A 56,031-nucleotide genomic window follows, 5' to 3' on the forward strand; every position below is an offset into this window, starting at 1 on the left:
ACACCTATTGTCGAAAAAGTGGTAAAATTAGAACGGAAGCAAATATCGATTGAAGAACATGAACCGAAAAGAGAATATGAACCGCTTCAGGAAATTGTCAAAAAGCGCTCGTCTGTTATTGTAGAATTAGATCCGCCCAGGAAGCTGAATACGGATAAATTTTTCGAAGGGGCAAGGGCGTTTAAAGAAGCCGGGATTGATGCGTTAACACTTGCAGATAATTCTCTTGCAACCGTGAGAATTTCTAATGAATCATTAGGATATTTAGTAAAACAAGAGTTGGGAATGCGCCCGCTTATTCATATCGCTTGCCGTGACCGTAACATCATCGGGCTTCAATCCCATTTAATGGGACTTCACACCCTCGGCATGAATGATGTTTTGGCGATCACTGGCGACCCTGCACGAGTAGGAGATTTCCCAGGTGCCTCTTCTGTTTATGATGTCTCATCATTTGAACTGATTCAAATGATTAAACAGCTGAATGAGGGCTTATCTTTTTCCGGAAAAGACCTTGGGGCGAAAACAGCGTTCAGCGTTGCAGCGGCCTTTAACCCTAATGTCCGCTCGGTTGAAAAAGCGGTGAAACGCCTCGAGAAAAAAATCAGCTTTGGTGCTGACTACTTTATTTCTCAGCCCGTCTTCTCAGAAGAAAAGCTGTTGGAAGTCTATGAACATACAAAACATTTAGAAGCCCCTATCTATATTGGGCTAATGCCATTAACAAGCAGCAAGAACGCTGAATTTCTTCATAATGAGGTACCGGGGATTAAAATTGCTGATTCCATTCGTGAGCGAATGTTTGCCTTGAACGATAACCCGCTTCAAGCTGCCCGTGAAGGAGTAGAAATTACGAAGCAATTAATTGATGCTGCGTTGGACTTATTCAATGGCATCTATTTGATTACACCATTTTTACGATATGAACTAACACTTGAACTGGCCCTTTACACTAAAGAGCGAGCACGTAAATTGAGGGGGAACAGCTATGTCGAAACGACCATTTACTGACCAATTAAAAAAACGGATCCTCATTATGGACGGAGCAATGGGAACAATGCTCCAGCAAGCAGGGCTTACTGCAGAAGACTTTGGCGGAGAGCAATATGACGGCTGTAATGAAAACTTAAACCTAACCACTCCAGAGGTGATTGCGAGGATTCACCGCGAGTATTTAGAGGCTGGGGCTGATATTATCGAAACCAATACTTTTGGGGCCACCAGTATCGTCCTTGATGAATATGATCTCGGTTTTAAAGCATATGAAATAAACAAAAAAGCGGCGCAAATCGCTGTGGCGGAAGCTGAAAAAGCATCTACAGCCAATTGGCCACGTTATGTTGCCGGTTCGATGGGTCCCACGACAAAAACGCTGAGCGTTACTGGCGGAACGACTTTTGATGCCCTATCAGCCTCTTACGAAGAGCAGGCGATCGGTTTAATTGATGGCGGCGTTGACCTTTTGCTCCTTGAAACAAGCCAAGATATGCTGAATGTTAAAGCTGGTTATGTCGGAATTCAAAACGCTTTTACTAAAACAGGAAAAACACTGCCATTATTTATTTCCGGAACAATTGAACCGATGGGAACAACGCTTGCAGGACAATCGATTGAATCGTTCTATATTTCTGTTGAGCATATGAACCCTGTTGCTGTCGGCCTTAACTGTGCCACCGGTCCGGAATTCATGCAGGACCATATCCGTTCGTTGGCTGGATTAGCGGGTACAGCAGTCAGCTGTTATCCAAATGCCGGTCTGCCGGATGAAGAAGGACATTACCATGAAACACCGGAAACGTTAGCAAAAAAATTATCGGATTTTGCCGCTCATGGCTGGCTGAATATTGTCGGCGGCTGCTGTGGTACAACACCGGACCATATCCGTGCAATGGCGGATGCAGTGAAAGATTTTGCACCACGGGAATTTGGCGACACGAATACTCACATGGTTTCTGGGATTGAACCATTCATTTATGACGATCCAACTTTAAGACCAATTTTTGTCGGCGAGAGAACAAATGTCATCGGCTCACGCAAGTTCAAACGACTTATTGTGGAAGAGAAATATGAAGAGGCAGCTGAGATTGCCCGCGCCCAGGTAAAAGGCGGTGCCCATGTTATTGACCTTTGCCTAGCCAACCCTGACCGCGATGAACTTGAGGATATGGAAAACTTTATTAAAGAAGTCGTTAAAAAAGTGAAAGTACCGCTTGTCATTGACTCCACTGATGAGAAAGTCATTGAAAAAGCACTCAAATATTCACAAGGGAAAGCCATTATTAATTCCATCAACCTTGAAGATGGCGAGGAACGTTTCGAAGCAGTCATTCCATTGATTCACCGCTACGGTGCAGCAGTCGTAGTTGGAACGATTGACGAAAAAGGCATGGGGGTAACTGCTGACAAGAAGCTTGAAATTGCTAAGCGCTCTTATGACATATTGGTCAATAAATATAAGCTAAAACCGCAGGATTTAATTTTTGACCCATTGGTTTTCCCTGTAGGCACGGGTGACGAGCAATACATCGGCTCTGCGAAAGCAACGGTTGATGGAATCAGGCTTATCAAGGAACAGCTGCCAGGCGTGCAAACTATCCTTGGTGTAAGTAATGTTTCCTTCGGGCTGCCACCGGTTGGCAGGGAGATTTTGAATTCCGTATACTTGTACCACTGTACCCAGGCCGGGCTTGATTACGCCATCGTTAATACAGAGAAGCTAGAAAGATTCGCTTCCATCGCACCAGAGGAAGTTAAATTAGCGGAAGATCTGTTATTCAAAACCAATGATGAAACACTAGCGTTATTTACTGACTTTTATCGTGGTAAAAAGAAGGAAGCAAAGACGACTGTTCTCAATCTAAGCCTTGAAGAGCGTCTTGCGTATTATGTTGTCGAAGGAACAAAAGAAGGTCTGTTACCAGATTTGGAATTGGCCCTTGCCGAATATCCGGCTCCACTTGACATTATCAACGGTCCATTAATGAACGGGATGAAAGAAGTTGGCCGTTTGTTTAATGACAACCAGCTCATTGTTGCCGAAGTTTTACAAAGTGCCGAGGTCATGAAGGCATCCGTTTCATATTTAGAGCCATATATGGAAAAGGGCGATGTTTCAGCATCTAAAGGTAAGGTTTTATTAGCAACCGTCAAAGGCGATGTCCATGATATCGGTAAAAATCTTGTAGACATTATTTTGAGTAATAATGGATACGATGTCCATGACTTAGGTATAAAAGTTTCACCAGCCGATTTAATAAAAGCGATTCGCGAGGAAAAGCCGGATATGATCGGGCTTTCTGGACTTTTGGTAAAATCAGCACAGCAAATGGTGCTAACCGCACAAGATATGAAGGAAGCGGGAATTTCACTGCCAATTCTTGTCGGCGGTGCGGCCCTGTCAAGGAAGTTTACTGATACAAAAATTGCGAAAGAGTATGACGGGCTCGTTCTTTATGCAAAGGATGCGATGACGGGCTTATCCCTTGCCAACCAACTGCAAACGCCTGGTGAACAAGAAAAGCTGTTCGCCGAGAAGCAAGAAAAATTGGCTAAGGCAAGTGTACCAGTTGATTTGCCAGTCCGCCCTTCAGCATCAGTAGCTGTAAAAGTTCGGCCAGCGGTATCAACAGAGGTTCCAGTATTTGTTCCAAAAGATACAATTAGGCATGTGATCAAATCATATTCCTTATCCCATATTGAACCATATATTAATATGCAAATGCTGCTTGGTCATCATCTAGGCGTAAAAGGGAAAATCTCTAGATTACTTGCCGAGAAGGATGAAAAGGCATGGAAGGTAAAGAATATGGTGGACCAGCTAATCGCCGATGCCATTGCGAACAATTGGATTACACCGCGTGCCTTGTATCAATTTTTCCCGGCACAGTCTGATGGGAATAAAATTTATATCTATGACCCTCAAAACCATAGTAAAGTAATTGAAACCTTTGATTTCCCTCGTCAGGATTCAGCACCGCATCTTTGCTTAGCTGATTTCTTAAAATCGGTTGACAGCGGTGTAATGGATTATGTTGGATTCTTTAACGTTACTTGCGGAAGAGGCATTCGTGAAGTGGCTGAACAATTGAAAGCGGAAGGCCGCTTCCTTGAATCCCATGCCCTTATGTCATTGGCGCTTGAGAGTGCGGAAGGTCTTGCTGAGTTTATTCACCGGCAGATGCGCGACCGCTGGGGCTTCCCGGATCCGCTTGAGTTCACGATGCAGGAGCGGTTTGCGGCGAAATACCAGGGACAGCGCTTCTCATTCGGCTATCCGGCCTGTCCAGAACTTGAGGATCAGAAGAAGCTATTTGGCTTGATTCATCCAGAGGAAATCGGCGTCCAGTTAACCGAGGGCTGCATGATGGAACCGGAAGCATCAGTATCAGCCATAGTCTTTGCTCACCCAGAAGCTAGGTATTTTAATGTATTGAGATAGAGTTAGGTGCGTCCCGCGGAGTTCAATTTGATTCCGCGGGATTTTTGTTTGGATTCCGCCGATTCTGGGATTTATTCCGCGGATATTTTAAATTATTCCGCGGGTTTTCTATTTTATTCCGCCGTTTAGGGACAGATCCCGTCGATTATTAAAAAGTTTCTGCCAACCCCATTTCAACGAAGCAATTTATGTACATCTCTTGACATTTAATCCTCCCACTACTATACTTACCTAGGTAATTAATTTTAAATTTGGAGCGTATCCATGATCAATCAACAACTATTCCATACACTTCATCAGCTTTCACGACACCTAACCAACAAACTCAATGAAACATTAAAACCTTTGGGGTTATACGGTTCACAATGGGCCGTTATTTTTGTTTTAAATAAGAAAGGTTCTTTAACACAAAAGGAACTCTGCGATTATCTGTTTGTGGAAGCACCGCCAATGACTAGGACGATTCAGCGGCTTGTCAAGCAAGGTTATGTTAAGCAGGTGCCGGGTCAGGACAAACGGGAAAAACATATACAACTGACTGATGAAGCATTACGGGAATACCCAAAATGGGAACAGGCCGTAAATAAAATGAACCATGATTTGCTTAAATATCTTTCCGAAACCTCCCAAGAAGAGCTTTTCACGTTACAAAACAACTGGTTACAACAACTATTAAAAGGAGCGGATTGAATGAGCCAAAGTAAACCAAAACTATGGACGAAAAATTTTATCAGTATTTCTTTAAGTAACTTTTTTGTTTTCTTTTCTTTTTATATTCTGTTGGTTACACTGCCAACTTTTGCGTTAGATGAGTTACATACGAGTGCATCTAAAGCTGGATTAATGACGACAATATTTTTGCTTTCAGCTATCATAACACGCCCTATCGCCGGACAATGGCTTGAGCGGGCCGGGAATAAAAAGGTGCTGCTCACCGCAGTTATTCTATTTACGGGAGCGGCAGTTTTTTATTTTATCCCGTCAACCATTACCGGTTTCTTAATTATTCGCCTTTTACATGGGATTGGCTTTGGGATGGCAACAACGGCTATGGGAGGAATTGTTGCTGAAATCATACCAGGATCACGCCGCGGTGAAGGAATGGGATACTTTGTTTTATCAACTAATATGGCTATGGTATTGGGACCCTTTGTGGGATTAATGACCATTCAGCTATGGGGATCGCAAATTTTATTCATTCTTGCAGGTGTAGTTGCTTTAGGTTCACTGCTGGCTGCTCTTAGTGTCAAACACAGCAAACCAGAAGAAAATAACGAAATCGAGGTGCTTTCTTCCTTTTCAATCAAAGGCTTATTTGAAGCTTCAGCCGTTCCAATTTCGATTGTTGGAAGCTTTATGGCCATTGTCTACTCCGCGCTGCTTTCATTTATTTCGATTTATGCGAGTGAAATTCATGTAGAGAGTGTATCAAGCCTCTTCTTTGTGGTTTATGCGATTGTCCTTTTGATATCAAGACCTTTTACTGGAAAATGGCTTGATGCATACGGTCCAAATGTTATCACCTATCCATGTATTGTTCTATTTGGTATTGGATTGTTTATTTTAAGTCAGAGCAGCGAAGCTTTCACATTCCTCCTTTCCGCTGGGATCATTGGTCTTGGCTGGGGAACACTTTTCCCAACATTTCAAACAATTGCGATTCAAGATGCCGAACCGAGAAAAAGAGGATTGGCCACCGCAACCTTCTTATCCATTTATGATACTGGGATGGCGCTTGGATCATTTGTGGTCGGTATAATCGCCGCAAAGATGGATTACAGTTCATTGTACTTTCTATTTTCCTTCTATGTGTTAATTGGGGCTGTCTTATATTATTTCCTTCATACTAAGAAAAAGCGGGCTTCTGTTAAAGTAGAGGCTGAATTCCAGCAATCAAAAGCACAGGAATTGTAAATTTATTTTTACTCATTCCTTCAAATGATATATAATGAGGAAAATCCATTTGAAGGAGTGTTTCCAATGGCTAAATCCAAAGCCAAAAAATTACGTAGCAAACTTATACGTGAAGGCAACATGAATCCGGAAATAAAACGGTGCCCATTTGTTTTTTCCGATATGCGTACAAGATTAAGCAAAACGAAAAAAGATCATATATACAAGCAAAAACACAAGAACCACCAATTCCACGACGGAAATGATGGTTCTTTTTATTTTGCAGCCAGCGACAAATGCTTCAGCAGTCTGCGCTGCTCCAAATATAATCGCTGAGCTTTCTCTATTTTCACCGTGGTGAAGGTAATATTGGTGTCAGGCACCGCTTGGGCAATCAGCGGCAGATCAACGGAAATGACGGTGCCGATTCTTGTGTAGCCGCCCGTTGTTTGCCTGTCTGCCATAAGGATAATCGGCTGTCCGCTTGCGGGGACCTGGATGCCTCCAAACGGAATCGGATCTGAGATAATGTCTGAGCCTTCAATATGCTCTAATTTCGGTCCCTTTAATTGATACCCCATTCGATTGGATTGCGCGGTAATCACATATTTTTCCGAGAAAAACTTTCTAATGCTCTCTTCTCGAAACATCGCCTCGTGCGGTCCAAGGATAACTCTGACATTTATATCCTCTGAATATTGCGGAATCAGCTTAGGATGCAGCGCTTTAAACGGCGTCCGAATCATTGAGCTGCCAAATAGCACATCCCCCTTTTTCAACGCCCGGCCTTCAAATCCGCCAAACCCGCTGCTCAAAAAAGTGGATTTACTACCTAACACCTTCGGAACTTCAAATCCCCCCGCAACCGCTACATAGGTTCTCGCTCCTCTACGGCATGGACCAATGGACAAAAGCTGACCTTTTCGCAAAAGAAAACTCTTCCATAGTGGGACATCCCGTCCGTCCACCTTTGGCGAAAAATCCCCGCCGCAAATGGCCACCGTGATATCGTTTAAGGCCTCTAATTCCGGTCCAGCAAACGCAGTCTCAAGGACTGCCTCCCCAGCCGTATTCCCTGCTAAAATATTGGCGATTTGCATTGAAAAACGATCCATTGCTCCAGAAGGACTGACTCCATATACTTGATAACCATCTCTGCCTAAATCTTGGAGCGTCGTCTGGAGCCCCGGTTTCACCACTTGAAAAATAGCCGTTTTCATCTCTTTTTACCCCAGCTTTTTCTAATCGGGATATTTTCATTTATAAGGGCTTCCCTTAAGGAGGCGACAAATTCCAGCGCTTGCGGCTCATCACCGTGAACACAGATCGTATCAGCATTAATGTTAATATCCGTACCATCCACGGCGTGGACTATTCCTTCCTTCACCATTCGAATCACTCTTTCAATCGCCTCTGAAGGTTGATGAATCATCGCATTTTTTTCCTGCCTTGATGTCAATGTTCCATCGGGCTGATAGGTCCGGTCTGCAAAAACTTCTTCAGCCACTCTAAGCCCTTTTTCCCTTCCGGCAATCACTAACTCACTTCCAGCCAGACCGTATAAGACGATAGAAGAATCAAAGTCAGCCACCGCTTGAGCAATGGCCCCCGCAATGTCTCGATTCTTCGCAGCCATATTATACAAAGCTCCATGCGGCTTTACATGGGAAAGAGAAACATTGTAAGCCTTACATACTGCGGCTAATGCCCCGACCTGATAAACGGTTAAATGGTAAATCTCGCGCGAAGTTAAATTCATTTTTCTTCTGCCAAATCCGGCCAAGTCCGGTAACCCAGGATGAGCACCGATTCTCACTCCATGCTTTTTCGCTAATCTTACGGTTTCAAACATCACATTATGGTCACCCGCATGATAACCGCAGGCCACATTAGCGGACGAAATATATTTTAATACCTCATGGTCATTGCCCACTTTAAAGGCACCGTAACTCTCACCAAGGTCGCTGTTTAAATCAATCATTCTCCCAACTCCTTATCATAAGATGTAACCGTAAACTTGTCCTCCGCTGCAAGCTTTTTGATGCTGACAAACTCCAGTCTATCGATTGGGAAAAATTTAATATAGTGGCCCGGTGAAAATAGACTCGGCTGCTTTTTTTCAATGTCAAACAGCTTGATGGGTGTAATACCTATTATTCTCCACCCAGATGGAACCGCTGTTGGATAAATCCCTGTTTGGTTCCCTCCGATTCCTACAGACCCGGCTGCTACACTTGGTCTCGGATGTTCAAGACGGGGCACCGCCAGCTGCTCCGGAAGACCGCCAAGATACGGAAATCCAGGAACAAACCCCACCATATAGATGAGATATTCATAGCTGGTATGAAGTTTAATAACCTCGTCTTCCCTCAATTTGTGGTACTCCGCTATGTACGAAAGATCAGGTCCAGTTTCACCGCCGTAATAGACTGGAATCTCATAAACTATCGGTTGAACAGCAGCCGCATTGTACAAATTATTATTTATTTTTTTTACTTGATTCATTAACACATGATAAGAGATGACCTCCGGCCGATAATAGATCGCAACTGTGTTATATGCCGGTGCACATTCAACAATCCCTCTGATGTTAGCGGCTTGCAGCTTTGTATTAAACTGTTGAATCTTTTGATGAATTGCTTCACATATTTCGCTGCCAAAAGAAATCCTGATAGCCGTATCTCCAAGTGGTTTAATTTCAATCATGACATCACCTAAATTCCCTTTAATTTTACGGTATATGGAAGCCGGGAAAATTTCAAGCATAACTTTTCTTCGCTTTTCGAAAGTTACAAAATAAGCAGTTTATTTTACTTTTTACATTCTTTAGTTGATAATATGGATGTTAAAAAATTCTAATTAGGAGGTTTTTAATATGTTTGATGTTGTAATTATTGGTGCAGGCCCTGCTGGTGCAAGCGCTGCCCTGTTCACAGCAAAAGCCGGCAAAAAAACACTTGTTGTTGATAACGATAAAAGCATAACGAAAAGAGCTTGGATTGAAAACCATTATGGTGTGAAAGAAGTTACCGGCCCGGCTCTTGTTGAAACCGGCAAAGAACAAGCCAAAAAATTTGGCGCAGAAATTGTCCAAGGTACCGTTACAAATATCAGCAAAACTGAGAACGGTTTTAGAGTAGAAAGCGATCAAAACCAATATGAAGCAAAACACGTCATTGTTGCAACAGGCATGATGGCAGATTTAGCGGAAACAGTGGGTTTAAAAACCAAACCGGGTACAGAACCAAGAATTAAAACAATCCTTGATGTAGATGCTGCCGGAAAAACCAATATCCAAGGCATCTGGGCAGCAGGTACAATCGCCGGCGTAAGCATGCATACCATTATTACCGCCGGAGACGGAGCAAAAGTAGCCATCAACGTCATCAGCGAAATCAACGGCGAACGCTACGTCGACCATGATATTTTAAAATCATAGAAACGAAACGTACTGGTGTCAGGCACCATGTGAAAATTTCACATGGTGCCTGACACCTTTTCCCACAAAAATCCCATTGACAGTTCCTCCCTTTCTCATTAAAATTTCTATAGCATTTCAAAAAAATTCCTATTACAAGGAGATATTGTATGATTAATAAAGATTCGAATATCAAGCCCGTGGTTGCCGGTCTCCTGCTTGCGATTCTCATGTCGGCCATGGATAACACGATTGTGGCTACGGCGATGGGGACCATCGTTTCAGACCTTGGCGGGCTTGATAAGTTTGTCTGGGTCACTTCCGCTTATATGGTAGCCGTTATGGCGGGAATGCCGATTTTCGGTAAACTATCAGATATGTACGGCCGAAAACGCTTTTTTATTTTTGGTCTGATTGTTTTCTTAATCGGCTCCGCCTTATGCGGTATTGCTCAAACCATCGTGCAGCTAAGTATTTTTCGGGCGATTCAAGGGATTGGCGGCGGTGCGCTGATGCCGATTGCTTTTACGATTGTGTTTGATATTTTCCCGCCTGAAAAACGCGGCAAAATGACAGGCCTTCTCGGTGCTGTTTTTGGAACATCGAGCGTGTTAGGTCCGCTCTTAGGTGCCTATATTACTGATACCATTAGCTGGCACTGGATTTTCTATGTCAACATCCCGCTCGGCTTAGTTTCAATTATCTTAATTTCCCGCTATTATCATGAATCATTACAGCATGTGAAGCAAAAAATTGATTGGCTTGGCGCCATTACATTGGTCATTTCTGTTGTCAGTCTCATGTTTGCGTTAGAATTAGGCGGAAAAGAATATGCTTGGGACTCAACGCCAATTATCAGCTTGTTCGCAAGCTTTTTAATCCTATTTATTGTGTTCTTCATTGCCGAAGTAAAGGCGGAGGAACCTATTTTGCCGTTGTGGCTGTTTAAACGGAGGCTGTTTGCTACCTCGCAAATCCTGGCATTTTTATATGGGGGAACGTTTATAATTTTAACTGTATTTATTCCGATTTACGTGCAAGCTGTTTATGGTGGTACGGCAAAAAATGCCGGTTTGATTTTAACACCGATGATGCTTGGGTCGGTTGCCGGAAGTGCAATTGGAGGGATCTTTTCAACGAAAACCTCCTATCGAAATTTGATGGTTATTTCTATCATTTCCTATGTAATTGGTATGTATTTACTTGGAACAATGACCGTTGATACTTCTAGATTGTTACTTACCATTTTTATGATTTTAGTGGGCTTCGGTGTCGGTTTTTCCTTCTCCTTGCTTCCAACGGCTTCGATTCATAACCTTGAGCCGCAATTCAGGGGTACAGCCAATTCGACGAACTCCTTCCTGCGCTCATTTGGGATGACGCTTGGAGTCACAATCTTTGGCACAATACAAAATAATGTTTTTACAGACCAGTTAAAAGAAGCTTTTAAAGGCATGGGCGGGGCTGGCGGTCAAACCTTTAAAATGGGCGATCCACGGGAAATTTTCCAAGCTAGTGAAAGGGCGAAAATCCCTCCAGTTATCTTAGATAAAATTATTCATGCAATGTCAGCTTCGATTACGCATACTTTCTTGCTCGCTTTGATTCCGATTGCGCTCGCTGCCATCACCATCTTTTTCATGGGAAAAGCCCGTATTGAAATAAAAAAAGAATCTGCAAGAAGCTAATAAAAAGCACTGGAACCTTAATAGTAGGTCCAGTGCTTTTTTTATACTTCAAGATCTCTGCCCTCTTCAATGATATGAAATAATAGGTGGGCAAGATGATGAATCGGGCCGTATTCCTCATCTTCCTCCTCTTCTACTTCCTCGTTAAATTCCAAATCATTTAGATACAATGCCATAAATTCGTAAAAATCGCTTAATTGGAACGCATAGCAGGCTGAAGGCTCTTCATTGTCCTCTTCATACTGCAGCATCATGTAGGAAATGTCACCATCCTTATCGGCGCCATCGAAAAAGACGAAAAAGCCGATATTCGTATCAAGCTCAAATAAATGCCTTGTCCCGCCCTCAGTAGCCTTGTCAAAATCCTCTTGACTTAATTTCTGAATCTGCATTGTATCAACATTATCCTCTTGATGAAAACTTACTACAAATGATTGCACTCATAAACCCTCCTGACTCACAGCCATATTAAAAAACACATATACAGTATACCCTAATATACAATGAATCATTGCTAATTAGGCACAAAAAAATCCCTGAAGATTCAGGGATTTAATCATCAACCGATTGGCGGGTGGATTGGATATGATTGCGTGCTGCTATCAGCTGCAACATTAAAAGACTTTTGTACCTCTACACCCTTATTTGTAGAAAAAAGAAATACCAATGATAATGAAAATAATAATACTGCAATTTTCTTCATAAATTTTTTCCTCCTAATTACTCTGTTATTTTATTTAAATATTTTACTGCCTCTACTATCATGCCTTTTTGATTGTAATAATCGGCAAGCATTTTATAAAAAAGAATTAGATCGTCAGCGTACTCATTTGCCCCTTCCAAAAAAGGAATTACCTTTGTTTCCAAGTATTTAAATCCTTTATCTGATGAGACTAATTTGAGTAAGTAAAACTCAGCTAAAAGCGAGAACTTTTTATTGCCCAAATCTTTTGCCAAAGAACTTACTTCCTCGAAGCACGCCTTAGCTTTTTCAATCGACTTTAAAGAGTATTGGAGTTCTCCAACAACATATAAAGTAACTAGATAGTCGTGATTATGATCTGGTTGTAACATTAAGCTTTTTTGATAATAATAAAGTGCCTGCTTAAAATTCTTCATCTTTTGCTGCAGATACCCCATATTATGAAAAACCTGAGGGAGTAATTGTTCTTCCTTAACTATTTCTGCATTCCTAATTAAATGCTGAAAACAAGCCTGTGCTTCTTCATATATATTGGAATGGGTATAATTAATCCCTAGCAGCATGAGTGTGTGGAGAATTCTAATAAAATTAAACTCATTCATAAAAATTTGTAAGGCCAGCTTGCCAAAATGGATTGCATGACCGGACTGCTCCAATGAACTCTTAATAAATGCCCGATGATAGAGCAATTCCCCATTAAAAGACTCATTATTATTTTCATTAAACAAATCATCAAGGATCTCATCGGCATTCTTATATTGGCCCTTCCACATTAAAAATACCGCATTATAGTAACGAAATAAATAGTCTTCATGTTGGGAAAAATTTTTCTTTTGCTTATGTAAAAGTTCTCGCTGCAACTCCGCTTTATCTAGTAAACCTTTAAATAATAAATATCTGTATTTATAAAGTTCCCAAATATAGATATACTTAGAAAAGGGTATAAAGTGTTCTATGTCTTTCAATTTTTGATAGGTATCTTCAATTTGATCTTTTAAATAAAAATTAATATGGCTGCTGAATTCTCTTAACAGGAATTTAATTTGCTCTTCGTTTTCTTCCATTTCCTTCATGCTGATATTTAATCGTTCTAGCAGAAGAGCAACCGTTTCTTCATTTGCTTCTTTTGAATTGTTTTCTATCTTACTTAAATGGGGAACTGAGCAAATTCCCTTCGCAAGTTCTCCCTGGGTCATTCCTCTTTGAGTTCGATAGAATTTAATGAGGGCTCCAAATTCCATAATTTTATCACCCGGCTTGTCTGTCATTTCTTTCTATTTTACACTAAAGGACCCACTCCTGTCAGACTTTTTAGACTCTTTTTCAAATATATGGGCCATCCAGGTATTTACGTCTATAATAGCGGTTTTTTCTGACAACATTCTACACTATCCGACAGATATACCGCCCTACACACACAATAAACTATTCCCCGAATGGCCTCTAATATTTGTTTATTTTACTCGTGGGAAGCCAAAGCCTGAGGCAATGTCATCACCTGTGGCAGCGCTAAGACCGCCTTTGATATCATTGGCCTTTGCCCGGTTTTGCAGCTCATTACGAAGCTGGAGATTGGACCATAATGGATTTGCCGCCCAAAGCTTTGCTGCCAGCCCGGAAACATGTGGCGTCGCCATGGATGTTCCGCTGATTGTATTATACGCGCCGTTATTCCATGTGGATTCTACTGCCCGGCCCGGTGCAGACAGTTCAACATCCCGTTCCTGAATTAAATAATCGCCAGCTGTTGACGCATTTCCCCTTGATGAGAAATCAGCTACCCGATAAGTGCCATTTTCCTGAACATTTTCTAAAGCCGCTACTGCGACCGCATTAACTAGGGCGCCTGGATAGTCGATTGTACCAGCATTTGGGCCGTCATTTCCGGCAGCTGCAACTACCAGTACACCTTTACTATAGGCATAATCAACCGCGCTGGATATTAGTGAATCCTTTGAATTTGAGCCAAGTGACATTGAAATGATGACATGCGCCCCAGTACGAGTACCTTCATCAGCCGCTTTGCGAATTGCAGCGGCAATATCATCCGAATACCCGCTGCCACGGTTATTCAACACCTTATAAGCCCAAAGCTTTGCTTCTGGAGCTACACCGTAAATTCCAGTACCATTGCTGCCGCCATTCGCCAGCACCGTTCCTGAAACATGCGTGCCATGCCCGTTGCCATCGGAACAGCTTCCCTCAATTAAAGGGGATTTATTTTGTGAAAAGTCCTTACATTGCTCAATATTGCCAGCTAAATCCACGTGATTGAAGACTCCCGTATCAAGAACTGCAACCTTTATACCACTGCCGCCGGAGGTTTTGGCGATAGCGGCATCATTATAAATGGCCTCAATCCCCCATGGTGTTTGGTCACTAGGAACCGCTTTAGCATCTGCGCCCGGTTTCCCTTTTTGATCCGGGTTTGCGTTGAGCTGCAGTTCTGGCAGCTTTTCAATCTTTAAATTTTTATTTTTTGATAGGGCCTGATATTGCTTGGCATTAACCGTAGTAGTAAAGCCTTTGTCCGAAAAATCCCAGCGGACACCGTAATTTGCTTTTGCTTTTGCCTTTTCAGCGGTTGGCCCTTGAATTAATACCCGGTAAGATTCCTGTTCACTTGTTTGTCCAAATGCCGCCGTAGCAAACATTGAGACCCCCATCACCACACTCAGTACCGCAGATCCAAAAATTTTCCTCTTTTTCATTTCAAATCTCCCTCCACCTAAAATTCACAATCGTACACTGCTGTACTAGTCTTATTCAAATTTCAATGGTGAAAGTACATAATTATCATTCTAAAAAGTTGGGAAAATTTTATTTTTTTGTGCAAAACTAATCGTTTTTTTTAATAAAAAAAATAAAAAAACCAGCCCTTTGGGACTGGCATTCTAAAAATATTTCTTTTTCCAAAAAATAAAGGCTGTTAAAAAAGCAAAAAAACCAGCAATGACAAGCGGGATTACATATGAATAAGCAACATGCTGAAATGGAATATCCACGTTCATCCCATAGAAACTTGCGACCATAGTCGGTAATGCAAGAATAATAGTTATTGAGGTTAAAAACTTCATCACAATGTTTAAGTTATTGGAGATGATTGAAGCGAAAGCATTCATCATTCCCGTTAAAATGGTATGATATGTTTCAGCCATTTCAATCGCCTGTGTTTTTTCAATAATAACGTCTTCTAATAAGTCCTTATCCTCTTCATACATTTTTAAATAATTGAAGCGTAAAATTTTATCCAAAACGACTTTATTTGATTTGAGTGAGGTCGTAAAATAAACCAAACTTTTTTCTAATGCTAAAAAAGCATACAATTCTTTATTTTTTAATGATTGGTGAACGACCTTTTCAATTTCATTTGTTTTCTTATTAATTTGCTTTAAATAGCGAAGGTAATAGGATGAAATGACAAACAAAAGCTGTAAAGCAAAACGTGTCTTTTTAAAGGTAAAGAATTCCTTTACACGGTTTTTGCGAAATTCATCAATAATTGGAGAATCCTTTAAGGAAACAGTAATAATATTATCATTGGTCAGGATAATGCCAATTGGAATGGTTTCATACGCGGCCATACCGGATTCATCGTGGACAATATAAGGGAAGTCGACAATGATATAGACCCTGCCATCATCCCGTTCAATTCTTGGACGTTCTTCATCGTCCAGTGCGTCTTTAATAATATCGACGTCAACCTGGGCCGCATTTGATACTTTGTAAATCTCATCGGCCGTTGGAGCAAACATATTGACCCAGCAGCCTTTTGATATGACATCAACCTTTTCTAACACTCTAGTTTCGGTGCTTTTAAAAATTTCCAACATGTTAAAACCTCCCCGCTTACATTAATCGAGGAAGCCAACAACCCTTCGAGAGCTGATATTCTTGATTATCAATTCAAAGAAAACATTGACTTCCCCGTACCTACTGCTAGGATCCGGATCTATGGGATAACTCAAAAATATCAACTCCTTTACACGTTTAAATTTTATCAGCAGCCGACTCTGACCGCTGAATTGGATTTATATTATTCTTTCTTATCATAAACCCAAAATCTTGAAAGCACAAATACCTTTTTTAAATGTTCATGATTTTCCCTCGGGAAAATAGGGGTTTAAATGAATCAGCACTTCATGGATATTATCATTCTGATCCATTAATTTTCCTTTGATTGTTTTAGCAAGATCGTGGCCTTCTTTTATCGTTTTATAATGGTCAATTGAGATTCTTAAATCAACCAAAACATAATGACCAAGCTCTCTCGCCCTAATACGGTCAATGCGCTTTACTTCTGGAAATCCTTTGATGATAGTAATATATTCCTGAATCGTTTCGGTGTTAATATTCCGCTCAAGTAAAATATCAAATGCCTCGGTTAACATCTCTTTGGCGATTCTAAAAATTAAATAGGCGACAAAAATACTTGCAACCTTGTCTCCGTATAGTAATAAATGAATATCATGCCGCTGGCCGATAATAGAACACAGTACCCCGATCGCTGCAGCAATTGATGCCACAATATCAGCTTTGTGATCGTAGGCAATGGCTTCAATTGCTTTACTGCTATGCTGCTCGGCTACCCGTAAAGAACTACGATATAAAATCACTTTTGCGACAAATGAAAAAACAGCTACCCACATTGCGAGAATACTTGGTGATTCGACTTCTTGGAAGAAACCCGAAATACCTTCATACACAACATAGATGGATACAAGCAACAGCAGAATCCCAACAATTTCTGAAACAATGACTTCTGCCTTTCCGTGGCCATAAGGATGCTCCTTGTCGGCAGGCTTATTGGAGATTTTAATGACCAACAGCACAATGACAGAGGCAAACACATCTGCGGCGGAATGGATCCCGTCTGCAAAAACAGCATCAGATTTTCCATACCAGCCAATAAGGATTTTTCCTAACGTAAGGATCACATTACTTATCACACTAATCCAGGCTATTTTCTTAGCCAGGGCTTCTCTCATGACCATAGTAAACCACCTTTGTTATCCTTTCGAACAATAGCTACTATATCGCAAATAATTCCTTAAAACAATTCTCATTGGAAAATTAACTCTTTATTTTTCCGGAACACCTTTTGGGTCTCGATGCGGGCAAAATCAGACCCTCATTTTGACCGCGGACACCCTTTGACACCTCGGTCCGGGCAAAATCAAACAAGATCCCCTTCTTCTCCATCCTTTTCCTTTTTCATCATCTCGATGTCCTCGATAATGGTGATTTTGTTTATTTGGTCATGAAGGAAATGGAAGGCTTCATCCAGCTGTTCACGGGTTGGAAACTCATTTCTTTTATTCATGTTCAATAGCTCCTTTTATTTTTATGAGTAAGACTTAGCAAAAAAGAAGAAAATACCGTTGAATCCATTTTACAAAGGAGTGTTATACATTGGACAAACAAAACCAGAAAGCGAATCCTGAAAAAGAAGTGGCCGGGAGTTTCTATCATCCAAGCTATTATCAGGAAAAAGATACCCTATCTGCAGGCTTAGCAGAAACACATGAGCAGGTGAGCGACGTTTATGCTGAAGGCGAAATCGGTGCTGTCATTGAAACTGAAGATGGTCAAGATATTCCACTAAACAGCGGCGATCAAGGGTAAAACTAGAGAAAACAGCTTTTTTCATTAAAAGCTGTTTTCTTTTTACTTACTTATCATCATCCACATACGGATCATGCTCAAACGCCGGCAGATCTCCAAAACTTGTCATGATGCCTTCTTCATCTAAAGCCTCTTCATACTGCTCATGCTGCGGATTTGGGTAGACTTTTACATTTTTGCCGTACATATCATTGCCTACAAAGTTTTCATAATCCTCAACATAACCAATATTTTCATCCGCCTCTATATAGATATCCTGATAGTCATCCTGAGAAAATGCAAGGTCGGACGGTGTTTCAGATGTTCCCCATTCAGCAACAGCCTGCCAGGAGTCCTCTGCATCAAAGGCAACATCCTCGTCTTTATTATCCATATCAAATTTTCCCCACGGGGGCATTAGCACTCCCTCTTCAATTGGACGATTATGCGAAGTCACCTGGTCTGGACTATGTTCGATACAATAAGTTGTATTGGGCAATGCCTCAAGGCGTTCCAGCGGAATTTCTTTGCCGCACACCTCACACTTTCCATACGTTCCATTTTCCATTGATTCAAGTGCTTTATCGATATTGCTGAGCTGAATTTTATAATGCTCCAGCAGGGCATTGTCTTTTTCCCTTTCAAAAAGAGATGAACCTTCGTCGGCTGGGTGGTTGTCGTAGCTGGACAATTCCCCCATCGACTCATGCCAAAAGCCGCGTTCATAATCGAAATGATCATTCTGTTCAAGGTTCTCTTGTAACTCCGCCTTTTCCGCCAATAGCTGTAACCGTAAATCTGCGAGCTTTTCTGTTGATAACATGGTATATGCTCCTTTCAGAGAAAAACGCTTATTAATAAATCTATTTCCACAAGTTTATTTGCAGGTTTTAATAGCTCTTCCTTATTTTCATTTGTTTTGCGGTTGATTATGTACTAAATATTTAATTCCATCAAAAACCATGGAACTAATCGCATAAGAACGTGCCGGCAGTGTATCTTAAAAGAGAGTAAATTGCTTAGGAAATGAGGAGATTCAGTTGATTAATCCAGATTTCGACAAATTCAGAAAGGTACAGAAAAAGCATGAACCGGAATACTTAGGAAACGATAGAAACCAAAAGCCTGGGTTAAATGACCGGGACTATAATAATCAAAGTGACACTGATAAATCACCTGGGGCGGGCCGTTCATAAAGGAGTATCTTGATGAGTAAATCTAAGTCTGGGGCACAGGAAAATAATATGAAATGGTGGCAGTTATCTCTTTTTGGGATCGGTTGTACAATTGGTACAGGTTTCTTTCTTGGCTCAAGCTTGGCAATCAAAATGACGGGGCCTTCTCTGTTAATTGCCTATGTCATTGCCGCTGTTGGCACATATATGGTATTTGATGCCCTTTCAAAAATGACCGCACAAGAGCCCTTAGAAGGCGGATTTAGGTCCTACGCAAAAAAAGCATACGGCCGCTGGGCTGGCTTCAGCAGCGGATGGGTGTACTGGGTATCAGAAGTCTTGATCATGGGAAGCCAAATGACGGCCCTTTCGATTTTTTCTAGGTTTTGGTTTCCCAAAGTACCGCTTTGGCTGTTTGCGGCTGGCTACGCCATTCTTGGACTTGTCGTTATTTTAATTGGTGTAGGTTTATTAAATAAACTGGAAAACATTTTAGCAGTGATAAAAATATCGGCCATTCTCATGTTCATCATTATTGCCTTGCTTGCGATATTTGGCATAATTGACGGGGACCGACCGATCGAATATCCCAACAGCAAAAAGGAGCTTCTTCCTGGAGGAATCCTTGGATTATGGTCTGCCGTTATTTTTGCTTATTACGCCTTTGGAGGTATTGAAATATTAGGATTAATGGCAACAAAATTAAAGGACCCAAAGGATGCACCTAAAGCAGGACGGGTCATGCTGTTTTCCCTTATGATTATCTATGCTCTTTCCATCGGACTTGCCGTTATGATGGTCTCTTGGCATAAATTTAATGACAAGGAAAGCCCGTTTGTCATCGCCTTGGATGCTTACAATCTGTCATTTGTACCGCATATTTTTAACGGCGCCTTGATTATTGCCGGATTCTCAACTATGACCGCATCACTATATGGTGTGACAAGTGTTTTGGTAACCTTGGCCGAAGAAGGCGACGCACCTGTTAGTTTTTCAAAAAAGGGAAAGTTGAAGGTACCGCTGCCGACGTTAATTCTAACCATGCTTGGGATTGCCTCTTCTGTTGTTTCCGCCCTGTTAATGCCAAATAAAGTATATGAATACATTACTACTGCAGCCGGGCTGATGCTTCTTTATAACTGGATGTTTATTCTGGCTTCGCCCCGAAAACTGCTAAAGCTAAAGAAAATGGATAAAATTAAATATTTTATTGGAACCGTCTTTATTTTAATCGCTGTCAGCGGAACATTGTTTCATGATACAAGCAGACCAGGATTTTTTATCAGTTTAGCATTCATCGGAGTAATCGGCGCCATCACCTTGATTATGAATACGAAATGGAAAAAGAAACGAAAGCGGGTATTATACCCGTGGCCGACATCGTAAAAAAGCCAGCGTATTATTACACGCTGGCTTTTTTAACCAAATAAATTTTGAAATGCCTGGATGCCAAAATAAATACCGAAACCAATTAACGAAGCGCCTGACAAAAGTGAAATTGTAACCAATAACTGTGAGGTCAAATACTTTCGAGAACTGCTGGCCACACTTGCCATCGTAATATCCCACAGCAATAGCCCGATAAAAATGGCACTGCTATAAAGCACTAATTGTGCGGTTTCATAGGTAGCTGCTGTTTTGGCAAGAACCGAGCCGTAAATCCCAAGCCAAAACAATATCGTTAACGGATTGGAAATCGACATAAAAAAGCCGGTAAAGAATGATTTATATAGCGGTTCCTTTGACCTGGCATACTCTAAATGAATTTTCCCAGCATTCATCATCGTTTCAATCCCAGTATAGATAAGAACAAAAAAGCCAAACAGCCATAAAAAATTCTGCATGAATTCTGTTTCCAGAAACTTGACAACCCCTATGTAAACAATCAGCATATAAATACCGTCAGCGACAACGGCCCCCACTCCAACAAGCCACGAGTGTAAAAACCCGCTTCTAATCCCGCGGTCGATTTGGGCGGCATTAACAGGACCAATCGGCGCCGCCAGTGACAAACCTAACAAAATATAGCTCAAAAACACGTTCATCTAAGTTCTCCCCCTACTGTTAAAAAAGCCTGTCTACACATTCTTATTCAGCAATAGGAGGTTGTACCACAAAAAAACAAACGGGTTTGTGCTCATAAATCATTCCGCGAGAACAAAACCCGATTAAAATATCATTAGGCAGTTGTTATTTTCTTAAACACAATATATTTTTGACCAAAATAATTGCTAATCGTATAGAATCCGCTTCCCAACAGGACTGAGCCGTTTTGCAACATGGCCTGATCTGCAGTAAATATTTGTCCTGCTGCCTGAAGGATCTTTTCACTGCAAAAATAAGAACTAAAATAGCAAATGAAGATAATTGCACAAAAACGCGGAATCCCTTTTTGAAAGGAGATCGTGCTCCTGAATGTGAAAGTTCGATTTAATAAAAAACTGACACAAGCCCCGATCGTATTCCCTGTGAATGTTGAAATCCAGTAAGAGAGTCCCAAGGAATTTAAAAGAATTAACATAATAAGCAGACCTGTTAAGGTATTTACGACTCCAACCAGGAGAAAACGGATAAAATCACTATTTACCGGTTTCAGAAACTTTACGATAAACAAATTCTTCCTCCCTACGCTTAAGCAGCTGACGTTTTGGTACCGATAGATTAAAGGTATCAATATCAACAATGAACTTTGGACGCTGCTTTGCTTCTTTATAAATCTTTCCGACGTACTCGCCAATTAAGCCAATCGCAATAAGCTGCAGCCCGCCAATCAGCCAAATCGATGTAATCAGCGATGTCCAGCCGGTTTGGGTAGCCCCTAAAAATTTTAAAGCCAAAAAGTAGCTGCCAAATGCAAGGCTCATTAGAAAGGAAACAAAACCGATGACAAGAACAAAGCGAATCGGTGAAATCGAAAATGAGGTAATGCCGTCAAAGGCAAAGGCCAGCATTTTCTTGAACGGATATTTCGTTTCACCTGCTTTCCTTTCCAAGCGGTCGTAGTATACCACGTCTGAGCGGAAGCCAATAAGCGGAACAATCCCCCTTAAAAACAGGTTTACCTCTTTAAAACGATCCAGTTCCTTGATGGCCCGCTGGCTCATGAGCCGGAAGTCGGCATGATTATAAACAAGGTCAACCCCTAAGCCTTTCATCAGCTTATAAAAGCTCTGTGCGGTACTTCGTTTAAAAAACGTATCTGTCTCCCGGCTTTTACGCACCCCATAAACGATTTCACAGCCATCATGGAACTTGAGCATGAACTCACGGATGACACGAATATCATCCTGAAGATCCGCGTCAATCGAGACAACGCAGTCAGAAAGGTCCCGAGCCGCCTCAAGTCCGGCAAGCAGCGCATTTTGGTGACCGACATTGCGGGCTAATTTAAGACCTTTCACATATTTATTTTTCAAGCCTTCTTTATAAATAATCTCCCATGTCCGATCCTTACTTCCATCATCAACGAACAGAATTTTACTGCGGTCGGAAATAAGCGATTCAGCCGTCAGCTCATCTAATAGCTCCTGAAGGCAGGTTATCGTTTCCGGCAAAATTTCTTCCTCGTTATAGCATGGTACCACAATAGTAAGGACTGTATCCTTCATGCTGCATACCCCCGATGTCTACATTGTCTTATACAAGTAAATTTTCCATGCAGAAAGCTTTGATACGAATACTTTTTCAAGAGTTAATTGATTTTCCTCCGCATTATCTATCGGTAACGCCGAAAAGATAAAGGTACCCCCGAGTTCCTTAAACACATCGGTATTTAACTGTAAATCCCTTAAGTGCCGTTTGGAGTCTTTCTTAATCATGTACCTTTTCCCAAGCTGTGCTGTAAAAATATAGCAGCGCCCGCCCCATTTATCAAAATACTTGCGGATGGTTTTATTTTTTGCCAATTCCTGTTCGATTATTTTTCTAAACTCATGTTTATAGCTTAATGGATAAAAATTATTATAGGTATCAAGCGTATAAAAACCGTTGTACTGTGCAATCGCGGGGTGGATCCCAATACTGGCCACACGGTATTCCTCCTGTGGCAGGGCGATATGTTCTTTTATTTCCTGAAACAATTCCTCCGCGTAGAATTGCTTCACAGATGGTTTTTTCTGATAAATAATTTCGTCATTAAATAAACCAAGCAGCAATATTTGCATCACCGCGAGCCACTTTGCTGTTTTTGACCAGCTGAACCCTTGAAGGGAAATTATTTTTAATGCTAGGGCAAAGCTGGCATATATCACAAGCGGCCTTAAGAAATGATAGCGGGCAAAATTAAACGTATCCATAAAGTGAAATTTCTTTGTTATGGGGAGCCATCCTTCATAAAACCAAAACGCATACCACAGCGACAATACAAAGTTCAATGTAAATAGAAAGACAAATAACTTTTCCTGCTTCCACAGCTTCTTAGAGAAAACAAAGTAGAGCGCAATTAAAGTAGCGGGCAGGATAAATAACGTATGTACTGTCATAACATGGGTATGACCAAACACATAATTTTTCAGTGTCAGACGTGCAACACGCCAAAGAGGAAGTTCGGCATGAAAATATTCATCCCGGCTATTTGGCTCGCCTTTAAATAGAAACGAAAATAGTAAACGATACTCCACAATCATATATACAAACGACATATAAGCGATTGAAAAAAGAAAACGAAAATTCCAGCCCTTTCCCTTGAGAAGGTCAACAAGCCAAAAGACCGCCATCGCGCTTAAAAAGAAGAAAAAGCCTAAGACAATACTGGAGTAAAGCGGCAATAACGTTAGAACGAGATAGTCTTTGAGTGTCCCTTCACCATTGCGAATATTAAGGAAGGCCCATAGTGCGAGCGGCATCCCTAAAGTGCTAAGCATTCCCGAAGGCCAGAATGGCGTCAGTGCAAATGCCAGTGATGCGGCAACGTTCAGCGTCATCCATCTTTCACCGGGCAGCAAATGCTTTTTTAATAGCAAATACATCCCGAAAAAAGCAACTACTCTTGTTAATGCCTGACTGAAACCATAGGCGACCATCGTTGGAAAAATGGCATACAGCCAGACAATGACACTATATTCTGTCCCAAAAGCATTTCTGGATAAAAGACCGTTAATGATTTGAGGAATGGCCCCATTGACGCCGCCAAACAGCTCGCCGCTTCTTGCAAGGACCTTATACCAGGCAAGATTGGAATCCAAATTGTCATGAACACGGATATGAGCATTTTCCTGTAAGATAAATAACGGCGAAAGGTAGATTGCGATTACAACCAAAGCAAAGATTAGATATCTTCGCTCTTTTCTTGTTTCCATCATTACTTTTTCACACCTCTAAAATCCCTTATAAAAATCGGTCATTTTCCCTATAAACTTTGCTTATTGTTACAAAATTATTCTTGTTCAACTCCAAACTTAGCTTTTATGATAATCCTTTTTTTGGTTAACACTAGATGATAGATCAGAAAAGAGGTGGGGCAACTGACGAACAAAGTATTTATCCGTTTTTGGCGAATGCCGCTGTTACTTAGAATCCTATTAATGGCAATCTTTGTCTTTCTATCATTTGGCATTTCCATACACTTTTTAGAACCGTCTACGTTCCCTACTATTTTTGATGGCATCTGGTGGGCGATTATAACTGCCTCCACCGTTGGGTATGGGGATTATGTCCCCCATTCCCTCTGGGGCCGGCTGACGGCGCTCATTTTAATATTACTAGGCGCAGGGATTGTCTCCTCTTACTTCGGAACTTTGGCGGCAGCCGCTGTAACGAAACAAGATGCTTTTACAGAAGGAAGGCTTCCCTTTAAAGGAACAGGCCATATTGTCATTGTCGGCTGGAATGAGCGGTCACGGGAGTTGGTAACAAAGCTGACCCAGTGCAGCAAACCGCAAATGATTGTGCTAGTCGACGAAACACTGGAGACGATCCCGGTGAAATCAAAATTTGTTCATTTTATCCAGGGGAAGCCTCATGTGGATGACACCATGATGAATAGCGATATTGCAAATGCGGAGAAGGTTTTGATCACGGCGGACCGTGGAAATAATGAATTGCAGGCAGATATGAACAGCATTTTGACCCTGCTGACCATTAAGGGGCTTTGTCCGAATGTAAAATGTATTGTTGAAATATTAACCGCTGAACAAGTTATTAATGCCTATAGAGCGGGGGCCGATGAAGTAATTCAATCCAATAAATTAACAAGTGTGTTCATGATGAATAGTCTCCACTCCAACGGGGACGGGCTGTTATCCCATGTAATCGAACATTTTGAGGAATGCAGATTATCAGCCAATCCGATCAGCGAAACAGATTTAGGAAAGAACTTAGAAGAACTATATCTGGGATTTCAGCAAAAAGGCACTCTCCTCATTGGAATCAAAAGAGGGAAGGACATCATTCTGAACCCTCCCCACTCTTATAAACTAGAGAGACAGGATGAACTCATTGTAATTAACTGAAAAGGGTGTCAGGCACCATGTGAAAAATTCACATGGTGCCTGACACCCTAGTGTTCTTTATTTTGCTAAGCCTTGGTTTACAAGTGTTTCTTCTAGTGCTTTAAGGGCTTCGTCGGCGTCGCTGCCTTCAGCGCTAATTTTGATTTCTGCGCCTTTAGGGATTCCTAAGGACATAACGCCCATGATTGATTTTAAATTGACACTTTTGCCTTTGTATTCCATATTGATTTCAGAATTAAATCTGCCGGCTGCCTGTACCAATAATGTTGCCGGTCTTGCATGAATACCTGTTTCATCAATGATTGTAAATTGTTTTTCTGCCATCGTAATCAAACTCCTTTTAAAAAGTATTGTTTTTATTTTAGCCTTTTTTCAAGTTCTGCTTTCTTCTCTTCGAATCCTGGTTTGCCTAAAAGGGCGAACATATTGACTTTATAGGCTTCGACACCCGGCTGATCGAATGGGTTAACACCAAGCAAATAGCCGCTCATAGCACATGCCTTTTCGAAGAAATAAACCAGGTAGCCAAATGTGTACTCATCCATCGCAGGAATCGTGACGATTAAGTTTGGTACACCGCCATCAGTATGCGCCAGCATTGTGCCTTCAAACGCCTTATTATTGACAAAATCAACCGTTTTACCAGCTAAGTAATTTAATCCGTCCAAATCATTTTCCATTGCTTCAATGGTTAATTCATGGCGCGGCTGTTCCACCTTAACGATTGTTTCAAAAAGGTCTCTGCGTCCTTCTTGGACATATTGCCCAAGAGAATGTAAATCTGTTGAGAAGTTCGCGGAAGAAGGATAAATTCCCTTTTGGTCCTTCCCTTCACTTTCGCCGAACAACTGCTTCCACCATTCAGAGAAATACTGAAGACCTGGCTCATAATTAATCAGCATTTCAATAGTTTTGCCTTTGTTATATAAAATATTGCGGACAGCAGCGTATTGGTAAGCTAGATTTTCCTTTAGCTCGGATTTACTAAAGTCCTCTTGTGCTTTAGCAGCCCCCTCCATCATTTTTTCAATATCCGCACCGCTTGCCGCAATTGGAAGTAAGCCTACTGCTGTAAGCACCGAGTAACGGCCGCCGACATCATCCGGAATAACAAAGGTTTCATAGCCTACTTCGTCTGCTAAAGTTTTTAATGCCCCTCTTGCTTTGTCTGTTGTAGCAAAAATTCGTTTACGTGCTTCCTCTGCTCCATATTTTTCTTCTAACAGCTTACGGAAAATCCGGAAGGCAATCGCAGGTTCAGTTGTAGTACCTGATTTAGAAATCACATTAATCGAAAAGTCTTTGTTCTCAAGAAGGTCAATTACATCTTTCATATATGTAGAACTTATGCTGTTTCCAACAAAAATAATTTGCGGTGTGCCGCGTTTCTCTTTCGGCAAGGCATTGTAGAAGCTGTGGTTCAGCATTTCGATTGCAGCTCTCGCTCCAAGATAGGAACCGCCAATCCCGATGACTAAAAGGATATCTGAGTCAGTTTTAATTTTTTCCGCAGCTTTTTGAATCCGAGAGAATTCTTCTTTGTCGTAGTCTGTCGGGAGGTTAATCCAGCCTAAAAAGTCGCTCCCTGCCCCAGTTTGTTCGTGTAGTGAATGATGGGCGACTTTGACAGCGTCTTGTAAATAAGTAAGCTCATGTTCACCAAAGAATGGCAGTGCTTTTGAGTAATCAAAACGAACGTGTGTCATCTATGATCCTCCATTATTTTATTTTCAATAATCACTTTAACCTATGCCAGATAGATTAGCAAGAAACCTCCATCTTGTAAGCGCGACCAATTTTATAAGGTTTCAATCGGGTGTCAGGCACCATGTGAAAAATTCACATGGTGCCTGACACCCAGCTAATTTTTATAGTGCTGCACGATAAATTGCCAGTACATCTTGGCGGTTTAATTTGGTGAAATTGCCAAATTCTCCGTTTGCCATTGCTCGGTCTGCCATGATGTCGATTTTGCTGTCATCTATGTCGTAATCAGCCAAACGGACTGGAGCCTCGATGCTGGTCCAGAAATCCCGCAGTTTTCGAATTCCTTCTAGGCCTGTTTGTTCTGCAGTTTTCCCTTCTGGATCGACTTCAAATACTCTAACTGCCAGCTGCTTGAAGCGCTCAGGCTTTACCTTGATGTTATGCTCCAGCCAGTGCGGGAAGAGAATCGCCAGCCCGCCGCCATGTGGAATATCATAAACGGCAGACACAGCATGCTCAAGATTATGGGTAGCCCAGTCACCGCGGTAACCCATATTTAAAGTACCATTCAGAGCCATTGTCCCCGCATAAAGAATCGTTGCGCGAGCATCATAGTTTTCCAAGTCTTGAAGCAATTTAGGAGCAGTTTCCATAATCGTGATCAGCAAGGACTCACACATCCGGTCTTGATAATTGGTATTTTCGTCGAGGTGGAAATAATGTTCCAGAACATGCGACATCATATCAACAATGCCATAAATGGTCTGATTCTTTGGAACAGAAAAAGTATTCACCGGATCCAGGATGGAGAATTTCGGGAACGTTACAGGACTTCCCCAGCCATATTTTTCGTTTGTTTCCCAGTTTGTAATGACTGATCCTGAGTTCATTTCTGAACCAGTAGCCGCTATCGTTAAAACTGTGCCAAACGGCAGGGCCTCGGTCGCAAATGCTTTTTTCACAACTAAATCCCAAGGGTCGCCATCATACTTAGACCCGGCCGCAATTAGCTTAGTACAGTCAATTACACTGCCGCCGCCAACTGCAAGCAAGAAGTCAATTCCTTCCCGCTTACAAATCTCAACCCCTTTTCGTGCCGTTGATATCCTTGGATTAGGTTCGACACCGGGAAGTTCAAAAACTTCCGCTCCAATTTCCTGAAGCAGGCTGGTCACTTTTTCATAAAGTCCGGTCCGCTTAATGCTGCCACCGCCATAAACAAGGAGCACCTTTTTCCCGTATTTCGGAACCTCTGTTTTTAGCTGTTCAAGTTCCCCTTTTCCAAAAATCAATTTTGTTGGATTATAAAATGTAAAGTTTTGCAAATTGATCCCTCCAATTCATTTTTCATTATTATGTAAAATACGATATTTTGCAAAAAACTAGTTTGCCAAATTGATTTGAATAGAATATTTACCTCCGTCTAATCCTAATCATAAAAATTTAAAAAGGGGGGAAGCAGTTTGAGTCCCATTCAACGCATCGCCCTAATGCTGACCATTATCGGCGCGATTAATTGGGGGTTACTTGTTTTTTTTCAGATAGATCTAATCTCGAGTAGTTTTGGCGGCCGAAATGATGAACTGGCCAAGATCATTTATGGTTTGATCGGAGCTGCAGGGCTGGTGAACCTTGGATTATTTTTTAAACAGGAGAAAGAGTTCGTCATTGAGTCTGAAGTGAATCGAACCAGATAAAAGGAATCCGGGAGAAGACTGCTTTTCCCGGCTTTCTTTTACCATTTATTACGATCCAAGCACCTTGTGAATCCGCTCAATCGCCCAATCCAATTCTTCTTTAGTAATCACAAGCGGCGGTGCAAAGCGAATCACACTTTCATGTGTTTCCTTACATAGCAGCCCTTCTTCTTTTAATTGCTCACAATATTTGCGGGCCTCTTCGTTCAATTCAACACCAATGAACAAACCGCGGCCGCGAACTTCCTTAATCATAGGGTTGTTAATCTGCTTTAATTTCTCTATAAAATATTCCCCAAGCTCTAATGATTTTTGTGCCAATTTTTCATCAATCAAAACATCAAGGGCAGCGATGGAAACCGCACAGGCCATTGGATTCCCACCAAAGGTCGACCCGTGTGAACCGGGGTTAAATACACCTAAAATATCTTTGTTGGCCACAACACAAGAAATCGGGAATACCCCGCCGCCGAGCGCTTTTCCAAGTATATAAACATCCGGTTCAATCCCTTCCCACTCACAGGCAAACATTTTTCCGGTACGTGCTAAGCCGGCCTGGATTTCATCAGCAATAAATAATACATTATTTTCCTTGCAAAGCTCATATGCCGCCTTCATGTACCCTTCCGGAGGGATCACAATCCCTGCCTCGCCTTGAATTGGTTCTACTAAAAAGGCGGCTGTATTCGGTGTAATCGCTTGTTTCAAAGCTTCGATATCCCCGTATGGAACCAGCTTAATTCCCGGCAGCATCGGACCGAATCCGCGTTTATATTCCTCTTCCGATGACAGAGACACCGCTGTCATTGTTCTACCGTGGAAGTTACCGTTACAGCCAATAATCTCCGCTTGGTTATCTGGGATTCCTTTAACCTCATAGCCCCAGCGGCGTGCCGCCTTAAAGGCAGTTTCCACAGCTTCAGCCCCTGTATTCATAGGCAGCGCCATATCTTTGTTTGTTAGCTTACAGATTTTTTCGTACCATGGACCGAGCTGGTCATTATGAAAGGCGCGTGAAGTCAAGGTAACTTTGTCTGCCTGGTCCTTTAACGCTTGGATAATTTTTGGATGGCGATGACCCTGGTTTACAGCAGAATAGGCACTAAGCATATCCATGTATTTAGTGCCTTCCGGATCCTCCACCCAAACACCTTCTGCCCGTGATACAACAATTGGCAGCGGATGATAGTTATGGGCGCCATATTTCTCTGTTTGCTCAATGATTTTTTGTGAATTTACACTTGTATTCACTCTCATTCCTCGCCTTCTAATTGGTCATATATTTCTATTGTAGCCTAGGAGCTGATAAAGAATGTTACAAAATTTTAACAAAGACCCGTTTTCCCCGGCTAAAACTCCACACAAAAAAGCCTAAGACTCATCCTCACAGAATCTTAGGCTTCTTTCCACTCTTTATTATTTTTTAATTAAATCTTCACCCTGGGATTGGTCAATCCATTCTTGAAGTTTTTCTTTCAGCGTGTTGAAGCCCTGCTGACCTTCACCTTCAGGAATAATCGCTGCAGCCTGGCGTCTGCGCGGCTTTCTTGGACGTGCAGCTTGAACGGAGGGCTCTTCGGTCGCCTTAATGGAAAGGCCGATTTTTCCAGCTTCCTCGTCAACTGATAACACTTTCACCTTAATTTCGTCGCCCACTTTAAGGTGATCATGAATATCTTTTACATATCCATGAGTAATTTCCGAAATATGGACAAGTCCTTGTGTATTTTCGTCTAATGCTACAAATGCCCCATATGGCTGAATACCTGTTACTTTACCTGTTATAATACTTCCCGTTTCAATATTTCCACTCATGAAAACACTCCTAAATAGATAATAATTTACACCCCTATATACGCAGTATAAAATTATATCATAATAAGGGAATGGAAATCAAAAACTAACCTGGACAATCATCACTAATTTTAGCAAAAAATAGACAATGTAAGAAAATCGTAACATAATATTCAAATTAAGAATAAGAAAAAAATTTGAAATCATGATAAAATTATAATAGGAAAGTATAACTATGAGAGGTGAACAGTATGAGTACAATTGGTCAAACAATCAAAACGGCACGAGAAATGCGGAAGATGACACAAGAGGAATTAGCGCAAAAAGTTAGAGTGGGCACACAAACGATTGAGAATTATGAATCTGGAGAACAAATTCCTAGTACACAAACAATTTTAAAGTTATCTACTGTTCTTGATATTGCGGCATCCGATCTATTAGATAAGCTTAAAAACAGCGAGCCTGCCAAAGGCTAATAAAAAAGCGGGAAAAATATTTCCGCTTTTTTCGCTTTTTAAGTATAAGAAAGGGGAAACTTGGCAAATATAATGACATAAGCTTTCTAGTATTCCCCCCTTTTTTAGTGGACAACCAATCGGATTGTCCACTTTTTTTTGGGCAAAATTAAATGGAACAGGAATCCTGGTCCTCCATCACTTTTAATAATTCCACCGCTATTTCCATACAGCTTTCGAGCGGTATGATTTTTTCAAATGAAAACTCATAAATACTTTGAATCTTCTTCGCCAAGGTTAATGGATGCTCGTACATATGAACGGCTTGAATACAATCGGCTATTTCTGTTTCATAACTTTCATTATCTAATTGAAACGGGTTCCATTCCGTTAATAAATCGACTAACTTTAAGTTTGTCTGCACTTCTTTTCTCATAATCGTAACCCCTATTATTTTAACATTTGCTGAAAATATTTTATCATAAGAAGTAGGTTCGTTGAAAATATTGGAGGTGGGCCAGTTTATGACATTCTTTAATGAAAAAATTGACCGTTTGAACACAGCTTCAGTCAAGTGGGAAGCAACGAAAGAGATATTTGGCGAAACTGATTTGTGGCCAATGTGGGTTGCGGATATGGACTTTAAACCACCCCAGGCTGTTATCGAGGCAATCAAAAAACGTGCCGATCACGGGGTTTTTGGCTATACATTTATCCCGGAATCAACGAAGCAGGCAATTGCAGCATGGGTGTCAAAAAGACACAGCTGGACAATTGATGGTTCTTGGCTGTTATATTGCAGCGGTGTGGTGCAGGCCATCAGTACCGCCATTCAGGCGTTTACTGAGGAAGGCGACCGGGTGCTGCTGCAATCTCCTGTTTACACACCTTTTTTCGAAATGATTAAACAGAATAACAGAACCGTCGTCAATTCACCGTTGATCCTGGAGGGGAATCAATACAGGATTGACTTTGCCGCCTTTGAAGAAGAACTGAAGAAAGGCTGCAAGCTGTTCCTTTTATGCAGCCCTCATAACCCTGGCGGCCGTGTGTGGACGAAGGATGAACTGCTCCAAATGGGGGAATTATGCCTAAAGTATAACTGCCTCATTCTATCAGACGAAATTCACTCCGATTTGGTTTACAAAGAATATAAACATACACCAATCGCATCCATAACGGAGACATTGTCAGAGAACGTGATTACCTGCATTGCTCCAAGTAAAACCTTTAATTTAGCAGGTCTTCAGGCTTCTGTTGCGATTATTAAAAATAACACATTACGTAAACAATTTGATGATACGTTAAAACGTCAAGGCTTCTTCACCCTTAATACTTTCGGCATCATTGCCATGGAAGCGGCATACCTTGAGGGGGAAGCGTGGCTTGAAGAGTTAATGGCATACTTACAGGATAACAAACAGTATGTATTAAACTTTTTACAAGAAAATCTGCCGGAAATCACTTGTATCGATTCAGAAGGAACCTACTTGCTCTGGCTTGACTGCCGCAAGCTTGGGTTGTCAGATCAAGAACTGCGGGCCTCACTGCTTCAAAAAGGAAGGCTTGCCTTAGAGCCGGGTACAAAATACGGCCTAGGCGGCGAAGGCTTTGTCAGAATGAATATTGCTTGTCCAAAGGAACACGTAATCGAAGGACTTAATCGTTTAAAAATGGCCTTTAAATAACTAAATAAAAGGGTCTGACCCCACTATATGAATTGTGGGGTCAGACCCTTAATATTAAAAATTTTATTTCAAAACATACTCCGCCAATACACTTTGCAGCTCGTAAATGTTTAAGTTCTTATTAAATTGTTTTTGCAGCGGCAGCGCGTTGCCGGAGATCCAAATTTTCAGTTCAGCATCCAAATCAAAATTCCCTGCGGTTTCGATACTGAAATGCGTAATGCTTTTATACGGGATAGAATGGTACTCCACCTTTTTGCCGGTTACTCCTTGCTTATCCACTAATATTAAGCGCTTGTTGGTAAAGATAAACATATCCCTAATCAGTTTATAGGCCCGTTCGATTCTTTCACTCGGTGCCAAAACCTTTGCAAAATCCTTTTGAATATCAGCAACATTCACTTCCGAAGCATTTCCCATCAATCCATCCAAAAAACCCATTAACAACGCCCCCATTTCATCAATTTAGTTTAAGTATACAAAAATATCCATATATTAAAAAGCCAGACGTGAAAATCACGTCTGGGGCAATCTTATTTTTCCAGCCAATCAGTATGGAAGGTACCTTCCTTGTCGATGCGCTCATAGGTATGAGCGCCAAAATAATCCCGCTGTGCCTGAAGTAAATTAGCCGGAAGTACCTCAGTGCGGTAGCTGTCATAATACGCTAGAGCACTAGAAATCCCCGGAACAGGAATACCAGTCTTAACTGCTGTAGCGATTACTTCACGGGCAGCATCCTGATAATCAGCGGTAATCGATTGGAAATAAGAATCAAGCAGCAGATTATCTAAATTGGGATTGCGGTCATAGGCATCCGTAATATTATTCAAAAATGCTGCCCGGATAATGCAGCCGCCTCGGAAGATTTTCGCAATTCCCCCCAGCTTCAAGTCCCAGCCGTATTCGTTCGAAGCGGCCTTATATTGTGAAAAGCCTTGAGCATAGGAAATAATTTTACTAAAATATAACGTTTTACGAACTTGTTCAATAAATTCCTGTTTATTGCCGATAAATTTGTTCTGGGTCGGTCCTTTTAACACTTTGCTTGCCTTGACCCGTTCCTCTTTCATCGCTGATAGGAAACGTGAAAAAACGGATTCGGTAATCATCGATAATGGCACGCCGATATCAAGTGCATTTTGGCTTGTCCATTTGCCAGTACCCTTTTGTCCGGCCCGGTCAAGAATCACATCAACTAATGGTTTTCCGGTCTCCTGATCAACTTTTGTAAAAATATCAGCGGTAATTTCAATTAAATAGCTATTAAGTTCACCTTCGTTCCATTCCTTAAATACTTTATGGAATTCCGCAGCTGACAATCCAAGCAGCGATTTCATTAAATGATAGGCCTCGCAAATGAGCTGGATATCGCCATATTCAATGCCATTATGGACCATTTTCACATAATGCCCTGCACCATCAGGACCAATATATGTACAGCACGGCTCTCCATTAACCTTCGCTGAAATGGATGTTAATAGCGGTTCAACGGCCTCGTAGGCCTCTTTCTGGCCGCTTGGCATAATCGCAGGACCTTTAAGGGCTCCTTCTTCTCCGCCTGACACCCCTGCGCCAATAAAAAGAATCCCTTTTTCGGCCAGTTCTTTATTTCGACGGATCGTATCTTGATAGAACGTGTTGCCGCCATCAATCAGAATATCCCCTTTTTCTAAATACGGCAGCAGTGATTCAATCGCTTTATCAGTAATAACTCCGGCATTTACCATTAATAGAATTTTACGCGGGCGCTCCAGCGATTGAATGAATGCTTCAACTTTTGTGGTACCGACGATGTTTTTGCCTTTATGCTGCATTAGTATTTCATTTATTCTTTCTTCTGAAAGATCGTAAATAGAAACGGAGAAACCTTTGCTTTCAAAATTTAGGGCAAGGCTTTTCCCCATTACACCGACACCAACCACACCAATTTGTTGTTTGCTCAATCTGATCCATCCTCTCATGGTGTAAAATATTATTTTTATTATTTACTTAATAAATATGTTCATCCTTTGCCGCCAGTTTTTTAGGACTTATGCAAAGGATCCTTTTTTAAAAACTCGGCCAGCTGCCCGATAATTTGCGCTCCTGAAAAACAAAGTTCACCGCCGCCCTGGGCAAATGAAGCATTTCCTCCACCTTTACCGTTAATCGAGGATAACGCTTGGCTAATTAAGTCTTTCATATTCTCTGTCCTCCCAGCGCCTCTTGCACATACAAGCTGGAGACGGTCTTCATTTTCCGCCGCCGCTACTACTAGTGCATTAACATCCTCCGCCACAATAAACCGGGCCAGCTTTTGCAGCTCTTGAATCGAACGATTGTGAAAAACACCGCTGATCATTTGGCATGGCTCAGCGCTCTTGGCCATCATTTCCTTTGCTTCATACCGAAGAAGCTGTTCACGGGCCGTCTCCAGTGATTTCTCCAATGATTTACCGCTTTCCATCAAACGAGTAACGGCCTGCTCCATGCCAGTTTCAGGAGCATTTAGCAGCCTAGTTAAAGACAGTAATAGCTTTTGCTTTTGTCCCAATTGCTTCATTACCCGATTGCCGCAAACAAATTGAAGGCGAATATTCTTCCTTTGTTTCTCCCAATCTAATATTTTTATGGCACAAACCTCTCCAGTTGCATGCGGATGGGTTCCGCCACAGCCGTTATAATCAAAATCAGGAATGATCACAAGCCGGATATTTTCCTTTACTTTCGTCTCTTTTCGCAGAGGATATTGGGACAGCTCTTCTTCCGTTACCCATTTTACCTCAATCGGTCTGTTTTCAATAATAATTTGATTTGCCAGCTCCTCGGCTTTTGCCGCTTCCACTTCCGTTAATGTCTCTGTCGCCAAATCAATTGTGATAATATCATTTCCTAGATGAAAACCGACTGTTTGATAGGTGAATAATTGGTCAAACGCCGCTGATAAAATATGCTGGCCGGAGTGCTGCTGCATATGATCAAACCGCCTATCCCAATCAAGAGTACAATGAATTTCACCTTCCGTTTTTTCCAGCGGCGCTTTAAGATAATGGCGAACTTCTCCGTCTATTTCTTCCACATTTACAACTTCTTGACTGCCGATTGTTCCAGTATCAAAGGGCTGGCCGCCGCCGGTTGGATAAAACGCAGTTTGGTTTAAAACGACATACCAGCCGCCATCTTCATCCTGTTCCTGTTTGATCGCAGCCGCAGAAAAAGATTTTATGTATTGGTCTTTATAAAATAACTTATTGTCCATCTTTACATGTCTCCTATCACATGAAGAATCCTAAACCTATTTTTAATAAAAAAAAGAAAGAAATCAAGTTGAAAAACCTGTCCCTTAGGAACAGGCCTTTCATTAGACACTAATTCAATCGTAAATCTTATTATTTCTTATCCTTTTTATTCTTACGTTGTCCGTAAGACGGATACATTGATGATGGATAACCACCCATTTGCGGGTAACCGCCCATTTGTGGAAGTCCTGCACCTGTTTGCGGATAGCCTCCCATATGTGGATAGCCCCCCATATGTGGATAGCCTCCCATATGTGGATAGCCCCCCATATGTGGATAGCCTCCCATTTGCGGATAGCCTCCCATTTGCGGATAGCCCATTTGTGGAAGCTGTCCTAATCCCCCGCCGTATTGTCTTTTCTCCATGAAAATCCCTCCTAAATAATCTCATGGTAGTGTATGTACAATTTTTCGGATAAGCTTAGGTTTGTACCTATAAAAATAAAAAAAGGGCACTTTCCAGTGTATGGAAGAACCCTCTTTTTATTTGTTCAACTCAGGCACCTATGCTTTTCTAATCATCCTGCGCTTCCTTTTGACCTGGTTTCTTTTTATCATTAGATATTTCCCCGCAAGCGATCCGCGTACCGGAATCACCAGAAGGCTGTGTCATGCCATCATCCTTCCCCTGGTGAATAACAATAGACGTCCCTTCCTTTGTAAACACTGATTTCTTGCCATCCTTTAATGTTACATTAGGTGCCATCAATTCAGCATTGACAGACCCATCATCTTCCACAATCAAGTTTGGCAGGTCACCAGCATGCGCTCCTTTTGGATGAAGAAGACCGTGCTCCTTGTCTTCCGGATTAAAATGGTCGCCTGCCGATTTAAAATCAGGTGCCTTGCATTTTCCTGTATCATGAATATGAATCGCATGCTCACCAGGCGGCAGCCCCTTTAAATTCACGGCCATTTTAACACCGCTTGACTGCTCCTGCAATTCAATCGTACCCAGCGAATCACCGTCCGCATTATACATCTTCACATTCGCCTTCGTAATTTCCTTTTCCATACATCCAGTCAAAAGAAGAAACGGAATAATACCCCAAATTCTCTTCAAAACCACAACCCCCAAAATCGACAATTTGCCATTAGTATAGGCAAATCCCTGAAAATTTATACGATAAGGGTAAGCACAAAAAAGAACAGCCTGCTTCAGCTGTTCTTATCAGACGTTCTATTATTTAAAATTTGTTCTTCTAATTTCTTTGCTTTTGCCGCTTCTTTTTTAGAGTGTTTCACAATTAATCTCATCGTAATAAAAGCACCAATTAAAAAAATCACAAAACTAATAGCAGCCGGAATATATTCTGATTTATCTTCAGGGAAATATAAAAACAGCGACAATACTAGTGAATGAAACATCTTCTTACTTCCTTTCTTTTAAAGGACCTATCCAGAAAGTAATTATAACAGTAAAAAGTCATTCATCCAAGAAAACCGATTATTTTAATACCTTTATTTTTTGTATGACAACATCCGTTTTTGGCTTGTCCTTCTCATCAACAGGCGTATTCGCAATCTTATCGACAATATCCATTCCCTCAATCACCTGTCCAAAAACCGTATGGCGATGGTCAAGCCATGGTGTACCGCCATGTTTAGCATACGCCTCAATCATTTCCATCGGATAACCCGCTTTTTCCATCTGTTCTTTCATCGAAGGATCAAGCCTGCTGCTTTGTACAATAAAGAACTGACTGCCATTCGTGTTAGCACCGGAATTTGCCATCGAAAGAGCCCCTCTAACGTTAAACAAATTAGGCGTAAATTCATCCTCAAACGGAGTCCCCCAAATACTCGTGCCACCGGTTCCATTGCCGTTAGGATCTCCTCCTTGAATCATGAAATCTTTGATTACCCGGTGGAAAATCAAGCCATCAAAATATCCTTCTTCACTATGCTTGACAAAGTTTTCTACCGCTTTTGGAGCATAATCAGGGAATAACTTAATTTTAATACTACCCATCGATGTTTCCATTTCCACAAGTCGTTCATTTTCAGCTACATCATTTGAAAGCTGAGGATATACAGAATTGGCCACTTTTTGATCCCCTTCCTTTTGTTCTGTTTTAGGAGCAGAACTTGTTTCTTTTTCCGATTTGGTATTATTGCTTGTCCCGCATGCGGAAAGTACAAGAACAATTGCTAAAAGAGTGAATAAATTGATCAAGCTCTTTCTCATTTATCTTCCCTCCAATTTTCACTTTATTACACTATGTTTTTCATTTTATCGTTTTCATACTAAAATGGAAGTAGTAAACTACCGATTAGGAGTGTTTTTTATGGCTGAAGTACAAATTGGTTCAATTGTCACAGGAATTTATAAGACAGGAAAATATATTGGGGAAATCACCGATATTCGTCCGCAGCATTATCTGGTTAGAGTGCTTGGTGTTTTAAAGCATCCAATGCAGGGAGACTTACATAGCCCGAAAAATGCCGATGTGCTGATTTTCCACGAACGGCGTGCACTGGCATTCAGGGAACAAGCGAATATCCCAAAACAAATGGTGAAGCCATATGAAGGTGAAGTACCAAATTATTTGGATTCTTTAAAAGAAGCGGTGGATAAAGCCAAAGAGGAGCTTGTGGAAAATACATCTGAGTGGGCTGAGAAAAGTCTTCAAATGTATCAATCCTTGGAAAAGGATTATTTTAAAGGATAATAATAATGGCCAAATCGAATGAATTGATTTGGCCATTTAAGCAAATTCATTTAATAATTTTGAAAAATCCACCCTGTCCCCAATGGTTGTTGGTTTCGGTTTTTCCAAATAACGTTTATCCTTTTCAACGAGCTTGAATATATTGTAGGTAGTCAAGGCATCATCAAGTGCCCGATGGTGTCTGCCTGTCCCTTCCTTACCATATTCCTGAACCGCCTTCCAAAGGCCTGTTTGATTTTGGTCACCAAAGAACCGCTTATATTCCATGGAAAGGTCTAATTCTGCGGCTTGGAACGGAAATTTAACCCCTGCTTGTAAACAGTTATGGCGCAGCACTTTCATATCCATATTTCCCCAAGTGACAATCATGGTTTCTAGATTAATTTTATTAAATTCCTCCAGTTTCCGGATAAAATCGTAAAAAGAAAGCCCAGAATCCACTTGCTGCTGTGTAATATGTAAGAATGACTTACAACGTTCGGATAATTTCGGGAATTTAAGAGGAGTCACATAAGAAGAAAATTGCTCGATAATCTGGTCATCTACGACGGCGACAATACCCACCTCAATAATTTCCGCAAAAAAATCTTTCACGCGGACATTTCGTTCAGGCATGGAAAATTCAAAATCAATAAACAAATACTGCCGCTTCGCTCTCATCATCTTCACCCCTTTCATAATAAAAATTCTTATTACATTATATTGACAAACCTGTACAAAAAACTGTGCTTTTTTTCTATTTTTTATATCTTTCATTATAACAGATTTTCGGTGGAATTTTTTAAATTTTTCTACAATAAAAAACAAAAAACGGATGGGGAATTTCCCCACCCGAATCCTTTATTTATTCCTTTTAATAACCGCCATGGTACATCTTGATACGCAAATCAGACGGTCTTGTTCATCCGTTATTTTTATATCCCAAACCTGGGTCGTTCTGCCGCGGTGCAGCACGGTTCCTACCGCTGTGACAATCCCTTCTGCTTTTGAACGGATATGGTTTGCATTAATTTCAAGTCCGGCCACTGCCTCCGTCTCCTTATCCACCAGCTCATAAGCACCGAGGCTGGCTACTGTTTCCGCCAAGGCGACAGAGGCACCGCCATGCAGGATACCAAAGGGCTGACGAGTTCTCTCATCAACCGGCATCGTCGCGACAACCTTTCCCTCTTCCAAATACGTGATTTCCATTCCTAAAGCCGCGATTAATGTATTTTCAATCATTTTCATTCCTCCGTCTTATATAGTGTCAATAACAACTATTCTTTTTTCCAACACCATTTTCCTTTTTTAAAATAAAAAAACAGCCGCAGCTGTTTTTTCAATCGCTAATAATAACCCGGGTATCCGCCGAAGCCTGGGTATCCGCCGAAGCCTGGGTATCCTCCAAAACCTGGATAGCCGTAGGCGAATGGAGGACGAAGCGCTGTGGAAGCTCCCCAAGCGCCTCCGATACCGCCGCCAATTAATCCACCTAAAAAGCCAAGCCCGCCGACTGCCAACAACGGCCATCCCCAGGCGCCGACAAACCTTTGGTCAGCAACCGGATAGGGACTTCGATAATATGGGTACATGTAGGCCCTTACCTCCTTTATATTTGCCTATACTATTTCATATGCTGAAAGGAGGCTTTTGGAGTGGGCGGGCTATTGATTAGGGAAAAAACTCCCTCTAAATTTTTTTGAGGGAGGTTAGCAATTATTTTTCAATCGGTTCAAACCGTTCGACGAACAATGCCAGTGTGCGGACCATGGCTCCTGTTGCGCCGGCCGGTCCAAGGTCATGGGCTTTTGAAGCAGTAGCAGTCCCGGCAATATCCAAATGAACCCAAGGGGTACCTTCAGCGAATTCACCGATAAAGGCACCTGCAACAATAGCATGTCCTTCTCTGCCGGGCGAGTTATTTAAATCGGCGACCTCACTATTACGCACCCGCTCCTTCTCCGATTCAAATAATGGCAGCTGCCACATTTGCTCCCCAGCTTCCATCGAAGCCTCTAATACTTGCTCATATAACGGCTCGTAATTCGTCATCGCGCCGGTTGTATGAAGGCCAAGTGCGGTAATCACACCGCCGGTCAATGTTGCAACATCTACTAAATACCCTGCTCCGTGATGCTTTGCGTAAGTAACCGCATCAGCCAATACTAAACGCCCTTCAGCATCCGTATTTAATACCTCGATTGTTTTACCGCTCATTGATGTGATGACATCATCCGGCTTAAAGGCACCACCGCTGATCATGTTATCAGTTGAAGGAATGACGGCAACAACATTCTGCTCCGGTTTGATTTCCCCGATAATTTCCATTGCCCCAAGGACCGCAGCCGCACCGCCCATATCAGTTTTCATCCCAACAATACCGGCTTTTGTTTTAATCGAATATCCGCCCGTATCAAAGGTAATCCCTTTACCGACTAAGCCGATAACATCCTTCCATTCCTCTTTTCCTTGATATTTCAGCACAATCATTTTTGGCGGCTCAGCTGAACCTTGGTTTACAGCCAAAAAGGCCCCCATTCCAAGCTTCTCAATGTCTGCTTTATCCAAAATTTCTACTTCAAAATCGTATTTTGCTCCTAATTCAGCAGCATAGTTTGCGAGGTCGTTTGCTGTCAGCATATTCCCTGGAGTATTAACAAGCGTTCTTGCAGAGTTGGTTCCTTTCCCAAAAGCATAGCCAACCGTTAAGGAAGCTTTAACGCCCTCTTCTTCATCTGATGCACTATAAACCGTGAGACTTTCAAGTCGCTTCTCCGGTTCATTGGATTTTTGCCTGTATCCCTCAAATTGATAGGTGGCAAGCTCGCATGCTTCACTTAAAGCATGGGCCGCATCTAAGGCATCCAATTCATCCGTAACGAAGGAATCCAGATAAACAGCTGCCTGCGTTAATTTACTGCCCTTCACTTCTTTAAACAGCTTGCCAAAAGCCTCACGCAGTTTATCAAAGGATAGTTCCTTTTCCTTGCCAAGACCGACAAACCAAATTCTTTTAGCTCCAATTTTTTCTAAACTATGTACTTTACTGATACTTTTAAGCTTGGCTGAAATATCTCCTGATTTAACAAGATCAGTTAATTGACCGTTAAAGCTCTCGTCAAGGTTTGCCAAATGACCTAAAAACTTCTCTGGTTTATCAAACAGACCAATAACCAAGCCCTCATGTTCAGCCGTTAAATCTAATTCTTTTTTCACCTGAAACATCCACATTCACCTCCGCATTATTCGTATTTAATTATAGCGAAGAAACAGAATCATTTCGACTTTCTAATCATCTTCTAGATAAAGAACTAATGTCGAAAGCTTTGGCAGCTCATCAATCCGTTCGTATGGGATGCTGTCAATATCTATCGGAAATGTCATCAAGCATTCCTCGATAAACGGATACACCTTCTCTAAATCCAAACCCCAATGCTTTGGCCGGTAGTCCTGCAAATAATAATAGGCAGTGAGCATCATCATCCGAGCACCCTTAACATTCCCATATTCATAATGGTAGATGGCAACACTCATTTGTAATAACCCTTTTAAAAATAAATTCTGCTTATCCGTCATCCACATTTCTTCAAGCAAATCATGACATGTATAATAATCGCCTTCATTAAAGCTGACAAAAAACTCATAATACTCGAGTGGGTAATCTTCCATCCCAGTCTCCACCTTTCCATGCCTTTCTACTTTATTTTAAGGAATGGCGGCCGACAACGCAAAAAAACAGGCGGGCAGCCTGTCTTATCTTTTCTCAGATTTAATATAAGCTTGACGGAACACTTGCATTGTTTTATCTTCATTTAACGCCAGAAGCTGCTTTTCGGTCAATTTGCCATTACCTTTTTGGATGATATACACATCGACCTGTTTTTTCCCCCATAACCGGTAAACATCTTCAACTGTCTCATAGTAAAGGTCTAATTTATTTCCTTTGATTGCTCCTCCCTTGTCAGCTACGACACCATAGCCATAACCAGGAATAAACAGAATCGTCCCAATTGGGAAGACACTTAAATCAGCTGCAATGGTAGAAAATAGGTCACGTTTCACTTTTACTCCAGAATAGGTAATTCCATATTCCGGATGGCCTTTATTTTTTCCTGTTGATTCAAATCCTGCTGTATAGCCCGTTGCAGTAACGGTATACTTAGGATATTTGGACCAATCAAAAGCATCTTCTAATGAAGGGGTACCGGAAACATTTTCACTGGCTGCAAGTGCATCTTCTAAGCGGTCAATCAAAATTTTCGCATTTACACCGGAAAGGGATTGGAATGTTACAAATAAGGCCATCAAAAAAAGACAGATCATGACAAACCGCTTTGTCCATTTTTTCATTATATTCATCAAAATTTTTCACTCCTCCCAAAATATTCATTCCCAAGAAGGAAGGAATTATTCAGACAAGGAATGGAAAAATAAAAAAGACCTTTGGAAAAAGGTCTTTAAAACATTTGATATCCATTTTTTCGTAAAAGCTTAATCGTAATTCCAGAGGCGATTGCGCCCGCCAATCCACTTAATAATATAATTATATCAGCAGTGGCTAAGGTAGTGAACCGATGTCCTAGCTCTTTGAAGGCATATTTACTGTTCGTAAAATATTCTACAAAACGAACTTTATCGATAATTAAAATAGCAACGATTGGATAAATAACGGCCATTACCCAAGTCATGCGCAATATCATATTTAAGATAAAACCAATACCAAAAAATAAGACAAAAAATAATAAGATTGATATTAATAAAACAACAATGTTCATTGGAATCCCCCTCTACACATCAACTTTTAGTGTACTGAATGGAAGAAAGGGAGTCAATAAAATTATCACTTGAATAAGACGTGACAAAAGAAAAACTCCTTCGACAATTCGAAGAAGCTGTTCTCTTGACATTATTCTGCTTTCTTTCCAGTTCCCCCGCAGCAGGAACAAGTTTCCGATCCTCCAAGAACTAATTGGAAATAGCCGGCCCCTGAACAATAGTCACAATTTTTTGTTTCTATATTTTTCGCTGTCATCTTTTTCACTCCTTTTTATTAACTTAATTTTCAGATAATATATCAAGAAATCGTCAAAATGAAAAGGATGATATTTACGCAAAATTCCAGCCAGAAAGCGGATACATAGTAAGTTTTCTTTTATTTTTGAATCGTTACTTAAATTTTCAAAATTTTTAGAAATAATGTGAAAAGATTAACAAAAAAAGACAGGATTGAGAAATCCCTGTCTTTTTAAAAGCTCACTATTAGAACATGTTTAATTTACCTTTTTTCAATACAAGCGATGCTCCGCCAATCATGTAAAGCGCGCGGTTATCTACGACTTTTTTCATGAAGGCAGCTTTAGAACCGGTAATTTTCTTACCGAATACAACACCAATAGCATCGTCTTCACCTAATGAGCAAACTGTACCTTTGTTGTCAAATTTAAAGGTTTCAAGCTGCTGCTTGTTGCGAATTAAAGCGGCAATATTACGAGCAACAACTTCACCTTGCTGCATGGCAATCTGTGCAGTCGGCGGATATGGGCGATTAATTTCTTCATTGATGATTAATGAGCTGTCACCAATGACAAATACAGCGTCAAAACCAGGGATACGAAGATCAGGCTGAACCTTAACGCGCCCTCTCATTGCTTCAAAGCCTGATTTTTCAATAATTGCGTTACCGCGAACACCTGCTGCCCATACGACTGTCCCAGCTTTAATTTCCCACGGCTCTTGATCACCCTTGGCAACCAAAATGCCTTCTGATGTTGCTTCTTTAATGGCTGTACCAATTAAAAATTCAACACCTTTTCGTTCTAATTGAGATACAGCATAGTTGACAAGTTCCTGATCAAAGCCAGGAAGAACGGTTGGTGCTGCCTCAACACAGGTAATTTTCACTTTATTTTGATCAACATCATACTCATGGCAAAGTTCAGGGATACGGTTAGTTAATTCACCTAAGAATTCAATTCCTGTGAAACCCGCACCGCCAACAACAATTGATAAACGATTGTCGTCTTTAACTTCTTCCATGTTATATGTTGCAAATTGGTATTCAATATGCTCACGTAATTGGCGGGAAGAATTGACATTCGTAATTCCAAATGCAAACTCTTTCAAGCCTTTAATACCAAATGTTTCAGGTTCACCGCCAAGTGCAATCACAAGGTAATCGTACTCAACTTCACCTTTTTCTAACATAACTTTCTTTTCGTCTTTGTTAATCTCAACAACTGTGTCTTGAATAAAATTCACTTTACTACGGTCAATTACTGCACTAATATCGTAACGTACTTTGTCATGATGAAGTGTACCAGCTGAAGCTTCATGTAACCAGGTAGTTTCATAATGGTAATCATTTTTGTTGACTAACACAATGTCCGCTTCATTAACACCAATCAGCTTTTGCAAGCGTACAGTCGTTAACAACCCGCCGTAACCGGCACCAAGGATAACGATTTTTGGCTTTCTCAACTTTATCACTTCCACCTTTTTTTGTTTTTATTATCTTCCACTTTATTGTACATTTTTATTTTAAATAGCAAGAAAATGTATGTGATAAAATTCACGAACATCTACAAAGAAATAAACGATTTCCAGATTAAAAATCGTTATTCTATCTTTCTATTAAAAAAAGGTTGAACTTTCCTGCTTTTCCATAAAAATGTACTAAATTTGTCACAAAATCTTAACAATATTCCCTAATACATCTTATGCTACTTTCCACTTTATTTCAAGCAATTTAAGCAAATTATTTACCTAATTTATAGGAAATAATCCGTCTTTGGATAAATATCATAGATACTAAGGACTTAACCGAATATTTCCATGGGAGATGTTAGAATTTTCTTTTTATGGTATGATAGTGAAAGAAATTGTTACTAATAGTTGGGGGGATACATAATGCACGAAGACCAGAATCTTTATGATATTACCATTATTGGTGGAGGTCCCGTCGGTCTATTTACTGCCTTCTACGGGGGAATGAGGCAGGCATCAGTGAAAATTATTGAAAGCTTGCCGCAGCTCGGCGGTCAATTATCAGCCCTGTATCCGGAAAAGTATATTTATGATGTTGCGGGCTTTCCAAAGGTTCGCGCTCAAGAATTAATTGATAACCTTAAAGAACAAATGGCAAAATTCGAGCCCACAGTTGCACTGGAGCAATCCGTTGAAAAGCTTGAAAAACAAGAAAACGGCATATTTAAAATGACTACAAATAAAGAAGTACATTATTCCAAAACAGTCATTATCACTGCTGGAAATGGCGCTTTTCAGCCACGCCGCTTGGAGCTTGAAAGTGCGGCACAATATGAACGGAAAAATCTTTACTATTTTATCAATGACCTTAAATTTTTTGCCGGACAAAAAGTGGTCGTATTTGGAGGCGGAGATTCTGCAGTTGATTGGGCTTTAATGCTTGAGCCTATCGCTGAAAAAGTAACGATTGTACACCGCCGTGATAAATTCCGGGCCCACGAGCATAGCGTTGAAAACTTATTTAATTCAAAAGTAGACGTAAAAACACCATTTGTTCCCTCCGAATTAATTGGTGATAAAAATGGCATCAACCAAGTAGTGCTTGAAGGCGTTACCGACAAGAGCAAAGAAACGATTGATGTAGATGCTGTTATTTGTAACTATGGCTTTGTATCTTCCCTTGGCCCAATCAAGGAATGGGGATTGTCTATTGAAAAGAACTCCATTATCGTAAACTCCAAAATGGAGACAAACATTTCAGGCATTTATGCTGCCGGCGATATTTGTACGTATGATGGCAAAGTCAAATTAATCGCCTCCGGTTTCGGAGAAGCCCCAACAGCCGTGAATAATGCAAAAGCCTTCATCGATCCAAAAGCTAAAATCCAGCCATTACACAGTTCATCCATGTTTGATAAATAAAATAACAGAGGCGCCCATTATTTGGACGCCTTTACCTATTATTAACACTCTTCCGGTGTACCGGCAGCTGTTGCCGTACGGAATGATGACCCGCAGCCGCATGATGCGATGGCATTCGGATTTTCGATAGTAAAGCCGCCGCCCATCATGGATTGTTTATAATCAATTTTTGTTCCCTGGAGAATGGCGGCACTTTCTTTATCAACTAAAATGGTAATTCCATATTGTTCAAACTGATGGTCAGCTTCATTTGCCTCATGGTCAAAGCCCATACCATATGATAATCCGCTGCAGCCGCCGCCTTTTACATTGACACGTAAAAAAGCTCCTTCTTCTTCATTATGCTTCATCATATCTTTAATCTGCAGTGATGCAGCTTCTGTTAAAATAACAATATCCTTACTCAAGGAAACCCCTCCTTTTAAATAATAAGGCTTTTCTACAGTATAACATCGTTTGGTCAGTACTCAAATAATTTGACCTTACTTTCAGTATATGAATACAAATGAAAAATGGAGAGTTTCCACTCCCCATTTCATTAAAACATCGGATTTTCCTCTAGGTATTGATAAATATTATCAACCAATTCCTCCGGGGTCTCTCCGGTGACAACTTCTCCATTCACAAGTGCATATAAATTTCTGGCGCAAATCCCGCAATAACCGAGACAGCCATATTCAATAATATCCAAATCAGGATCCTTTTCTAATTTTTCCAGTGCTTTCTGTGAACCACTTGCAAGGTTACTAATACAGAATTCAATGATCGGTTTTATCATATGTTCACCTCTCCACAACTACTTATCCTACTATTTTTCCCTTTAACCGTCAATTACCATGCCTTTGGCATATTTGTCAAGATAAATCGGTATAAGTGTTGTTATTTTGACACACTTTCGATATACTCAATATTGTGTGTTAAAAGGGAGAGTACATATTACAATAATATCCCACGATAATTATTCAATTTAAACACTGCTATTGGAACAAAATAAATATAAAAATTTCTTATTGCTTTCACAAAGGGGAATTAAAATGAAAAATCTTGTTATTCTTGGAGGCGGTTATGGCGGCATGAAGATCCTCAGCGAACTTTTGCCAAATAACCTGCCAGAAGATGTAAAAATCACATTAGTTGACCGCGTCCCGTATCATTGTTTAAAAACAGAATACTATGCCTTAGCCGCCGGTACAATATCGGATAAAGAGGTGCGGGTTGACTTTCCAGAGCATCCTCAGCTCACTGTGAAGTATGGTGAGGTCATTAGTATTGAACCGCAGGATAAAAAAGTATTAATGAAAGATGATGAATCAATTTCCTATGATGATCTCATCATCGGATTAGGCTGTGAGGACAAATACCATAATGTTCCGGGTGCCGATCAATTCACTTATAGCATTCAAAGTATTGAAAAGTCCCGCAAGACTTATTCCGCATTAAATAATTTAGGACCTGGCTCAGTAGTTGGCATTGTCGGTGCGGGCCTTAGCGGCGTTGAACTTGCCAGCGAACTTAGTGAAAGCCGAAGCGACTTAAATATTAAATTATTCGATCGTGGAAAACATATTCTTTCCGCATTCCCAGACCGTTTAAGTAAATATGTTGAAAATTGGTTTGTGAAGCATAATGTTGAAATTATTAATAATTCCAATATCACTCGAGTGGAAGAAAATACGTTGTATAACAATGACAAACCGATAAAATGTGATGTTATTGTTTGGACAGCAGGGATTCAAGCCAATAAGGTCGTCCAAAACATGGATACGGAAAAAGACAGATCTGGCAGATTAGTGATTACTCCTCGCCATCATTTGCCAAATGATGGAAATATCTTTATTCTTGGTGATTGTGCGAGCCTGCCTCATGCTCCAAGCGCGCAGCTTGCTGAAGGACAAGCGGTACAAATTGTAGAAGTATTGCGCAAACGCTGGAACGGCGAAGAGCCGCCAGCTGAATTTCCGCCAATTAAATTAAAAGGTGTCCTCGGCTCTCTTGGAAAGAAACAAGGCTTCGGAATGATGGCCGACCGCGCCATCACAGGCCGCGTAGCCCGCCTATTAAAATCAGGCATACTTTGGTTATATAAGTTCCATAACGGTTAATAAAATAAGGTGTCAGGTACCATGTGAATTTTTTTTACATGGTGCCTGACACCTTTCATCTTTCCATCATTCAGCTTTATATCCGTATTTCTCCAGTTCTGCAAAGATGGTTTTGAGGCGGGGGTTTCCTTCACCGACCACTTTTTCTTTTATGACCACTACTGGGTAAAACATATCCTCTTCCACAACTCTTTTGGCAAATTCCCCTTTTTCACCGTCTTCTGGCGGCTGATAGATATCAACGTAACTCATTGAAAACGGCTGATTTGGAAACTTTCTTGCAATCGCCGCTCCCAGCCATTCATACGTTTCTTTAGAAGATGGCAGGTTCACACAGCTTGGACATAATTGTTCGGCACCATAAAGAACAATTTCAACCTCGGTAAATTCCATAAAATCATTCCTCTTCGTTTTCTTTTATTTTACTATATTCCTAGGTTAAACTTAAGAAAATACTTTTTAGGTATTAGTCCAATTTCTGATAATGGATTTTTACTACAGGTATCAGTATAATATAATTAGGAAAGGAGTCGAGTAAAATGTCAGAACAAGAAATGTTTGAACAGGTTTCAGAAGTATTAGATAAATTACGCCCATTTCTTCTTCGCGATGGCGGGGATTGTGAATTAGTTGATGTTGAAGATGGTATTGTGAAACTGCGCTTGTTAGGTGCATGCGGGTCCTGCCCAAGCTCAACGATCACACTTAAAGCAGGAATCGAAAGAGCGCTCTTGGAAGAAGTTCCAGGCGTTGTCGAAGTTGAGCAAGTATTTTAATGCGAATGTTAAAGCGATTGCCATTTAAGAAGCAATCGCTTTTTTTTGACCGCTTATACCCGGTCTTTTATACAGGCTGCCATTCTTTATTGACAAGTGTTTTGGGTGGTTTTCCGGTTAAGATGGATTCAATGTTTTCGACGCAGAGAGTCATCATGGCCGTTCGTGTTTCGATTGTGGAACTTCCGATATGCGGCAAGGCAATAACATTATTAAGTGTTAATAACGGATGCTCTCGGCCAATCGGTTCTTTTTCAAAGACATCCAGCCCAGCTGCGGCAATTTCTCCTGTAGTCAATGCCTCATATAAATCTTGCTCATTTACAACCGGCCCCCGGGATACGTTGATAAATACAGCCGTTTTCTTCATTTCTCTAAAAACATCAATCGTAAACATATTCTTTGTTTCCGGCGTCAATGGAGTTAAACAAACAATGAAATCAGCTTTAGACACGAGCTCATCAAAGGTTGCATAAACAGCCCCAAGCTTGTGTTCCACTTCCGGCTTTTGGGAACGATTATGATAAAGAATGTTCATATCAAAACCGCCAGCTCTTTTGGCCACTGCTTCACCGATTTTCCCCATGCCAACAATTCCAATCGTTTTATGGTGAACATCTTGGCCGGCTAAAAGAAACGGGCTCCAGCTATTCCATTTGCCTTCTTTCACAAACCGGGCGGCTTCTTCCATTCTTCGAGCTGTTGCCATCAATAAAGCAAAGGTAAGGTCTGCAGTAGAAGCCGTCAATACATCCGGCGTGTTACAAACCGCAATTCCGCGCCTTCTTGCCGCTTCAATATCAACATTATCAAAACCAACCGCCATATTTGCAATAACCTTTAGTCTTTCCCCAGCAGATAACACACTCTCATCAACAGCATCGGTCAGCATGGTTAATAATGCATCCGCCTTTTTTGCCTCGGCAAGTAAAACATCCTTCGGGACTGATATATCCTCATGATCCCACATGTTTACAGTGAATTTTTGCTTTAGCGTCTTAATGACCGCATCAGGAAGCTTTCTAGTAATATAAACGTAAGGCCTCATCCTTCATTCCCTCTCATTGTTCTTTTTGTCTATTTTACCATACGCTTCCTGTTTCTGTTAGTGATACAACCATTCCAGCTGCGGCAGGTTCATTCGATTTATTGGCGCACCGCTCATTTGATAAAATCCTGCTAAAAACCGTTCATTTTCTGCAGACTGCCGAATTATTTTACTTAAACTCTCTTCTAATACCTTCTTTTCCTGTTCGGAATGGGTTGAATAATAATCTTCCACACAATCAAAATAATGAAGCGGAAAAATAAGCCTGGCATACAGCAGGCGCCATGAGAACGAGGATAACGGAGCAATACTTTGGTACTCGGCAAAAAACTGTTTTAGTTCCACATCATATGTCTGGATATTGCGGAAATATCGTTCCCTTGACCATTCAGCCAAATCACGGCTGCGATGATCAAAAACCCATTCAAACGGATTTTTGATGAGATAAGCACCTCCCCATGACCTCCCGGAAAAGCGAGTGTGGCAAACAGTACCGCTATCAGTTTCTAATGGTTCATCGTCCAGCTCTGTATCCACTAAATATTGAATGGCATTCTCCGTCAAGCCCATATAATAAGGGAATGTTTCAATAAACATCCTTTCGAATTCATCCTCCGGTGTTTGAAACAACAAGCCGTTCCATACCCTTTCCATCTGTTCCAGGCGCTTTTCCCATAATACCTTCCACTGCCCAATCCTTGAGGACCGTTCAATTTGGAACGGCACCCTTCTACCGCGCTCGTGAAATTTCGCCAGCTTTCGCCCTAATTTGGTCTGCCGATGCTGGCGTTCCACCTCCCTGATAGCGAACACACTATAGTTTTGCCCTTCCCAAGCAGTAATAAATTTTCCGTCCTTTGACGGCAGGATCATCGGAACATTTTGATCTCCATAGCTCCTTAAATGCTGAGACAAACTGTTCAATTCCTTTAAATCCTCTTCTGAGCGCCCTCGTGAATTAGCGATTAAGTACACCCAGCCAGCTCCTTTAAAAGCATCAAATGAATTTATTTTTACTTGTTCTTTAGCGACCATCCCATAATGGGTTTCTAACATTTTCGATAACAAGCTGTTCACCTCTTTCCATCCGTGCTTCTAAATTCATATATATGTTTTTAAAAGCAAAACTTGTTGCCTTCCTGCGTTTTAAAAATTACTAAAACAGCAGGGTGTTTTGGTTGATTGTTTTTTATAAAATTGCATATTATAAACTAATAGAGTTGGATTTGCTAAAATATACAGAAAAGGTGATCTAAGGAATGGCAGATAACAAAAAAATTGACCTGACCGAAGAAACTGCACGCAGATGGCTAACGGAAAGAGGCGTCCAAATCAAGGATATTGCGGAATTAGTATTTTATTTGCAGGAGAAGTATCATGAAAACCTGCAAATTGAAGATTGTGTTGCCAACGTGGAACGGGTTCTCTCCAAGCGCGAGGTGCAAAACGCCATCATTACAGGGATTCAGCTTGATATGCTGGCGGAAAAAGGGATGCTGGAGGAGCCGCTGCAATCGATTATCGGAACAGATGAGAGCCTGTACGGGGTAGATGAAATTCTCGCCTTTTCGATTGTTAATGTGTACGGTTCAATCGGCTTTACAAATTATGGTTATATCGATAAGCAAAAGCCGGGTATTTTAGCCCGATTAAATGATAAATCGACAGGGGAATGTCATACATTCTTGGATGATATTGTTGGTGCGATTGCAGCGGCTGCTTCAAGCAGACTTGCGCACCGGGCTGCAGGTGTTGATCGTAAGGATTAAAAAACAGGATGGTGTGCTCCAAGCACAGCCATCCTGTTTTGTTTAAAACTCCCACTCATCCAATGAATCAATGGTGTATGTCGGCTTTTTGTCATACCCTGCCAACAGTTCTTTGGTTGTAACGCCTGTGTGCACGAGAAGTGTATCCATCCCGGCATTCATTCCTGCTAAAATATCGGTATCGTAATTGTCACCGACCATCAGCGTTTCTTCTTTTGGTGCTCCCAATACTTTCAATGCCTGTTCCATAATAATGGATTCGGGTTTGCCAATGAATATCGGGCTTGTTTTTGTAGAAACGGAAATAACCGAGGTTAAGGATCCGTTCCCCGGCATCAGACCTCTTTCTGTTGGAATCGCAATGTCGCCATTTGTAGAAATGAAGGTTGCACCATTCCGAACAGCTAAGCAGGCAACAGCAAGTTTTTCATAGTTGATGGAGCGGTCGATCCCCATTACGACAAAATCCGGATGTTCACTGCTTTGTTGGAACCCCTTTTCTTCAATCGCCGCTTTAATGCCCTCTTCACCGATAACATATATAGAGGCATCCTTGTTTACGTCATAGATATAATTCGCCGTTGCCTGACTAGTTGTAAAAACAAGCTTTTCTTCTGCGGGAATATCGAATTGAATCAGCTTGTCCGCAACCTGCTCCGGTGTCCGCGAAGAATTATTGGTCACAAATAAATAGGGAATTCCTTTTTCCTTTAATCGTTTTACAAAATCGGATGCCGCTTCAATCCGCTCAGAGCCGCGATACATCGTTCCATCTAAATCAATTAAGTACCCTTTATACTTTTTCATAAAATCACTCCAGTATGTAGAAAAGGACCGTAAATACGGTCCGGTTAGTTTTTAAATGCTGAAACAGGTCCTAATTCATTTTCCAGGTAGTCTCGGACATTTACTGCAAAAGTGGTCAAGGACGATAAATGTTTGGAGAATTGCTCCAGCAGCTCTTGATGATTAAGTTCAGTATAGAATTGAACAAGCGGTTTGCGAAAACTAATCAGATGCTTTAACGCTTCTCCGGTTTCCGATGAAATAACCTTTTCATCCATCAGAATATCAATAATATCATCATAGCTTCCCGGGTCTCGCATAATAAATCCGTCAATCATGCTGTTGCCCACATCCAAGACGGACTCCACACACATCTGCGTCACGCGTTCTATGGCCGCTTTTTCCAACGGAGTCTGCCACTCTTCTCTGCTCGAAAACAGCTTTATCTGTGCTTCTAAGTACTGTAATGTGGTCTCAATTTTTTCACGGTCAACAAAATACATTTTTGCTACACTTCCTTATCGGTTCTATGTTGCTATGCCTTTTATTAGTGTTGCGGGTCTGGCATAAAAATAGCCTTGAGCCAAATCTACATTATTTCTTGCCAGCACTGAAGCCTCTGCTTCATTCTCTATTCCTTCAGCGACAACCAGGGAACCAGCTTCTTTTGCGACAAGCAGCAGCCCTTTTAACATCGATTCCTTCAAGGCATTTTTATCGATATTTTTAATGACGGACTGGTCAATTTTGATAATATCCGGCATAATTTCACTGATTGTCTGCAGACTGGAATATCCCGCCCCTGTATCGTCCACGGCAATACGAAATCCCATTAGGCGCAGCCTCTTTATATTATATATAAAATACTTCAATCCTTCGATAGATTCGTTTTCAGTCACCTCGATGGTAATTTTTGACGGCGAAATCCCAATGAATTTATCCAATATTATTTTTAAATCATTTGTAAAACGAATATTACTGAGTGTCATAGGTGTACAATTAAGAAAAATGTCTTTGCGCCATTTGGACTGCTTTAATTGTTCCAATGCTTTTTCAATCACCATCATTTCTAATTCATACAGCTTTCCAGTCTGCCTTGCCACCGAGAAAAGCTGCATAGGGCTTTCTAAGGGGCTGTCCTTTGGTCCGCGTGCAAGAATTTCCAGCGCCCGCACTTCATTTGTAGCCACATCAATAATCGGCTGAGCTAATAAAATGACCTCTTTTTTTATTAAAAGACGATTCATCAATTGGACTAAATTTTGTCCATCAATTCCCAAGCTTTTTTCAGTGATGGCAATAGCCTGTCTATGGGCTTTTACGATGGAGTCATGGATCGAATAATGGTCTTTATCGACAAACATATAGCCGGTATTCAAACATAATTCGACTTTAGGATACAATTGATAAACTTTGTTCTCAACAAATTGAACGATATTTTTTGTTATGAAATTGATATCGAAAGTCCATTGCCGCTCATAATTAATTTGTATAAATAAAGTAAGTCCATCTCCGTAAAAATCGTGAAGACTAATGATGTCCCGCTGCTCAAGCTCATTAAATACAGCAAGGCGGAAGTATTTCTTTATCGTCTTCATTAATTGGGAATGCTCCCTGACACCGAGACTGATTGCTAGCTCATTAATATTTTGCAGATTAAAAATCAGCACCGCCACTTCATTTCCGGAATGAATGGCACCGGTTACTCCCTTTAATATAGGATTGCGCAAAATAAAGGGAGGCGGGTAAAAGCGCCTTGATGAAAAGGGATGGAACCCATCAAAAAGCTTTCCCAATCGACTTTTGGCATTTTTTAAAAAGCGGTGGACCATACATTCATCCCTTTCCAACCCAGAAGATTTAATTTCTAGGTATATTGTAACATATTTTGACAATATTCGTATTTTCCTTACAAATATTTTTGCCAGATTTTCTGACGGTATAAATATTCCCATTATCATGTTTTATTTGTTACTATTAAGAGGATGTGAAAAATGTGTACAAAGGAGACCGTCTCGTATGACAGAACGTTTTTTTCTATATGATGATAAAGAGGACACGAAAACAAGATTTGTAAGCTTCGTTGGTGAACACCAGCGTTTTGATTTAGCAATCATTCAAACAGGTCGTCATTACGGAAAACATCTTGTCCTCGATATGCAGGGAAACCGCTTTGCCATCATTGGACAGGATGACTTGCAGGAAGAAGGCTACTTAGAATTTGCCTTTCAATTAAATGAAGCGGACGCTGAGGAATTGCGTTCATTTTTAATGGAAATTGTCTAAGTTTTATTGGTGCACATGTTTTTCTTGTTCTTAGCAATACTAAGTTCAAAGGAGTGAGAGACATGGCCGATAAAAATGAGAGACAGTATTTCGACCTTTCCAATGTCGAAAAACAGCGAAATTATCTTACTGCTGAAGAATTTCCAGACGGTCCAGTGGGGTCGCCATTCAGGAAAGATGAGCCTGTCCAGCTCAAAAGTACACCATGGAAAGAAGGACAGCGCCGCTACAGTGCTTTCAACTATGAAAACAAATCACTGCATCAGGACCTACCGCGGCAAATGGAAGGATCCCATCCAACCCACGACGACCCGAACACAGACGAACAGCCGCCATATGATGAAATACATCAATAATACACGAGGTGTCAGGCACTATGTGAAAAATTCACATGGTGCCTGACACCTCTTTTACTTTTTCACCTTTTTTAATACAAAGTAAGCGCAGCCGAAATTGCAGTATTCGAATAGGTATTCGCTTAGTGTGCTGATTTTTGTATCAAAGGTTGCTTTTTGATTTTGGTCGTCGAAGAATCCTTTTAGGCGCAGCTGTCCATAACCCCAGTCACCCACAATATAATCATATCTGGATAAGATATCGCTGTACCTTGCCTTTAGGGCTTCTTCATTAAAGCCGTCCCGAAACTCCTGAATAAGCTCATATGTGGTGTTATTAATGATCACCATGCTTTTTCACCTCTAATTTTGCCACTTAC

General features: G+C 41.0%; 67 protein-coding genes (1 of these 67 running past the window's edge). 21 read left to right on the top strand and 46 right to left on the bottom strand.

Annotated elements, in window-relative coordinates:
- The 5 genes from A6749_RS06670 to A6749_RS28815 all read left to right on the top strand — a co-directional run.
- Window positions 1-1,011, top strand: partial view of a bifunctional homocysteine S-methyltransferase/methylenetetrahydrofolate reductase gene (locus A6749_RS06670; protein ID WP_066386576.1) — the 3' portion only. 852 nt of this gene lie to the left of the window's left edge; 1,011 of the gene's 1,863 nt are visible here — the last part of the coding sequence; its start codon lies off the left edge, out of view; it ends in the stop codon at window positions 1,009-1,011.
- Window positions 989-4,438 (top strand): methionine synthase, encoded by a 3,450-nt coding sequence (metH, locus tag A6749_RS06675; RefSeq protein WP_066386579.1) that lies wholly within the window; start codon window positions 989-991, stop codon window positions 4,436-4,438. Before A6749_RS06670 ends, metH begins: the two co-directional genes overlap by 23 nt.
- 264 nt (window positions 4,439-4,702) lie before the next feature.
- Window positions 4,703-5,128 carry a MarR family winged helix-turn-helix transcriptional regulator gene (locus A6749_RS06680; RefSeq protein ID WP_066386586.1) on the top strand — a complete coding sequence of 142 codons (426 nt, stop codon included), beginning with the start codon at window positions 4,703-4,705 and terminating at the stop codon, window positions 5,126-5,128.
- On the top strand, window positions 5,129-6,352 hold the full coding sequence (locus A6749_RS06685) for an MFS transporter (protein WP_066386592.1): 1,224 nt from the start codon (window positions 5,129-5,131) through the stop codon (window positions 6,350-6,352).
- 66 nt (window positions 6,353-6,418) lie between these two features.
- Entirely contained in the window at window positions 6,419-6,667 is a 249-nt protein-coding gene (locus A6749_RS28815; protein WP_084797662.1) for a hypothetical protein, read from the top strand.
- Here the strand turns inward: A6749_RS28815 and A6749_RS06690 are convergent.
- Genes A6749_RS06690 through pxpB form a run of 3 tightly spaced genes read right to left on the bottom strand, consistent with a single transcriptional unit; the run spans window position 6,607 to window position 9,097 of the window.
- The gene (locus A6749_RS06690) at window positions 6,607-7,551 is read right to left on the bottom strand and encodes a 5-oxoprolinase subunit C family protein (protein WP_066386595.1); all 945 of its coding nucleotides are present in this window, start codon (window positions 7,549-7,551) and stop codon (window positions 6,607-6,609) included. The genes A6749_RS28815 and A6749_RS06690 overlap by 61 nt on opposite strands.
- A complete protein-coding gene (locus A6749_RS06695) occupies window positions 7,548-8,312 on the bottom strand; it encodes a LamB/YcsF family protein (RefSeq protein WP_066386600.1) in 765 nt (254 codons plus the stop codon). Before A6749_RS06695 ends, A6749_RS06690 begins: the two co-directional genes overlap by 4 nt.
- On the bottom strand, window positions 8,309-9,097 hold the full coding sequence (gene pxpB / locus A6749_RS06700; protein WP_084797664.1) for a 5-oxoprolinase subunit PxpB: 789 nt from the start codon (window positions 9,095-9,097) through the stop codon (window positions 8,309-8,311). The genes A6749_RS06695 and pxpB overlap by 4 nt, the downstream gene beginning before the upstream one ends.
- A 109-nt stretch (window positions 9,098-9,206) precedes the next feature.
- Here pxpB and A6749_RS06705 point away from each other — a divergent pair, with 109 nt between their 5' ends.
- The gene (locus A6749_RS06705) at window positions 9,207-9,770 is read left to right on the top strand and encodes an FAD-dependent oxidoreductase (protein WP_066386601.1); all 564 of its coding nucleotides are present in this window, start codon (window positions 9,207-9,209) and stop codon (window positions 9,768-9,770) included.
- A 149-nt stretch (window positions 9,771-9,919) separates the two neighbouring features.
- The gene (locus tag A6749_RS06710; RefSeq protein ID WP_066386607.1) at window positions 9,920-11,437 is read left to right on the top strand and encodes an MDR family MFS transporter; all 1,518 of its coding nucleotides are present in this window, start codon (window positions 9,920-9,922) and stop codon (window positions 11,435-11,437) included.
- Window positions 11,438-11,478: 41 nt separating this feature from the next.
- On the opposite strand, the gene A6749_RS06715 is transcribed toward A6749_RS06710, so the two are convergent.
- The 7 genes from A6749_RS06715 to A6749_RS28315 all read right to left on the bottom strand — a co-directional run bounded on the left by A6749_RS06715 (window position 11,479) and on the right by A6749_RS28315 (window position 17,463).
- Window positions 11,479-11,877, bottom strand: a complete 399-nt coding sequence (locus A6749_RS06715) for a cytosolic protein (protein ID WP_066386618.1) — start codon at window positions 11,875-11,877, stop codon at window positions 11,479-11,481.
- A gap of 119 nt (window positions 11,878-11,996) precedes the next feature.
- Window positions 11,997-12,140, bottom strand: a complete 144-nt coding sequence (locus A6749_RS28310; protein ID WP_161487115.1) for a hypothetical protein — start codon at window positions 12,138-12,140, stop codon at window positions 11,997-11,999.
- A gap of 17 nt (window positions 12,141-12,157) precedes the next feature.
- Window positions 12,158-13,381: a tetratricopeptide repeat protein gene (locus A6749_RS06720; RefSeq protein WP_066400859.1), complete on the bottom strand. Its 1,224-nt coding sequence runs from the start codon at window positions 13,379-13,381 to the stop codon at window positions 12,158-12,160.
- Window positions 13,382-13,594: 213 nt separating this feature from the next.
- On the bottom strand, window positions 13,595-14,851 hold the full coding sequence (locus A6749_RS06725) for a S8 family serine peptidase (RefSeq protein WP_066386623.1): 1,257 nt from the start codon (window positions 14,849-14,851) through the stop codon (window positions 13,595-13,597).
- A 183-nt stretch (window positions 14,852-15,034) separates the two neighbouring features.
- Window positions 15,035-15,973 carry a magnesium transporter CorA family protein gene (locus A6749_RS06730; protein ID WP_066386633.1) on the bottom strand — a complete coding sequence of 313 codons (939 nt, stop codon included), beginning with the start codon at window positions 15,971-15,973 and terminating at the stop codon, window positions 15,035-15,037.
- Between the two features lie 261 nt (window positions 15,974-16,234).
- On the bottom strand, window positions 16,235-17,134 hold the full coding sequence (locus A6749_RS06735) for a cation diffusion facilitator family transporter (protein WP_066386636.1): 900 nt from the start codon (window positions 17,132-17,134) through the stop codon (window positions 16,235-16,237).
- Window positions 17,135-17,316: 182 nt separating this feature from the next.
- Window positions 17,317-17,463, bottom strand: a complete 147-nt coding sequence (locus tag A6749_RS28315) for a hypothetical protein (RefSeq protein ID WP_161487116.1) — start codon at window positions 17,461-17,463, stop codon at window positions 17,317-17,319.
- An 89-nt stretch (window positions 17,464-17,552) separates the two neighbouring features.
- On the opposite strand from A6749_RS28315, the gene A6749_RS06740 reads away from it, so the two are divergent.
- Window positions 17,553-17,765, top strand: a complete 213-nt coding sequence (locus A6749_RS06740; protein ID WP_066386639.1) for a YozQ family protein — start codon at window positions 17,553-17,555, stop codon at window positions 17,763-17,765.
- A 46-nt stretch (window positions 17,766-17,811) separates the two neighbouring features.
- Here A6749_RS06740 and A6749_RS06745 read toward each other — a convergent pair whose 3' ends face one another.
- Window positions 17,812-18,567 carry a TraR/DksA C4-type zinc finger protein gene (locus A6749_RS06745; protein WP_066386643.1) on the bottom strand — a complete coding sequence of 252 codons (756 nt, stop codon included), beginning with the start codon at window positions 18,565-18,567 and terminating at the stop codon, window positions 17,812-17,814.
- Window positions 18,568-18,784: 217 nt separating this feature from the next.
- Between A6749_RS06745 and A6749_RS28320 the strand changes: the two genes are divergently transcribed.
- Together A6749_RS28320 and A6749_RS06750 are read left to right on the top strand one after the other, a co-directional pair.
- Window positions 18,785-18,940 (top strand): hypothetical protein, encoded by a 156-nt coding sequence (locus A6749_RS28320; protein ID WP_161487117.1) that lies wholly within the window; start codon window positions 18,785-18,787, stop codon window positions 18,938-18,940.
- Between the two features lie 12 nt (window positions 18,941-18,952).
- Window positions 18,953-20,305, top strand: coding sequence for an amino acid permease (locus A6749_RS06750; protein ID WP_066386645.1), 1,353 nt, complete (start codon window positions 18,953-18,955; stop codon window positions 20,303-20,305).
- 32 nt (window positions 20,306-20,337) lie between these two features.
- On the opposite strand, the gene A6749_RS06755 is transcribed toward A6749_RS06750, so the two are convergent.
- The 4 genes from A6749_RS06755 to A6749_RS06770 form a co-directional block, all read right to left on the bottom strand.
- Window positions 20,338-20,964 carry a LysE family transporter gene (locus tag A6749_RS06755; RefSeq protein WP_066386646.1) on the bottom strand — a complete coding sequence of 209 codons (627 nt, stop codon included), beginning with the start codon at window positions 20,962-20,964 and terminating at the stop codon, window positions 20,338-20,340.
- Between the two features lie 134 nt (window positions 20,965-21,098).
- Complete coding sequence (locus A6749_RS06760; RefSeq protein WP_066386648.1) at window positions 21,099-21,533, bottom strand: GtrA family protein; 435 nt, start codon at window positions 21,531-21,533, stop codon at window positions 21,099-21,101.
- Entirely contained in the window at window positions 21,499-22,527 is a 1,029-nt protein-coding gene (locus A6749_RS06765) for a glycosyltransferase (RefSeq protein ID WP_066386657.1), read from the bottom strand. The genes A6749_RS06760 and A6749_RS06765 overlap by 35 nt, the downstream gene beginning before the upstream one ends.
- 18 nt (window positions 22,528-22,545) lie before the next feature.
- Complete coding sequence (locus A6749_RS06770; protein WP_066400860.1) at window positions 22,546-24,216, bottom strand: DUF6044 family protein; 1,671 nt, start codon at window positions 24,214-24,216, stop codon at window positions 22,546-22,548.
- Between the two features lie 156 nt (window positions 24,217-24,372).
- Between A6749_RS06770 and A6749_RS06775 the strand changes: the two genes are divergently transcribed.
- Window positions 24,373-25,368, top strand: a complete 996-nt coding sequence (locus A6749_RS06775; protein WP_236719627.1) for a potassium channel family protein — start codon at window positions 24,373-24,375, stop codon at window positions 25,366-25,368.
- Between the two features lie 57 nt (window positions 25,369-25,425).
- Here the strand turns inward: A6749_RS06775 and A6749_RS06780 are convergent, their stop codons facing one another.
- The 3 genes from A6749_RS06780 to A6749_RS06790 form a co-directional block, all read right to left on the bottom strand.
- The gene (locus tag A6749_RS06780) at window positions 25,426-25,692 is read right to left on the bottom strand and encodes a phosphocarrier protein HPr (RefSeq protein ID WP_066386659.1); all 267 of its coding nucleotides are present in this window, start codon (window positions 25,690-25,692) and stop codon (window positions 25,426-25,428) included.
- A gap of 32 nt (window positions 25,693-25,724) precedes the next feature.
- The gene (locus tag A6749_RS06785) at window positions 25,725-27,074 is read right to left on the bottom strand and encodes a glucose-6-phosphate isomerase (protein WP_066386661.1); all 1,350 of its coding nucleotides are present in this window, start codon (window positions 27,072-27,074) and stop codon (window positions 25,725-25,727) included.
- Between the two features lie 162 nt (window positions 27,075-27,236).
- Window positions 27,237-28,400, bottom strand: a complete 1,164-nt coding sequence (locus tag A6749_RS06790) for an iron-containing alcohol dehydrogenase (protein ID WP_066386664.1) — start codon at window positions 28,398-28,400, stop codon at window positions 27,237-27,239.
- 138 nt (window positions 28,401-28,538) lie between these two features.
- Here A6749_RS06790 and A6749_RS06795 point away from each other — a divergent pair, with 138 nt between their 5' ends.
- The gene (locus tag A6749_RS06795) at window positions 28,539-28,772 is read left to right on the top strand and encodes a DUF378 domain-containing protein (protein WP_066386669.1); all 234 of its coding nucleotides are present in this window, start codon (window positions 28,539-28,541) and stop codon (window positions 28,770-28,772) included.
- Between the two features lie 48 nt (window positions 28,773-28,820).
- On the opposite strand, the gene A6749_RS06800 is transcribed toward A6749_RS06795, so the two are convergent.
- Window positions 28,821-30,029: an ornithine--oxo-acid transaminase gene (locus tag A6749_RS06800; protein WP_066386671.1), complete on the bottom strand. Its 1,209-nt coding sequence runs from the start codon at window positions 30,027-30,029 to the stop codon at window positions 28,821-28,823.
- Window positions 30,030-30,188: 159 nt separating this feature from the next.
- A complete protein-coding gene (yugI, locus tag A6749_RS06805; protein ID WP_066386674.1) occupies window positions 30,189-30,587 on the bottom strand; it encodes a S1 domain-containing post-transcriptional regulator GSP13 in 399 nt (132 codons plus the stop codon).
- Window positions 30,588-30,817: 230 nt separating this feature from the next.
- Here yugI and A6749_RS06810 point away from each other — a divergent pair, with 230 nt between their 5' ends.
- The gene (locus A6749_RS06810) at window positions 30,818-31,042 is read left to right on the top strand and encodes a helix-turn-helix transcriptional regulator (RefSeq protein WP_066386683.1); all 225 of its coding nucleotides are present in this window, start codon (window positions 30,818-30,820) and stop codon (window positions 31,040-31,042) included.
- Between the two features lie 148 nt (window positions 31,043-31,190).
- Here A6749_RS06810 and A6749_RS06815 read toward each other — a convergent pair whose 3' ends face one another.
- Window positions 31,191-31,457 (bottom strand): DUF1871 family protein, encoded by a 267-nt coding sequence (locus tag A6749_RS06815; RefSeq protein ID WP_066386687.1) that lies wholly within the window; start codon window positions 31,455-31,457, stop codon window positions 31,191-31,193.
- Window positions 31,458-31,545: 88 nt separating this feature from the next.
- Between A6749_RS06815 and A6749_RS06820 the strand changes: the two genes are divergently transcribed.
- Complete coding sequence (locus tag A6749_RS06820; protein WP_066386697.1) at window positions 31,546-32,709, top strand: MalY/PatB family protein; 1,164 nt, start codon at window positions 31,546-31,548, stop codon at window positions 32,707-32,709.
- Between the two features lie 63 nt (window positions 32,710-32,772).
- On the opposite strand, the gene A6749_RS06825 is transcribed toward A6749_RS06820, so the two are convergent.
- The 7 genes from A6749_RS06825 to A6749_RS06855 form a co-directional block, all read right to left on the bottom strand.
- Window positions 32,773-33,150, bottom strand: coding sequence for a PH domain-containing protein (locus A6749_RS06825; RefSeq protein ID WP_066386699.1), 378 nt, complete (start codon window positions 33,148-33,150; stop codon window positions 32,773-32,775).
- A 92-nt stretch (window positions 33,151-33,242) separates the two neighbouring features.
- Entirely contained in the window at window positions 33,243-34,655 is a 1,413-nt protein-coding gene (gene gndA / locus A6749_RS06830; protein WP_066386701.1) for an NADP-dependent phosphogluconate dehydrogenase, read from the bottom strand.
- 80 nt (window positions 34,656-34,735) lie between these two features.
- Window positions 34,736-35,950: an alanyl-tRNA editing protein gene (locus A6749_RS06835; RefSeq protein WP_066386702.1), complete on the bottom strand. Its 1,215-nt coding sequence runs from the start codon at window positions 35,948-35,950 to the stop codon at window positions 34,736-34,738.
- Window positions 35,951-36,080: 130 nt separating this feature from the next.
- Window positions 36,081-36,356, bottom strand: coding sequence for a hypothetical protein (locus A6749_RS29270; RefSeq protein ID WP_066386707.1), 276 nt, complete (start codon window positions 36,354-36,356; stop codon window positions 36,081-36,083).
- 148 nt (window positions 36,357-36,504) lie between these two features.
- Window positions 36,505-37,005: a superoxide dismutase family protein gene (locus A6749_RS06845; protein ID WP_127490027.1), complete on the bottom strand. Its 501-nt coding sequence runs from the start codon at window positions 37,003-37,005 to the stop codon at window positions 36,505-36,507.
- A gap of 143 nt (window positions 37,006-37,148) precedes the next feature.
- Complete coding sequence (locus A6749_RS06850; RefSeq protein WP_066386716.1) at window positions 37,149-37,358, bottom strand: hypothetical protein; 210 nt, start codon at window positions 37,356-37,358, stop codon at window positions 37,149-37,151.
- A gap of 79 nt (window positions 37,359-37,437) precedes the next feature.
- A complete protein-coding gene (locus tag A6749_RS06855; RefSeq protein ID WP_066386719.1) occupies window positions 37,438-38,178 on the bottom strand; it encodes a peptidylprolyl isomerase in 741 nt (246 codons plus the stop codon).
- Between the two features lie 100 nt (window positions 38,179-38,278).
- On the opposite strand from A6749_RS06855, the gene A6749_RS06860 reads away from it, so the two are divergent.
- Window positions 38,279-38,662, top strand: a complete 384-nt coding sequence (locus A6749_RS06860; RefSeq protein ID WP_066386726.1) for a kinase-associated lipoprotein KapB — start codon at window positions 38,279-38,281, stop codon at window positions 38,660-38,662.
- A gap of 36 nt (window positions 38,663-38,698) precedes the next feature.
- On the opposite strand, the gene kapD is transcribed toward A6749_RS06860, so the two are convergent.
- The 9 genes from kapD to A6749_RS06900 all read right to left on the bottom strand — a co-directional run bounded on the left by kapD (window position 38,699) and on the right by A6749_RS06900 (window position 45,130).
- A complete protein-coding gene (kapD, locus tag A6749_RS06865; RefSeq protein WP_066400862.1) occupies window positions 38,699-39,322 on the bottom strand; it encodes a 3'-5' exonuclease KapD in 624 nt (207 codons plus the stop codon).
- Window positions 39,323-39,502: 180 nt separating this feature from the next.
- Window positions 39,503-39,886 carry a hotdog fold thioesterase gene (locus A6749_RS06870; protein WP_066386728.1) on the bottom strand — a complete coding sequence of 128 codons (384 nt, stop codon included), beginning with the start codon at window positions 39,884-39,886 and terminating at the stop codon, window positions 39,503-39,505.
- Window positions 39,887-39,990: 104 nt separating this feature from the next.
- A complete protein-coding gene (locus tag A6749_RS28730; RefSeq protein ID WP_066386730.1) occupies window positions 39,991-40,236 on the bottom strand; it encodes a hypothetical protein in 246 nt (81 codons plus the stop codon).
- A gap of 124 nt (window positions 40,237-40,360) precedes the next feature.
- On the bottom strand, window positions 40,361-41,869 hold the full coding sequence (locus A6749_RS06880) for a leucyl aminopeptidase (protein ID WP_066386740.1): 1,509 nt from the start codon (window positions 41,867-41,869) through the stop codon (window positions 40,361-40,363).
- A 63-nt stretch (window positions 41,870-41,932) separates the two neighbouring features.
- Window positions 41,933-42,313, bottom strand: coding sequence for a DUF309 domain-containing protein (locus tag A6749_RS06885; protein ID WP_066386743.1), 381 nt, complete (start codon window positions 42,311-42,313; stop codon window positions 41,933-41,935).
- Between the two features lie 84 nt (window positions 42,314-42,397).
- Window positions 42,398-43,003 (bottom strand): 3D domain-containing protein, encoded by a 606-nt coding sequence (locus tag A6749_RS06890; RefSeq protein ID WP_066400863.1) that lies wholly within the window; start codon window positions 43,001-43,003, stop codon window positions 42,398-42,400.
- Between the two features lie 98 nt (window positions 43,004-43,101).
- On the bottom strand, window positions 43,102-43,425 hold the full coding sequence (locus A6749_RS06895; protein ID WP_066386746.1) for a YuiB family protein: 324 nt from the start codon (window positions 43,423-43,425) through the stop codon (window positions 43,102-43,104).
- A 125-nt stretch (window positions 43,426-43,550) separates the two neighbouring features.
- Complete coding sequence (locus A6749_RS28325) at window positions 43,551-43,676, bottom strand: YuiA family protein (protein ID WP_161487118.1); 126 nt, start codon at window positions 43,674-43,676, stop codon at window positions 43,551-43,553.
- A 227-nt stretch (window positions 43,677-43,903) separates the two neighbouring features.
- Window positions 43,904-45,130, bottom strand: a complete 1,227-nt coding sequence (locus A6749_RS06900; RefSeq protein WP_180321122.1) for an NAD(P)/FAD-dependent oxidoreductase — start codon at window positions 45,128-45,130, stop codon at window positions 43,904-43,906.
- Between the two features lie 420 nt (window positions 45,131-45,550).
- Between A6749_RS06900 and A6749_RS06905 the strand changes: the two genes are divergently transcribed.
- Window positions 45,551-46,549, top strand: coding sequence for an NAD(P)/FAD-dependent oxidoreductase (locus tag A6749_RS06905; RefSeq protein WP_066386753.1), 999 nt, complete (start codon window positions 45,551-45,553; stop codon window positions 46,547-46,549).
- Between the two features lie 41 nt (window positions 46,550-46,590).
- Here A6749_RS06905 and A6749_RS06910 read toward each other — a convergent pair whose 3' ends face one another.
- Window positions 46,591-46,956, bottom strand: coding sequence for a HesB/IscA family protein (locus tag A6749_RS06910; protein ID WP_084797672.1), 366 nt, complete (start codon window positions 46,954-46,956; stop codon window positions 46,591-46,593).
- Window positions 46,957-47,087: 131 nt separating this feature from the next.
- Complete coding sequence (locus A6749_RS06915; protein ID WP_066386760.1) at window positions 47,088-47,327, bottom strand: YuzB family protein; 240 nt, start codon at window positions 47,325-47,327, stop codon at window positions 47,088-47,090.
- A gap of 256 nt (window positions 47,328-47,583) precedes the next feature.
- On the opposite strand from A6749_RS06915, the gene A6749_RS06920 reads away from it, so the two are divergent.
- Window positions 47,584-48,651 (top strand): NAD(P)/FAD-dependent oxidoreductase, encoded by a 1,068-nt coding sequence (locus A6749_RS06920; RefSeq protein WP_066386765.1) that lies wholly within the window; start codon window positions 47,584-47,586, stop codon window positions 48,649-48,651.
- 66 nt (window positions 48,652-48,717) lie between these two features.
- Here A6749_RS06920 and A6749_RS06925 read toward each other — a convergent pair whose 3' ends face one another.
- Entirely contained in the window at window positions 48,718-49,044 is a 327-nt protein-coding gene (locus A6749_RS06925) for a YuzD family protein (protein WP_066386773.1), read from the bottom strand.
- Between the two features lie 146 nt (window positions 49,045-49,190).
- Between A6749_RS06925 and A6749_RS06930 the strand changes: the two genes are divergently transcribed.
- The gene (locus A6749_RS06930) at window positions 49,191-49,427 is read left to right on the top strand and encodes a NifU family protein (protein ID WP_066386774.1); all 237 of its coding nucleotides are present in this window, start codon (window positions 49,191-49,193) and stop codon (window positions 49,425-49,427) included.
- Window positions 49,428-49,494: 67 nt separating this feature from the next.
- Here A6749_RS06930 and A6749_RS06935 read toward each other — a convergent pair whose 3' ends face one another.
- On the bottom strand, window positions 49,495-50,475 hold the full coding sequence (locus A6749_RS06935; protein ID WP_066386784.1) for a 2-hydroxyacid dehydrogenase: 981 nt from the start codon (window positions 50,473-50,475) through the stop codon (window positions 49,495-49,497).
- 57 nt (window positions 50,476-50,532) lie between these two features.
- A complete protein-coding gene (yutH, locus tag A6749_RS06940; protein ID WP_127488469.1) occupies window positions 50,533-51,543 on the bottom strand; it encodes a spore coat putative kinase YutH in 1,011 nt (336 codons plus the stop codon).
- 191 nt (window positions 51,544-51,734) lie between these two features.
- On the opposite strand from yutH, the gene A6749_RS06945 reads away from it, so the two are divergent.
- Window positions 51,735-52,244 (top strand): phosphatidylglycerophosphatase A family protein, encoded by a 510-nt coding sequence (locus A6749_RS06945; protein ID WP_066386786.1) that lies wholly within the window; start codon window positions 51,735-51,737, stop codon window positions 52,242-52,244.
- A gap of 42 nt (window positions 52,245-52,286) precedes the next feature.
- Here A6749_RS06945 and A6749_RS06950 read toward each other — a convergent pair whose 3' ends face one another.
- The 3 genes from A6749_RS06950 to A6749_RS06960 are packed head-to-tail and all read right to left on the bottom strand — an operon-like array spanning window position 52,287 to window position 54,862.
- A complete protein-coding gene (locus A6749_RS06950; protein ID WP_066386789.1) occupies window positions 52,287-53,051 on the bottom strand; it encodes a TIGR01457 family HAD-type hydrolase in 765 nt (254 codons plus the stop codon).
- 44 nt (window positions 53,052-53,095) lie between these two features.
- A complete protein-coding gene (locus A6749_RS06955; RefSeq protein ID WP_066386792.1) occupies window positions 53,096-53,533 on the bottom strand; it encodes a DUF86 domain-containing protein in 438 nt (145 codons plus the stop codon).
- A 24-nt stretch (window positions 53,534-53,557) separates the two neighbouring features.
- A complete protein-coding gene (locus tag A6749_RS06960; RefSeq protein WP_066386794.1) occupies window positions 53,558-54,862 on the bottom strand; it encodes an EAL domain-containing protein in 1,305 nt (434 codons plus the stop codon).
- A gap of 187 nt (window positions 54,863-55,049) precedes the next feature.
- Between A6749_RS06960 and A6749_RS06965 the strand changes: the two genes are divergently transcribed.
- Window positions 55,050-55,316, top strand: a complete 267-nt coding sequence (locus tag A6749_RS06965) for a DUF3055 domain-containing protein (RefSeq protein ID WP_066386797.1) — start codon at window positions 55,050-55,052, stop codon at window positions 55,314-55,316.
- A gap of 62 nt (window positions 55,317-55,378) precedes the next feature.
- The gene (locus tag A6749_RS06970) at window positions 55,379-55,672 is read left to right on the top strand and encodes a cytosolic protein (RefSeq protein WP_066386800.1); all 294 of its coding nucleotides are present in this window, start codon (window positions 55,379-55,381) and stop codon (window positions 55,670-55,672) included.
- Between the two features lie 54 nt (window positions 55,673-55,726).
- Here the strand turns inward: A6749_RS06970 and A6749_RS06975 are convergent, their stop codons facing one another.
- Window positions 55,727-56,002, bottom strand: coding sequence for a YutD family protein (locus A6749_RS06975; RefSeq protein WP_066386803.1), 276 nt, complete (start codon window positions 56,000-56,002; stop codon window positions 55,727-55,729).
- Between the last annotated feature and the right edge of the window lie 29 nt (window positions 56,003-56,031).

The organism is Neobacillus mesonae, from assembly GCF_001636315.1.
In the GTDB taxonomy this organism is placed as follows: domain Bacteria; phylum Bacillota; class Bacilli; order Bacillales; family Cytobacillaceae; genus Neobacillus; species Neobacillus mesonae.

Bases quoted from the DNA above. Each gene is read 5' to 3' on its own strand.
- metH (WP_066386579.1), top strand. From the start codon at position 989: ATGTCGAAACGACCATTTACTGACCAATTAAAAAAACGGATCCTCATT.
- A6749_RS06680 (WP_066386586.1), top strand. From the start codon at position 4,703: ATGATCAATCAACAACTATTCCATACACTTCATCAGCTTTCACGACAC.
- A6749_RS06685 (WP_066386592.1), top strand. From the start codon at position 5,129: ATGAGCCAAAGTAAACCAAAACTATGGACGAAAAATTTTATCAGTATT.
- A6749_RS28815 (WP_084797662.1), top strand. From the start codon at position 6,419: ATGGCTAAATCCAAAGCCAAAAAATTACGTAGCAAACTTATACGTGAA.
- A6749_RS06690 (WP_066386595.1), bottom strand. From the start codon at position 7,551: ATGAAAACGGCTATTTTTCAAGTGGTGAAACCGGGGCTCCAGACGACG.
- A6749_RS06695 (WP_066386600.1), bottom strand. From the start codon at position 8,312: ATGATTGATTTAAACAGCGACCTTGGTGAGAGTTACGGTGCCTTTAAA.
- pxpB (WP_084797664.1), bottom strand. From the start codon at position 9,097: ATGCTTGAAATTTTCCCGGCTTCCATATACCGTAAAATTAAAGGGAAT.
- A6749_RS06705 (WP_066386601.1), top strand. From the start codon at position 9,207: ATGTTTGATGTTGTAATTATTGGTGCAGGCCCTGCTGGTGCAAGCGCT.
- A6749_RS06710 (WP_066386607.1), top strand. From the start codon at position 9,920: ATGATTAATAAAGATTCGAATATCAAGCCCGTGGTTGCCGGTCTCCTG.
- A6749_RS28310 (WP_161487115.1), bottom strand. From the start codon at position 12,140: ATGAAGAAAATTGCAGTATTATTATTTTCATTATCATTGGTATTTCTT.
- A6749_RS06720 (WP_066400859.1), bottom strand. From the start codon at position 13,381: ATGGAATTTGGAGCCCTCATTAAATTCTATCGAACTCAAAGAGGAATG.
- A6749_RS06725 (WP_066386623.1), bottom strand. From the start codon at position 14,851: ATGAAAAAGAGGAAAATTTTTGGATCTGCGGTACTGAGTGTGGTGATG.
- A6749_RS06730 (WP_066386633.1), bottom strand. From the start codon at position 15,973: ATGTTGGAAATTTTTAAAAGCACCGAAACTAGAGTGTTAGAAAAGGTT.
- A6749_RS06735 (WP_066386636.1), bottom strand. From the start codon at position 17,134: ATGGTCATGAGAGAAGCCCTGGCTAAGAAAATAGCCTGGATTAGTGTG.
- A6749_RS28315 (WP_161487116.1), bottom strand. From the start codon at position 17,463: ATGAATAAAAGAAATGAGTTTCCAACCCGTGAACAGCTGGATGAAGCC.
- A6749_RS06745 (WP_066386643.1), bottom strand. From the start codon at position 18,567: ATGTTATCAACAGAAAAGCTCGCAGATTTACGGTTACAGCTATTGGCG.
- A6749_RS06750 (WP_066386645.1), top strand. From the start codon at position 18,953: ATGAGTAAATCTAAGTCTGGGGCACAGGAAAATAATATGAAATGGTGG.
- A6749_RS06755 (WP_066386646.1), bottom strand. From the start codon at position 20,964: ATGAACGTGTTTTTGAGCTATATTTTGTTAGGTTTGTCACTGGCGGCG.
- A6749_RS06765 (WP_066386657.1), bottom strand. From the start codon at position 22,527: ATGAAGGATACAGTCCTTACTATTGTGGTACCATGCTATAACGAGGAA.
- A6749_RS06770 (WP_066400860.1), bottom strand. From the start codon at position 24,216: ATGGAAACAAGAAAAGAGCGAAGATATCTAATCTTTGCTTTGGTTGTA.
- A6749_RS06780 (WP_066386659.1), bottom strand. From the start codon at position 25,692: ATGGCAGAAAAACAATTTACAATCATTGATGAAACAGGTATTCATGCA.
- A6749_RS06785 (WP_066386661.1), bottom strand. From the start codon at position 27,074: ATGACACACGTTCGTTTTGATTACTCAAAAGCACTGCCATTCTTTGGT.
- A6749_RS06800 (WP_066386671.1), bottom strand. From the start codon at position 30,029: ATGAGAGTGAATACAAGTGTAAATTCACAAAAAATCATTGAGCAAACA.
- yugI (WP_066386674.1), bottom strand. From the start codon at position 30,587: ATGAGTGGAAATATTGAAACGGGAAGTATTATAACAGGTAAAGTAACA.
- A6749_RS06810 (WP_066386683.1), top strand. From the start codon at position 30,818: ATGAGTACAATTGGTCAAACAATCAAAACGGCACGAGAAATGCGGAAG.
- A6749_RS06815 (WP_066386687.1), bottom strand. From the start codon at position 31,457: ATGAGAAAAGAAGTGCAGACAAACTTAAAGTTAGTCGATTTATTAACG.
- A6749_RS06820 (WP_066386697.1), top strand. From the start codon at position 31,546: ATGACATTCTTTAATGAAAAAATTGACCGTTTGAACACAGCTTCAGTC.
- A6749_RS06825 (WP_066386699.1), bottom strand. From the start codon at position 33,150: ATGGGTTTTTTGGATGGATTGATGGGAAATGCTTCGGAAGTGAATGTT.
- A6749_RS06835 (WP_066386702.1), bottom strand. From the start codon at position 35,950: ATGGACAATAAGTTATTTTATAAAGACCAATACATAAAATCTTTTTCT.
- A6749_RS29270 (WP_066386707.1), bottom strand. From the start codon at position 36,356: ATGGAGAAAAGACAATACGGCGGGGGATTAGGACAGCTTCCACAAATG.
- A6749_RS06845 (WP_127490027.1), bottom strand. From the start codon at position 37,005: ATGGAAAAGGAAATTACGAAGGCGAATGTGAAGATGTATAATGCGGAC.
- A6749_RS06850 (WP_066386716.1), bottom strand. From the start codon at position 37,358: ATGTTTCATTCACTAGTATTGTCGCTGTTTTTATATTTCCCTGAAGAT.
- A6749_RS06855 (WP_066386719.1), bottom strand. From the start codon at position 38,178: ATGAGAAAGAGCTTGATCAATTTATTCACTCTTTTAGCAATTGTTCTT.
- A6749_RS06860 (WP_066386726.1), top strand. From the start codon at position 38,279: ATGGCTGAAGTACAAATTGGTTCAATTGTCACAGGAATTTATAAGACA.
- kapD (WP_066400862.1), bottom strand. From the start codon at position 39,322: ATGAGAGCGAAGCGGCAGTATTTGTTTATTGATTTTGAATTTTCCATG.
- A6749_RS06870 (WP_066386728.1), bottom strand. From the start codon at position 39,886: ATGATTGAAAATACATTAATCGCGGCTTTAGGAATGGAAATCACGTAT.
- A6749_RS28730 (WP_066386730.1), bottom strand. From the start codon at position 40,236: ATGTACCCATATTATCGAAGTCCCTATCCGGTTGCTGACCAAAGGTTT.
- A6749_RS06880 (WP_066386740.1), bottom strand. From the start codon at position 41,869: ATGTTTCAGGTGAAAAAAGAATTAGATTTAACGGCTGAACATGAGGGC.
- A6749_RS06885 (WP_066386743.1), bottom strand. From the start codon at position 42,313: ATGGAAGATTACCCACTCGAGTATTATGAGTTTTTTGTCAGCTTTAAT.
- A6749_RS06890 (WP_066400863.1), bottom strand. From the start codon at position 43,003: ATGAATATAATGAAAAAATGGACAAAGCGGTTTGTCATGATCTGTCTT.
- A6749_RS28325 (WP_161487118.1), bottom strand. From the start codon at position 43,676: ATGACAGCGAAAAATATAGAAACAAAAAATTGTGACTATTGTTCAGGG.
- A6749_RS06905 (WP_066386753.1), top strand. From the start codon at position 45,551: ATGCACGAAGACCAGAATCTTTATGATATTACCATTATTGGTGGAGGT.
- A6749_RS06915 (WP_066386760.1), bottom strand. From the start codon at position 47,327: ATGATAAAACCGATCATTGAATTCTGTATTAGTAACCTTGCAAGTGGT.
- A6749_RS06920 (WP_066386765.1), top strand. From the start codon at position 47,584: ATGAAAAATCTTGTTATTCTTGGAGGCGGTTATGGCGGCATGAAGATC.
- A6749_RS06925 (WP_066386773.1), bottom strand. From the start codon at position 49,044: ATGGAATTTACCGAGGTTGAAATTGTTCTTTATGGTGCCGAACAATTA.
- A6749_RS06930 (WP_066386774.1), top strand. From the start codon at position 49,191: ATGTCAGAACAAGAAATGTTTGAACAGGTTTCAGAAGTATTAGATAAA.
- A6749_RS06935 (WP_066386784.1), bottom strand. From the start codon at position 50,475: ATGAGGCCTTACGTTTATATTACTAGAAAGCTTCCTGATGCGGTCATT.
- A6749_RS06945 (WP_066386786.1), top strand. From the start codon at position 51,735: ATGGCAGATAACAAAAAAATTGACCTGACCGAAGAAACTGCACGCAGA.
- A6749_RS06950 (WP_066386789.1), bottom strand. From the start codon at position 53,051: ATGAAAAAGTATAAAGGGTACTTAATTGATTTAGATGGAACGATGTAT.
- A6749_RS06955 (WP_066386792.1), bottom strand. From the start codon at position 53,533: ATGTATTTTGTTGACCGTGAAAAAATTGAGACCACATTACAGTACTTA.
- A6749_RS06960 (WP_066386794.1), bottom strand. From the start codon at position 54,862: ATGGTCCACCGCTTTTTAAAAAATGCCAAAAGTCGATTGGGAAAGCTT.
- A6749_RS06965 (WP_066386797.1), top strand. From the start codon at position 55,050: ATGACAGAACGTTTTTTTCTATATGATGATAAAGAGGACACGAAAACA.
- A6749_RS06970 (WP_066386800.1), top strand. From the start codon at position 55,379: ATGGCCGATAAAAATGAGAGACAGTATTTCGACCTTTCCAATGTCGAA.
- A6749_RS06975 (WP_066386803.1), bottom strand. From the start codon at position 56,002: ATGGTGATCATTAATAACACCACATATGAGCTTATTCAGGAGTTTCGG.